Annotated in this window: 62 protein-coding genes, 1 tRNA gene and 1 pseudogene; 20 read left to right on the forward strand and 44 right to left on the reverse strand. The window is 64.1% G+C overall.

The window, feature by feature from the left end:
• Both ACRECX_RS13495 and ACRECX_RS13500 read right to left on the reverse strand, forming a co-directional pair.
• The coding region (locus ACRECX_RS13495) for a hypothetical protein (protein ID WP_431559362.1) at nucleotides 1-497 on the reverse strand (497 nt) is incomplete at its 3' end.
• The gene (locus tag ACRECX_RS13500; RefSeq protein ID WP_431559363.1) at nucleotides 494-901 is read right to left on the reverse strand and encodes a hypothetical protein; all 408 of its coding nucleotides are present in this window, start codon (nucleotides 899-901) and stop codon (nucleotides 494-496) included. The genes ACRECX_RS13500 and ACRECX_RS13495, both read right to left, overlap by 4 nt.
• Nucleotides 902-1,169: 268 nt before the next feature.
• On the opposite strand from ACRECX_RS13500, the gene ACRECX_RS13505 reads away from it, so the two are divergent.
• On the forward strand, nucleotides 1,170-1,898 hold the full coding sequence (locus ACRECX_RS13505) for a hypothetical protein (RefSeq protein ID WP_431559364.1): 729 nt from the start codon (nucleotides 1,170-1,172) through the stop codon (nucleotides 1,896-1,898).
• A gap of 278 nt (nucleotides 1,899-2,176) precedes the next feature.
• On the opposite strand, the gene ACRECX_RS13510 is transcribed toward ACRECX_RS13505, so the two are convergent.
• The 5 genes from ACRECX_RS13510 to ACRECX_RS13530 all read right to left on the reverse strand — a co-directional run bounded on the left by ACRECX_RS13510 (nucleotide 2,177) and on the right by ACRECX_RS13530 (nucleotide 6,998).
• Nucleotides 2,177-3,751, reverse strand: coding sequence for an AAA family ATPase (locus ACRECX_RS13510; protein WP_431559365.1), 1,575 nt, complete (start codon nucleotides 3,749-3,751; stop codon nucleotides 2,177-2,179).
• A 289-nt stretch (nucleotides 3,752-4,040) separates the two neighbouring features.
• A complete protein-coding gene (locus tag ACRECX_RS13515; RefSeq protein WP_431559366.1) occupies nucleotides 4,041-4,259 on the reverse strand; it encodes a hypothetical protein in 219 nt (72 codons plus the stop codon).
• A 224-nt stretch (nucleotides 4,260-4,483) separates the two neighbouring features.
• Nucleotides 4,484-5,746, reverse strand: a complete 1,263-nt coding sequence (locus ACRECX_RS13520; protein WP_431559367.1) for a tyrosine-type recombinase/integrase — start codon at nucleotides 5,744-5,746, stop codon at nucleotides 4,484-4,486.
• A 251-nt stretch (nucleotides 5,747-5,997) separates the two neighbouring features.
• Entirely contained in the window at nucleotides 5,998-6,486 is a 489-nt protein-coding gene (locus ACRECX_RS13525; RefSeq protein ID WP_431559368.1) for a cupin domain-containing protein, read from the reverse strand.
• 113 nt (nucleotides 6,487-6,599) lie between these two features.
• Nucleotides 6,600-6,998, reverse strand: a complete 399-nt coding sequence (locus ACRECX_RS13530; protein WP_431559369.1) for a hypothetical protein — start codon at nucleotides 6,996-6,998, stop codon at nucleotides 6,600-6,602.
• Between the two features lie 449 nt (nucleotides 6,999-7,447).
• On the opposite strand from ACRECX_RS13530, the gene ACRECX_RS13535 reads away from it, so the two are divergent.
• Nucleotides 7,448-8,014, forward strand: a complete 567-nt coding sequence (locus tag ACRECX_RS13535) for a hypothetical protein (RefSeq protein WP_431559370.1) — start codon at nucleotides 7,448-7,450, stop codon at nucleotides 8,012-8,014.
• A 74-nt stretch (nucleotides 8,015-8,088) separates the two neighbouring features.
• On the opposite strand, the gene ACRECX_RS13540 is transcribed toward ACRECX_RS13535, so the two are convergent.
• Nucleotides 8,089-8,718, reverse strand: a complete 630-nt coding sequence (locus tag ACRECX_RS13540; RefSeq protein ID WP_431559371.1) for a hypothetical protein — start codon at nucleotides 8,716-8,718, stop codon at nucleotides 8,089-8,091.
• Nucleotides 8,719-9,099: 381 nt separating this feature from the next.
• Between ACRECX_RS13540 and ACRECX_RS13545 the strand changes: the two genes are divergently transcribed.
• Nucleotides 9,100-11,301, forward strand: coding sequence for a DUF255 domain-containing protein (locus ACRECX_RS13545; protein ID WP_431559372.1), 2,202 nt, complete (start codon nucleotides 9,100-9,102; stop codon nucleotides 11,299-11,301).
• A gap of 27 nt (nucleotides 11,302-11,328) precedes the next feature.
• Here the strand turns inward: ACRECX_RS13545 and ACRECX_RS13550 are convergent, their stop codons facing one another.
• Nucleotides 11,329-11,751, reverse strand: coding sequence for a MerR family transcriptional regulator (locus tag ACRECX_RS13550; RefSeq protein ID WP_431559373.1), 423 nt, complete (start codon nucleotides 11,749-11,751; stop codon nucleotides 11,329-11,331).
• Nucleotides 11,752-12,011: 260 nt separating this feature from the next.
• Here ACRECX_RS13550 and ACRECX_RS13555 point away from each other — a divergent pair, with 260 nt between their 5' ends.
• Nucleotides 12,012-12,215, forward strand: a complete 204-nt coding sequence (locus ACRECX_RS13555) for a GDCCVxC domain-containing (seleno)protein (protein WP_431559435.1) — start codon at nucleotides 12,012-12,014, stop codon at nucleotides 12,213-12,215.
• Between the two features lie 18 nt (nucleotides 12,216-12,233).
• Here ACRECX_RS13555 and ACRECX_RS13560 read toward each other — a convergent pair whose 3' ends face one another.
• The 10 genes from ACRECX_RS13560 to ccrA all read right to left on the reverse strand — a co-directional run bounded on the left by ACRECX_RS13560 (nucleotide 12,234) and on the right by ccrA (nucleotide 21,328).
• A complete protein-coding gene (locus ACRECX_RS13560) occupies nucleotides 12,234-13,175 on the reverse strand; it encodes a 3-hydroxybutyryl-CoA dehydrogenase (protein ID WP_431559374.1) in 942 nt (313 codons plus the stop codon).
• 27 nt (nucleotides 13,176-13,202) lie between these two features.
• Nucleotides 13,203-14,147 carry an electron transfer flavoprotein subunit alpha/FixB family protein gene (locus ACRECX_RS13565; protein ID WP_431559375.1) on the reverse strand — a complete coding sequence of 315 codons (945 nt, stop codon included), beginning with the start codon at nucleotides 14,145-14,147 and terminating at the stop codon, nucleotides 13,203-13,205.
• Complete coding sequence (locus ACRECX_RS13570) at nucleotides 14,148-14,897, reverse strand: electron transfer flavoprotein subunit beta/FixA family protein (protein WP_431559376.1); 750 nt, start codon at nucleotides 14,895-14,897, stop codon at nucleotides 14,148-14,150.
• A gap of 128 nt (nucleotides 14,898-15,025) precedes the next feature.
• On the reverse strand, nucleotides 15,026-15,739 hold the full coding sequence (locus ACRECX_RS13575; protein ID WP_431559377.1) for a rhomboid family intramembrane serine protease: 714 nt from the start codon (nucleotides 15,737-15,739) through the stop codon (nucleotides 15,026-15,028).
• A 22-nt stretch (nucleotides 15,740-15,761) separates the two neighbouring features.
• Nucleotides 15,762-16,340: a cob(I)yrinic acid a,c-diamide adenosyltransferase gene (locus ACRECX_RS13580; RefSeq protein ID WP_431559436.1), complete on the reverse strand. Its 579-nt coding sequence runs from the start codon at nucleotides 16,338-16,340 to the stop codon at nucleotides 15,762-15,764.
• Nucleotides 16,341-16,431: 91 nt separating this feature from the next.
• Nucleotides 16,432-16,629, reverse strand: coding sequence for a twin transmembrane helix small protein (locus tag ACRECX_RS13585; protein WP_431559378.1), 198 nt, complete (start codon nucleotides 16,627-16,629; stop codon nucleotides 16,432-16,434).
• A gap of 51 nt (nucleotides 16,630-16,680) precedes the next feature.
• Complete coding sequence (locus ACRECX_RS13590; RefSeq protein WP_431559379.1) at nucleotides 16,681-17,547, reverse strand: SDR family oxidoreductase; 867 nt, start codon at nucleotides 17,545-17,547, stop codon at nucleotides 16,681-16,683.
• A complete protein-coding gene (locus ACRECX_RS13595; RefSeq protein WP_431559380.1) occupies nucleotides 17,544-19,232 on the reverse strand; it encodes an acyl-CoA dehydrogenase family protein in 1,689 nt (562 codons plus the stop codon). Before ACRECX_RS13595 ends, ACRECX_RS13590 begins: the two co-directional genes overlap by 4 nt.
• Nucleotides 19,233-19,317: 85 nt before the next feature.
• A complete protein-coding gene (locus ACRECX_RS13600; RefSeq protein WP_431559381.1) occupies nucleotides 19,318-19,944 on the reverse strand; it encodes a class I SAM-dependent methyltransferase in 627 nt (208 codons plus the stop codon).
• A gap of 67 nt (nucleotides 19,945-20,011) precedes the next feature.
• Nucleotides 20,012-21,328 carry a crotonyl-CoA carboxylase/reductase gene (gene ccrA, locus ACRECX_RS13605; RefSeq protein WP_431559382.1) on the reverse strand — a complete coding sequence of 439 codons (1,317 nt, stop codon included), beginning with the start codon at nucleotides 21,326-21,328 and terminating at the stop codon, nucleotides 20,012-20,014.
• Between the two features lie 406 nt (nucleotides 21,329-21,734).
• Between ccrA and ACRECX_RS13610 the strand changes: the two genes are divergently transcribed.
• From ACRECX_RS13610 to ACRECX_RS13620, 3 genes are all read left to right on the forward strand, one after another.
• Nucleotides 21,735-22,172, forward strand: a complete 438-nt coding sequence (locus ACRECX_RS13610) for a hypothetical protein (protein WP_431559383.1) — start codon at nucleotides 21,735-21,737, stop codon at nucleotides 22,170-22,172.
• Between the two features lie 137 nt (nucleotides 22,173-22,309).
• Nucleotides 22,310-24,340, forward strand: a complete 2,031-nt coding sequence (locus ACRECX_RS13615) for a protein meaA (RefSeq protein WP_431559384.1) — start codon at nucleotides 22,310-22,312, stop codon at nucleotides 24,338-24,340.
• 100 nt (nucleotides 24,341-24,440) lie between these two features.
• Nucleotides 24,441-24,617: a hypothetical protein gene (locus ACRECX_RS13620; protein ID WP_431559385.1), complete on the forward strand. Its 177-nt coding sequence runs from the start codon at nucleotides 24,441-24,443 to the stop codon at nucleotides 24,615-24,617.
• Between the two features lie 8 nt (nucleotides 24,618-24,625).
• On the opposite strand, the gene ACRECX_RS13625 is transcribed toward ACRECX_RS13620, so the two are convergent.
• Entirely contained in the window at nucleotides 24,626-25,864 is a 1,239-nt protein-coding gene (locus ACRECX_RS13625) for a response regulator (RefSeq protein ID WP_431559386.1), read from the reverse strand.
• Nucleotides 25,865-26,221: 357 nt separating this feature from the next.
• Between ACRECX_RS13625 and ACRECX_RS13630 the strand changes: the two genes are divergently transcribed.
• From ACRECX_RS13630 to ACRECX_RS13640, 3 genes are all read left to right on the forward strand, one after another.
• Nucleotides 26,222-26,461 carry a (2Fe-2S)-binding protein gene (locus ACRECX_RS13630; protein ID WP_431559387.1) on the forward strand — a complete coding sequence of 80 codons (240 nt, stop codon included), beginning with the start codon at nucleotides 26,222-26,224 and terminating at the stop codon, nucleotides 26,459-26,461.
• A 69-nt stretch (nucleotides 26,462-26,530) separates the two neighbouring features.
• Entirely contained in the window at nucleotides 26,531-27,031 is a 501-nt protein-coding gene (gene bfr, locus ACRECX_RS13635; protein ID WP_431559388.1) for a bacterioferritin, read from the forward strand.
• 23 nt (nucleotides 27,032-27,054) lie between these two features.
• Nucleotides 27,055-27,732: an alpha/beta hydrolase gene (locus tag ACRECX_RS13640; RefSeq protein WP_431559389.1), complete on the forward strand. Its 678-nt coding sequence runs from the start codon at nucleotides 27,055-27,057 to the stop codon at nucleotides 27,730-27,732.
• Here the strand turns inward: ACRECX_RS13640 and ACRECX_RS13645 are convergent.
• Nucleotides 27,711-28,139 carry a VOC family protein gene (locus tag ACRECX_RS13645; RefSeq protein WP_431559390.1) on the reverse strand — a complete coding sequence of 143 codons (429 nt, stop codon included), beginning with the start codon at nucleotides 28,137-28,139 and terminating at the stop codon, nucleotides 27,711-27,713. The genes ACRECX_RS13640 and ACRECX_RS13645 overlap by 22 nt on opposite strands.
• A gap of 168 nt (nucleotides 28,140-28,307) precedes the next feature.
• Here ACRECX_RS13645 and ACRECX_RS13650 point away from each other — a divergent pair, with 168 nt between their 5' ends.
• A complete protein-coding gene (locus ACRECX_RS13650; RefSeq protein ID WP_431559391.1) occupies nucleotides 28,308-28,874 on the forward strand; it encodes an HNH endonuclease in 567 nt (188 codons plus the stop codon).
• A gap of 11 nt (nucleotides 28,875-28,885) precedes the next feature.
• Here the strand turns inward: ACRECX_RS13650 and ACRECX_RS13655 are convergent, their stop codons facing one another.
• The 4 genes from ACRECX_RS13655 to ACRECX_RS13670 all read right to left on the reverse strand — a co-directional run bounded on the left by ACRECX_RS13655 (nucleotide 28,886) and on the right by ACRECX_RS13670 (nucleotide 31,198).
• Nucleotides 28,886-29,605, reverse strand: a complete 720-nt coding sequence (locus ACRECX_RS13655) for a cytochrome c biogenesis CcdA family protein (protein WP_431559392.1) — start codon at nucleotides 29,603-29,605, stop codon at nucleotides 28,886-28,888.
• A 24-nt stretch (nucleotides 29,606-29,629) separates the two neighbouring features.
• Nucleotides 29,630-30,022, reverse strand: a complete 393-nt coding sequence (locus tag ACRECX_RS13660) for a thioredoxin family protein (protein WP_431559393.1) — start codon at nucleotides 30,020-30,022, stop codon at nucleotides 29,630-29,632.
• 98 nt (nucleotides 30,023-30,120) lie between these two features.
• Nucleotides 30,121-30,606: a disulfide bond formation protein B gene (locus tag ACRECX_RS13665; RefSeq protein ID WP_431559394.1), complete on the reverse strand. Its 486-nt coding sequence runs from the start codon at nucleotides 30,604-30,606 to the stop codon at nucleotides 30,121-30,123.
• Nucleotides 30,607-30,616: 10 nt separating this feature from the next.
• A complete protein-coding gene (locus tag ACRECX_RS13670; RefSeq protein ID WP_431559395.1) occupies nucleotides 30,617-31,198 on the reverse strand; it encodes a YqaA family protein in 582 nt (193 codons plus the stop codon).
• A 64-nt stretch (nucleotides 31,199-31,262) separates the two neighbouring features.
• Here ACRECX_RS13670 and ACRECX_RS13675 point away from each other — a divergent pair.
• The 5 genes and pseudogenes from ACRECX_RS13675 (at nucleotide 31,263) to ACRECX_RS13695 (ending at nucleotide 34,225) form a co-directional block, all read left to right on the forward strand.
• Nucleotides 31,263-32,179, forward strand: a pseudogene (locus tag ACRECX_RS13675) (aldo/keto reductase).
• Entirely contained in the window at nucleotides 32,179-32,856 is a 678-nt protein-coding gene (locus ACRECX_RS13680) for a DUF6064 family protein (protein WP_431559396.1), read from the forward strand. The pseudogene ACRECX_RS13675 and the gene ACRECX_RS13680 overlap by 1 nt, the downstream one beginning before the upstream one ends.
• Before the next feature lie 57 nt (nucleotides 32,857-32,913).
• A tRNA-Leu gene (locus tag ACRECX_RS13685) sits at nucleotides 32,914-33,000 on the forward strand.
• A 36-nt stretch (nucleotides 33,001-33,036) separates the two neighbouring features.
• A complete protein-coding gene (locus tag ACRECX_RS13690; RefSeq protein WP_431559397.1) occupies nucleotides 33,037-33,189 on the forward strand; it encodes a hypothetical protein in 153 nt (50 codons plus the stop codon).
• Nucleotides 33,179-34,225: a hypothetical protein gene (locus ACRECX_RS13695; protein ID WP_431559398.1), complete on the forward strand. Its 1,047-nt coding sequence runs from the start codon at nucleotides 33,179-33,181 to the stop codon at nucleotides 34,223-34,225. Before ACRECX_RS13690 ends, ACRECX_RS13695 begins: the two co-directional genes overlap by 11 nt.
• 4 nt (nucleotides 34,226-34,229) lie before the next feature.
• Here ACRECX_RS13695 and ACRECX_RS13700 read toward each other — a convergent pair whose 3' ends face one another.
• The 7 genes from ACRECX_RS13700 to ACRECX_RS13730 form a co-directional block, all read right to left on the reverse strand.
• Nucleotides 34,230-35,483, reverse strand: coding sequence for a cytochrome P450 family protein (locus ACRECX_RS13700; RefSeq protein ID WP_431559399.1), 1,254 nt, complete (start codon nucleotides 35,481-35,483; stop codon nucleotides 34,230-34,232).
• Nucleotides 35,484-35,513: 30 nt separating this feature from the next.
• The gene (locus ACRECX_RS13705) at nucleotides 35,514-35,654 is read right to left on the reverse strand and encodes a hypothetical protein (protein WP_431559400.1); all 141 of its coding nucleotides are present in this window, start codon (nucleotides 35,652-35,654) and stop codon (nucleotides 35,514-35,516) included.
• A gap of 160 nt (nucleotides 35,655-35,814) precedes the next feature.
• Nucleotides 35,815-36,078 carry a DUF6582 domain-containing protein gene (locus tag ACRECX_RS13710; protein WP_431559401.1) on the reverse strand — a complete coding sequence of 88 codons (264 nt, stop codon included), beginning with the start codon at nucleotides 36,076-36,078 and terminating at the stop codon, nucleotides 35,815-35,817.
• Nucleotides 36,079-36,139: 61 nt separating this feature from the next.
• A complete protein-coding gene (locus tag ACRECX_RS13715; RefSeq protein WP_431559402.1) occupies nucleotides 36,140-36,619 on the reverse strand; it encodes a ferritin-like domain-containing protein in 480 nt (159 codons plus the stop codon).
• A gap of 250 nt (nucleotides 36,620-36,869) precedes the next feature.
• Nucleotides 36,870-37,205 carry a cupin domain-containing protein gene (locus ACRECX_RS13720; protein WP_431559403.1) on the reverse strand — a complete coding sequence of 112 codons (336 nt, stop codon included), beginning with the start codon at nucleotides 37,203-37,205 and terminating at the stop codon, nucleotides 36,870-36,872.
• 2 nt (nucleotides 37,206-37,207) lie between these two features.
• A complete protein-coding gene (locus tag ACRECX_RS13725) occupies nucleotides 37,208-38,077 on the reverse strand; it encodes a nuclear transport factor 2 family protein (protein ID WP_431559404.1) in 870 nt (289 codons plus the stop codon).
• A 37-nt stretch (nucleotides 38,078-38,114) separates the two neighbouring features.
• The gene (locus ACRECX_RS13730; RefSeq protein WP_431559405.1) at nucleotides 38,115-38,561 is read right to left on the reverse strand and encodes a nuclear transport factor 2 family protein; all 447 of its coding nucleotides are present in this window, start codon (nucleotides 38,559-38,561) and stop codon (nucleotides 38,115-38,117) included.
• 92 nt (nucleotides 38,562-38,653) lie between these two features.
• Between ACRECX_RS13730 and ACRECX_RS13735 the strand changes: the two genes are divergently transcribed.
• Nucleotides 38,654-39,277 (forward strand): cysteine hydrolase family protein, encoded by a 624-nt coding sequence (locus ACRECX_RS13735; RefSeq protein WP_431559406.1) that lies wholly within the window; start codon nucleotides 38,654-38,656, stop codon nucleotides 39,275-39,277.
• Between the two features lie 8 nt (nucleotides 39,278-39,285).
• Here ACRECX_RS13735 and ACRECX_RS13740 read toward each other — a convergent pair whose 3' ends face one another.
• From ACRECX_RS13740 to ACRECX_RS13750, 3 genes are all read right to left on the reverse strand, one after another.
• Nucleotides 39,286-39,831 (reverse strand): hypothetical protein, encoded by a 546-nt coding sequence (locus ACRECX_RS13740; RefSeq protein WP_431559407.1) that lies wholly within the window; start codon nucleotides 39,829-39,831, stop codon nucleotides 39,286-39,288.
• A gap of 112 nt (nucleotides 39,832-39,943) precedes the next feature.
• Nucleotides 39,944-41,218, reverse strand: coding sequence for a glutamine synthetase (locus tag ACRECX_RS13745; RefSeq protein WP_431559408.1), 1,275 nt, complete (start codon nucleotides 41,216-41,218; stop codon nucleotides 39,944-39,946).
• A gap of 99 nt (nucleotides 41,219-41,317) precedes the next feature.
• Nucleotides 41,318-41,770: a phasin family protein gene (locus ACRECX_RS13750; protein ID WP_431559409.1), complete on the reverse strand. Its 453-nt coding sequence runs from the start codon at nucleotides 41,768-41,770 to the stop codon at nucleotides 41,318-41,320.
• 225 nt (nucleotides 41,771-41,995) lie between these two features.
• Between ACRECX_RS13750 and ACRECX_RS13755 the strand changes: the two genes are divergently transcribed.
• The gene (locus ACRECX_RS13755; protein WP_431559410.1) at nucleotides 41,996-42,445 is read left to right on the forward strand and encodes an MEKHLA domain-containing protein; all 450 of its coding nucleotides are present in this window, start codon (nucleotides 41,996-41,998) and stop codon (nucleotides 42,443-42,445) included.
• A 3-nt stretch (nucleotides 42,446-42,448) separates the two neighbouring features.
• Here the strand turns inward: ACRECX_RS13755 and ACRECX_RS13760 are convergent, their stop codons facing one another.
• Nucleotides 42,449-42,715, reverse strand: coding sequence for a hypothetical protein (locus ACRECX_RS13760; RefSeq protein ID WP_431559411.1), 267 nt, complete (start codon nucleotides 42,713-42,715; stop codon nucleotides 42,449-42,451).
• Between the two features lie 424 nt (nucleotides 42,716-43,139).
• On the opposite strand from ACRECX_RS13760, the gene ACRECX_RS13765 reads away from it, so the two are divergent.
• A complete protein-coding gene (locus ACRECX_RS13765) occupies nucleotides 43,140-43,328 on the forward strand; it encodes a hypothetical protein (RefSeq protein ID WP_431559412.1) in 189 nt (62 codons plus the stop codon).
• Nucleotides 43,329-43,330: 2 nt separating this feature from the next.
• On the opposite strand, the gene ACRECX_RS13770 is transcribed toward ACRECX_RS13765, so the two are convergent.
• The 4 genes from ACRECX_RS13770 to ACRECX_RS13785 form a co-directional block, all read right to left on the reverse strand.
• Nucleotides 43,331-43,711 carry a response regulator gene (locus ACRECX_RS13770; RefSeq protein ID WP_431559413.1) on the reverse strand — a complete coding sequence of 127 codons (381 nt, stop codon included), beginning with the start codon at nucleotides 43,709-43,711 and terminating at the stop codon, nucleotides 43,331-43,333.
• Nucleotides 43,712-43,838: 127 nt separating this feature from the next.
• On the reverse strand, nucleotides 43,839-44,558 hold the full coding sequence (locus ACRECX_RS13775) for an outer membrane protein (RefSeq protein WP_431559414.1): 720 nt from the start codon (nucleotides 44,556-44,558) through the stop codon (nucleotides 43,839-43,841).
• Between the two features lie 490 nt (nucleotides 44,559-45,048).
• The gene (locus tag ACRECX_RS13780) at nucleotides 45,049-45,510 is read right to left on the reverse strand and encodes a hypothetical protein (RefSeq protein WP_431559415.1); all 462 of its coding nucleotides are present in this window, start codon (nucleotides 45,508-45,510) and stop codon (nucleotides 45,049-45,051) included.
• A 206-nt stretch (nucleotides 45,511-45,716) separates the two neighbouring features.
• On the reverse strand, nucleotides 45,717-46,013 hold the full coding sequence (locus ACRECX_RS13785; protein ID WP_431559416.1) for a hypothetical protein: 297 nt from the start codon (nucleotides 46,011-46,013) through the stop codon (nucleotides 45,717-45,719).
• Between the two features lie 218 nt (nucleotides 46,014-46,231).
• On the opposite strand from ACRECX_RS13785, the gene ACRECX_RS13790 reads away from it, so the two are divergent.
• Nucleotides 46,232-46,408 (forward strand): hypothetical protein, encoded by a 177-nt coding sequence (locus ACRECX_RS13790; RefSeq protein WP_431559417.1) that lies wholly within the window; start codon nucleotides 46,232-46,234, stop codon nucleotides 46,406-46,408.
• 166 nt (nucleotides 46,409-46,574) lie between these two features.
• Here the strand turns inward: ACRECX_RS13790 and ACRECX_RS13795 are convergent, their stop codons facing one another.
• From ACRECX_RS13795 to ACRECX_RS13810, 4 genes are all read right to left on the reverse strand, one after another.
• Nucleotides 46,575-47,549: an HpcH/HpaI aldolase/citrate lyase family protein gene (locus ACRECX_RS13795; protein ID WP_431559418.1), complete on the reverse strand. Its 975-nt coding sequence runs from the start codon at nucleotides 47,547-47,549 to the stop codon at nucleotides 46,575-46,577.
• A gap of 19 nt (nucleotides 47,550-47,568) precedes the next feature.
• Nucleotides 47,569-50,334 (reverse strand): phosphoenolpyruvate carboxylase, encoded by a 2,766-nt coding sequence (locus ACRECX_RS13800; protein WP_431559419.1) that lies wholly within the window; start codon nucleotides 50,332-50,334, stop codon nucleotides 47,569-47,571.
• Between the two features lie 189 nt (nucleotides 50,335-50,523).
• Entirely contained in the window at nucleotides 50,524-51,408 is an 885-nt protein-coding gene (gene sucD, locus ACRECX_RS13805) for a succinate--CoA ligase subunit alpha (RefSeq protein WP_431559420.1), read from the reverse strand.
• A gap of 20 nt (nucleotides 51,409-51,428) precedes the next feature.
• The gene (locus tag ACRECX_RS13810; RefSeq protein WP_431559421.1) at nucleotides 51,429-52,607 is read right to left on the reverse strand and encodes a malate--CoA ligase subunit beta; all 1,179 of its coding nucleotides are present in this window, start codon (nucleotides 52,605-52,607) and stop codon (nucleotides 51,429-51,431) included.
• Nucleotides 52,608-52,651 lie beyond the last annotated feature (44 nt).

Raw genomic sequence — 52,651 nt, forward strand, 5'->3', positions numbered from 1 at the left:
GCTCGGGGCCGCCTCCGCCGCACGCGGCGCACGCGGCGCGCGGGCTTCTGCTTCGCGCCCTCGTCCTCGTCTGGCTCCTCGTCTGGCTCCTCGTCTGGCTCCTCGCGCGCAGCTGCGAGAGCGCGCCCGCGCGTAGCGTCGTGTGCGGGCTGGCACTGGGCCGCCGCCATGGCGTGCGCGAGGGGCGCGCCGCGCTTAAGCTCGCGCTTCAGAACGAGCAGCTGGTCGAGGTCGGCGACGGTGAGGAAGTAGTGGAACATGGAGGTCGGGTCCGCCGCCCGCTCGGCGCGCTCGGCGGCGCGCTCGGCCATGCTGCGGCGGATGGACTTGATCAGCAGCGGGACGTCGATGCGGGCCGAGCCCCTGACTGCGAGCAGTGCTCTCCTGACCTCGGCCTGGTGCGCAGAGTCTAGGGCGGCGAGCGACTCGATGTGCTCGGCCTGCTGGCGGCGGTCCAAGCTCCGCAGGACCTCGCGCGCGGTGGGGGCGACGGTCACGTGCGAGCCTCCTCTCGCAGTGCGCGGATCGCGGCCTGCGTGCCGTCCTCGGGCGGGGCCTCGACCACGAGGCCGAGCTTGCTCGTCAGGCGCGAGATCGCGCCGCTCACGCGGATCAAGCTCGACACATCGACTGGCTCGCCGCGGGCAACGGCGCTGTCCAAGCGCTCGCGCGTGACGACCAGTGTGGCGAGAGTGCGGACCAGGGTCTCGTTGCGACCGCCGGTCTCGGCCATGTAGTAGCGGAGCAAGTCTCGCCAGCGCCTGCCGGAGCGGGTGCGCAGGTCAATGCCGTAGCCGAGGCGCGAGCCGTTGGTGATCCGCGAGCGGTTGTTGACCGACACCGTGGCCGATCGCTCGCGGGATGCGGGCGATCTCGGGGCATTGCTTTCGAGTGTTTTCATGCGCGGATATTATGTGGACCATTGAGTGAACTCAACCTGGGTGCGGGAACACCTTGTTCTCCATAGGGTTCACGGCAGCCACTATCAGATACTAAATCTGATGAACCGTCTGGCAGGAGTGACTTCTTGGACCAGGATGGGCTTGTAACTTTTTGTCGGCGGCGGGGGCGGGCGGGGGTACCCTATTGGCCTCCCCGTCTAGGCCGCCTGCTTTTTGCGCTGCGGGGGGCCTTTGTTTAGTGGGACACCTAACGGGGGCTGCGCATCAATGATTATAGGGCGCTGGGTTGCGGCTGGATTTGTCCTCTTAGTGATCTTCGTGGCGGTCGGTATCTACTGGGAGCCGCCGTCTACTCTCTCGGCCTTGCAACCTCCTCCTGGTCAGCCAATCACCGATGCAGAAGTCCAAAAAGAGCCACACCCCTTCATCGATCTTCTTAACGACAACGATGGCGCGGTTCTCGCCATCCTGACATTCTTCCTCGTCATCTTTACTGCGGTTTTGGCCGACGTTGGGCACCAGCAGATCCGCCAGACCGAGATCTTGCAGCGGGCGTACCTCTGGATTGACATCGGAAATATCCGCGCCCTCACCGGCGAGGACGGCTTCGTACCGCGCATCATAATTCGCAACGCGGGCCGCCACCCGGCAGAGAACGTGGCTTGGGCGTTTGGCGAACCACATTTTACTTCGAACAACGTGTGGAGGCCGGACAAGTACCCGGATGCCCCGACCGGCTCCGTTACCCTCGCCCCGGGAGCGGAAATGACGCACGGCGCCCCAGTTCTTCACATCCCAAGCGAGCATCGCGGGCAGAGCGTTTATCTCTACATCTGGGGCTACGTCACGTACGACGATGGGTTCAGAACCGGGCGCATTGCTCGATTCTCTCATCGCTACAACATGAAGTTGATTCGGCCCGTCGAGGGCCTTGGCAGGCGCGCGTTTCCAAAAATGGCAGCCCGCTTTAGTCGCGACTACAACGAAAGTACCTGATAACGCCGCCACGCAGTCCCCTAGGCAGGCGGACGTGGACCCAGACGAGCGTGAGCGGGCCTCTTTGAATGATTGGGCGCGACTTGGACCTGACGCGCTGGTTGTGCCTTCCCGCGACGGAATTTTACTGCGTGATGGTGCTGGTTTAGGGCTTTAGCGGGGTTAGGGTATTAAAACCCTAAAGTTCCTCCCTCTCTCCCGTGAAGCGCCCTGTTAGGGCGGGCGCTCACGACTTTAGCGCTTTGCGCGCCTGGGCCAGCTAAAGCCCTAAACCTCCTTCACGCATCGCGCTCGCGCTGGTTCGGAAACTTCACCACGTTCCCCTGCTCGGTTAGTTCTTTCTTGATCTGGGAGACGCGCGCCTCCCCGACCCCCAGTTCGCGGGCGATGTCCCTCTGCTTCATCCCCGCGTCCAGCATCTCGCGCACCTTCTCCTTGCGCGCGTCGCGCACCGTCTCGTGTGTCCAGGTCACCCGACCGTCCCGTATCGCCAGGCGCAGTCTCAGGGGTTCTTCGCCCGCGCCGAACACCTCGCGCCCCTTCATGTACTCCAGCTCGAACAGACTCTCGTCGTCGGCCGCGTCGGCGTCGCGGGGCTGCTTGGTCAATTTGATGGATGTCTCCGGCGTGTCCTCCCGCTTGGAGGTGCCGCGCTGCGAACCGCCCTTGCCGGCGTGGTGGATCATCAGCATGGTCCGCCCGCGCCAGCGGTGGCTCATGAGCCAGTCCTGCACCGGCAGCCAGTCCTCGGGCGAGTTCTCCTCGCCTGTCCTGACCAGCGTCGAGAGCGAGTCCAGGATGACGAGGTCCGGTTGAACCTGCTTGATGATGTCGTCAATCGAGCGGCGCCCCTCAGGCGTGGCCAAGTCGGGCATGGCCTGCCGACGCAAGTTGAACGTGTCGCGACAGACGATGTGGAGCGTGCCGCGCGGGGGCCGCCCGTACTGACTCAATCTTGTCTGCAAATAGGCGCCGGGCATCTCACCGTCGACGTAGAGCACCCGCCCCGGCCGCTCGCACTGCCAGCCCAAAAGATCGTCGCCGCGCGCGACAGCGAAGGCGATGGACAGCGCCAAGTAAGTCTTGCCGTGGCCGGCGCGGGCGAAGATCATCGCGATGCCCGGCTGCGGCAGCCACGGCGCGAGCAGCATCTCGCGCTTCGGAAAAGTCAGCTCCATGAAGTCCTCCAAGATGTGAAACTTCGCCGCCGCCGCCGGCTGGTTCTCGGCCGTCAGAGCCGCGCGCCATTCTTGTTCAGCGGCCTTTGCGCGCCGCAGCCTATCGTTCCAGTCAAGGCCCTCTGGGCGAGGCAGGGCGATGCGCACGTGCTTGCCCTCGTACTCCAGCCGCTCGGCCAGCGCGGCGGCGGCCGCCCGTCCTGAGTCGTCGTTGTCGGCGGCGATGACGTACTCGGTTGCGTGCGGCGGTCTTACCGCGCTGAGGCCGCTAGCCGACAGCGCAGCAATACCGGGCCAGCCCGACAGTTGCATCGCGGACAGCGTGCTCTCGACGCCCTCGCCGATGATGAGCGTCCCTCCTAGGTTGATCTCGGCGAGCTGCGCGTACCCGCCCTTGACCTTCCCGAACATACGGCGCGGGCGACCGTCGCGAACTGCCAGTTTGGCTCCACCGTCGCGCGACAGCAACGTGACGTGCGCGCCCTGAAGGCCCTTCGGTCCGACGACGGGCAGCACCATCGCCGGAAAGCCCACACCGAGAAGACGTCGGCTGTCCTTCGCCGGAAGCAGCATCGCGCTTTCGGGACAGGCACCTAAGCCGCGCGTCTGCAAATACGCGGTCGGGCTTCCGGCCTCGGCCAACGCAGCAGCGCGAAGGATCGCGAAGGCCTTCATGAACCGCGCGTAGTCGGCTTGGTCGGGCGGCAGCGTGTCGCCCCGCTTCGGTGGCTTCGGAGGTGATCCCCATGTCCCGCCACCGCCCCACAGGCCGCGCGACCTGAGCGCCCCGATCACGGCCTCCGCCGAGCAACCGGCGTGGCAGTGGAAGAGCGGCGCCTTGCCCTGGCCCTGGCTCACATGCAGTGACGGGGTCTCATCGTCGTGCGCGGGGCACCGGCACATGCCCGTCTCAGCATTTCCACTCAGGGCGTGGATCAACTCCGCCGCAGTGAGCGGGCGGGCGCTACGAGCTGGCGCTGACATCTTGCGCCTCCATGCCAGCGATGGCCTCAAGCTCGCTGCGCCTGTAAAACACTTGGCCCCGCGGTCGGCCGGTCGGGCGAACTGGCGTCAGCTTGCCCTTCTTCTGGAGCTCAATGATGGGGTCAATGCTAGCGTAGCCGAGCAGGATCGCGGCCTGCCTCCGGCTGTAAAGGAGTGGTGTGAACTGAGACGCAGACATGCGACGGCTCCATAGGTCACCGACCGGCTTTCGCCGGGCTCGGCTGGTTCATCCTATGGAGGCCGGAGCGTGGGTTTTTCCGTTGGCGGTTATCACGGCTCTCACGCCAGCACCCCATCACAGTTCCAGGTGGTGGCGCCCCGCGCGTGCCGCGCGGGCTGTGCGAATTATAGGAATCATACGCAAGGAAGGCAAAGGATCAGGCGGGATGTGGGGGGAAACTCTTAACGAACCTTAAACTTAACCACCTTCCGCCCCGGCTCCAGGATCTTGCCGACCTCGACCTCGACCTTGCGCAGCGCCTCGTCGATGCGCCGCCTGTACTCCTTCGGATTGTCGTAGTGCGCCTGCACACCCTTGATGCCGTGACCCAGGGTCCGCTCGGCGATCTCGGTCGGCACCCGCCCACGGGTCATCAGTCCGCGGCAGGTCCGCCGCAGGTCGTGAAGCCGCCAGTCCTTGATGGCGTCCTGCTCAGTAGGGGCCTCTCCCTTGCGAAGCAGGCGGCCCAGCCTCGCTTCGGCACCAGCCTTGGCTATGCGCTGATCCAACAGGCGCTTGCCCTCGCTGAACGCATTAAACGCCGCGCTGCCGCGCCCGGCGAAGACGAAGGAGTTCTCCGCCCGCGGCTGCTGCGCGCGCACGATCTCCAGAGCCGTGCGGGTGAGAGTGATCGCCTCGGGCGTCCCCTTCTCGCGCTCCTCGCGCGGTATCCGCCACTCGCCCGTATCGAGGTCCACGTCCTGCCAGCGCATCGCTGCGACCTTCGATCTCCGCAGTCCCGTCAGAAGAAGCACGCGCACCAGCGAGTTGAACGTGCCGGGCTCATCCGTAGCCTGCCAAAGCCCACGAATCTCATCGTCCGCAAGCCAGCGCTCACGCTTGACCGGGGCGCGCCGTCGCATGCGCGGGACGACCGGACTGACGTAATCCCCGTCGCGGGACTGGTGCCACGTCATGACCCCGCGCACGATTGCTAGGACGGCGTCAGCCATCACCACACCATGCTCGTCAACGATCTCGTCCATCAGCTCCGCCACGTCGCGCCGGTGAATATCGGCGAAGCGCCGACTGCCCCAGCGCGGCGTGACGTATTTGTCTAGATGCCAGCGGATCGACTTCTCCGACCTGAGGCCGCCGGCAGCGACGTGGCGCTTCAAGTACTGGTCGGCGACCTCAGCGAAGCTGCCCGCCTTCCTCTTCGCAAGCTCGCCCTTCGCGTTGAACTTCAGCGCGGCGTCTCGGGCCTGTTTGCAGCTTAGGTTGGGGTATTCTGCATCGGAGTAATCGAAGTAACCAAGCTTCTTCCGACGCGGCTTGCCGCGCTCGTAGAAGAGAGCCGACCAGGACCTCCTGCCGCTCTTGTTCAAAGTCAGGACCAAAGATCGACCCTGGCTGATGTTCTCGAAGAAGTCGATCTGACCACGGCCCTTCGGCAGCTTGCAGCTGGTCAGGGTTGCGCTGGTGAACCTTTTGACCTTTGGCATCGGGACCCTCCCCGTTGGCGCTCACTAAATGCTCACTTAATAAACTACATATTAAGTGAGGATCGTGAATTCACCAACGGGGCAAAGGATTTAGCCTGTAAATAGTTGATTGTGCTGCTTAAACTGCTCCAACATCCCTCGACATCCCTTGACATCCATCTGATGCATATCCCATTCCTAATCTGAGGGTCGCAGGTTCGAATCCTGCCGGGGTCACCACCAAGATTGCGAAGGCGGGGATGGCGAAGGGACTACTCCTTCGCCCCGTCCTCGCCAGGATAAGCAATGACGTGCTCCTGCTCCTCCGGGTCGTTGCGGGCGACGATGGCGATGGCCGGCTCAGTGTCGCTCAGATTGATGGGCTGATGCGGCACGTCCGCGGGGATGAAGATGAAATCGCCCGCCTCGTTCACCACGCTCTTCTTCAGACCCTCGCCGTATCGTGTCTCGACCCGGCCTTGCATCAGATAGATGGCCGACTCGAAGCCCTCGTGCACATGGGGCTCGGCCTTGCCGCCTGGCGAAATGACGACTTTCAGCAGCGATAGGCCCTTGGCGCCGGCGGTCTTGCCCGAGATGCCGGGAAAGATCGGCAGCGCCTGTTTGGAGCCGGTGACCTCGACGCCGCGCACGGTGACGACGTCCTTGCCGTTCGGCTCGCCGAGAATGACCGACTCGGCCGCCGCCTTGCCTGACAGGACGCTACAGGCAATCAGAAACACGAGAGATCGAACGCGCATCGCCGCTTCCTCCAGACGCATATCTTGCGCTTAGTCTGGAACGGCGGCAGGCACATGCACAAGGGGCGGGTCCTGAAAGACCCGCCCCTTGCGGTTCCCTGCTTTGGCGGTGGCTAGCCGCCGATGCGCGCCGTGCCGGAGCGGCCGTCGTTGCGCACCCAACGCACCGCGCCGCCGCTTTGGCTGAGCTTGTAGCAATAGGTGTTGCCGTCCATCCAACTCGTCCACTTCTGGCAAAGCTGGTCGCCGGCGACCCACCATTTGCCGCTGTCGGCGGCGCCGTCACCGCGGGAGAATGCGGCCGCGACCGTGCCCATGCTGCCCTTCATGGTGCCGCCGGCGGCGTAGCGGATCGGCAATTCAAAGCCAGAAATCTTGAGATAGACGGTCTTGCCGCTCACGGCTTGACGCAACCCCTCGCCACTGAGCGAGGTTTCGGCGGCTTCGGACAAAGGAGCCGCGAGCGAGAGCGCGGCGAATGCGGCGGCAGTAACGGTTGCGGTCTTCAACATGGGACTGGCCTCCAATCTCCAAGCGCCCTCCTCAGGCGCTGGCTCCACTTGAAAGAGCGGAAGCGATGCCCCGCTCATATTCAGGAGACCGTTGTCGCAAAATCCCCCTGAACCGAACCTGAGGCGGCCGTTCATCGGACATTCATGGACTTGGGACCGCGCGCCGGCGTAAAGTCTGGCCAAGTTTTAATGAAGAGGAGATTGGCTCGGACTGCGATCTCGCCTTACAATTGTCACCGATTGTGGGGTGAAATCGAGCAGGAGCGTCGGTTGTGAAGGCTTTGGAGAAAAGCATGTCGAGACACCAGACCAGATTGAGACGTCCGGCCGGCGCGCTTGCGGCCGGCGTGGCCTGCGCTATCGCCCTATCGCTCGCCAACCCAGGTCCGGCTTTGGCCGGGTCCGAGACCCAGTCGTTAGCCGATAGTCCCGATGCCGTGAAGCAAAGCATGACCCGTTCGGGCATCAGGCCGGGTGCACAAGCGGCCGCTACCGGTGCCGCCAAGCAGAGCATGACCCGATCGGTTGCCAAGCCGGCGGCTCAGGCCGCCGCAGACAGCGCAGCCAAGCAGGCCATGACCCGGTCTACTGCAAAGCCCACGGTTCAAGCGGCTGCGGGCGAAGCCGCCAAGCAGGCAACGTCACGGTCGGCAGTGAAGCCGACCGTTCAAGCAGCCGCGAGCAATGCCGCCAAACAGGCCATGTCACGGTCGGCAGTGAAGCCAACCGTTCAAGCGGCCGCAGGCGATGCCGCCAAACAGGCTATGACCCGCTCCGCCGTGAAACCTGCGACTCAGGTAGCCGCAAACGATGCCATCAAACAAAGCATGACACGGGCCGCGGCAAAGCCCGCGATGCAGGCGGCGCGCGCCGAGGCGCAGTTCAAGCAGGTGGCCATGCGCGCGGAGCCGCAGGAGGCATCCGCCAAACGCGCGGCCCAGGCGCCGCTCGCGCGCAGGGATGTGAAGGCGACCCGGTCAAGCTCAAGCTGGTGGGATTGGCTGTTGGGCCAATAGCCTCGAGCCGCAAACGCTCGTTATTGAACAGACCGCCGCCGGGCCCGGCGGCGGTCTTTCTTCTCGAAAGAAACCTATTCCTCGAGCTCGCTTACGACCAGATTGTCGAAGGCGAACTTCGCGGGCGCCTCCTCGCCTGATATGCCATAGAAGCCGACCACGCCGCCATCCTTCGGCTGCTTGCCTTTGAAGCGCTTGATCTCGGTGCCGTTGATGAAGAGCGTCGCGTCTTTCGGTCGCAAGGTGAGCTCGACGTGATTGGTTTCGCCGACGCCCTTCTTCAGCGCGAGGCTCTCTTCGGTGAACAGATAGGTCGTCTCGCCATTCATGACGCGCCTGGCTTCTACCCATCCGTCAGCCCAAATGAACACCGCGTAGTAGTTGTCCCAGTCCTGCCACCAGAACACCAATCCGATCGGACTGTTCGGAAAATCAGTCGCCTCGGCGATGGTCAGGTCGGCGCAAACGTTAGCGCCCATGTTCTGGGTCAGGAAGTTGACCTGACCCATAAATCCATCGATGATCAAGGAGCCGTCTTCGACGTAGACGTACTCGCTGGGCTCGCCCCACGAGGGGTCCATAAACTCGAAATCATCCTCGAAGATGGCTGTGTCGGGATCGCACTCCGCCACCGCAGGACTTGAAATCAGAAACAGGCCGAGCGCCAAAGTGGCGACCGTCACGACACGCGAACCGAAGCTCATCGCATAACCTCCCTACAATGCCGGGGCAGCCCCTTCCTGCCCCGCGCGAATAACGTTGCTCGCTCCAACTAAAGCTTATCGGTGATCCCTGACGGCTTCAAGCGAGCCGAGCCTCCGCCGACGTCCCGCCCGTAAATATGCCAACTAGGTCAGGTAATTCACCGGACTTTGATGTCCGGCGAACCGTGAATGCATTACCCTCAGGCTCGAAATCGACTTGAGCAGGTGCGCATGGACCGAAAAAACCCGGCCATCAAGCGACGTTGGCGCCTGATTTGCCCTCGCGCCAGTTGGCTTTCGACGCTCACGGTCGCGATAACCGCTTGGATTCTTTGCGCAACGGCTGGCACCGCGGAGACGCGATCTTCAACGCACAATCGATTGATCGATTCCGGCAGCCCGTATCTTCTCCAGCACGCGCATAACCCAGTCGATTGGTACCCCTGGGGGGAGGAGGCCATTGCCAAGGCCAAGAAAGATAACAAGCTGATCTTCCTCTCTGTCGGCTACAGCACCTGCTATTGGTGCCACGTCGCCGAGCGGACCATCTATTCCAATCCCGAAATCGCGGCGCTGATGAACAAGTGGTTCGTCAACATCAAGGTCGATCGCGAAGAGCGACCCGACATTGACGAGACGTACATGCTAGCGCGGCAGATTTTGACCGGCTCCGGCGGGTGGCCAAACAACTTGTTCCTCACGCCAGATCTCAAGCCATTCTTCGCCGGAAGTTACTTTCCGCCGCAGGATCAAGATGGCAGACGGGGCTTCCCCGGCATTCTCAAGCTAATCCATGAGGGCTGGAAACAGGACCCGGCCGAGATCGAGCGGGTTGGCGATATGGTTACGGGCGAGCTCGCGCGCTTGCGCGATAGCAACACCAAACCCGCAAGTCTTCTGAGGCTCAGGCCCGGCAGGTGGCTGACCGCTGCCCGCGACAATGTCTTACCTCACCGGGACCGAGTGCACGGCGGCTTTGACGGCGGTGGCGGAACCAAGTTTCCCCAGTCGCCCTTGATAAGCTTGCTCCTGACCGATTATCGCCTCAATGGCACTGCGGACTCGCTCGAGACCGTCGCCGGAATGCTGAATGCCATGTCCCTTGGCGGCATCCATGACCATCTCGGCGGCGGTATGCACCGATACAGCACCGAGCCGACTTGGTCGGTGCCGCATTTCGAAAAGATGTTGTATGACAACGCGCAGCTCATCGGCCTCTACGCCGACTACTACGCAATCACACGTCAGCCGCTGGCGCGCAAGATGGCTGGTGACATTGCCGGCCATCTCCAGCGAAGACTGACGGCTCCGGAAGGCGGCTTCTACACCGCCGAAGATGCCGACATCGAAGGCAAAGAGGGCGAGACCTATCTCTGGACCAGGAACGAGATAACCGCTGCGCTTGGCGAAGCCGACGCAAGCCGCCTCTTCGCGCTCTACGAGCTGATGTCCCTACCCGACGATCCCGGCGGGCCCGGCGTCCTGCGCATGAGGCAAGATCGGACAGACTTAAGGACCGATGGCGCACGCATCGTGGAATCCATAACAGATCTCGCGCCTCTCCGTGCCAAACTGCTGGCGATCAGAGATCGGCGTCAGCAGCCCGCCCGCGACGACAAGATCGTCGTATCGCTCAATGGGCTTGCCATAGCCGGCCTCTCACACGCCGGAACGGTGTTCGGCGAGCCGCAGTGGATTGAATCGGCCCGGCGCGCCGGTGAGTTCCTGTGGCGGAGTGCCTTCGATGCAAAAAGCGGAAGTCTCAGCCGTTACGTCTACAAAGGTAACGCGCGTGGCGACGGCTTCCTCGAAGATTATGCCTTGCTCGGGCTCGGCTTCGTCGCGCTTGGCGAGGCGACCGGCGAACCTGAGTGGGGCAAGCGCGCCGACGCGCTGGCCTCGGCGATGATGGAGCGTTTCGTCAAAGATGACGGCATGGTGGTTACCGCCGCGGCCGACCCGACGCTGATCGTGCCCGCGATCGACCTCAACGACCACGACACACCGTCCGGGACGTCAGCGGCCTACGAACTACTTGCGCACCTCGGAACGACAACCCAGCGCTATGCCGACGCGGCCACAAAGATCGTGGCTTGGATGGCGCCGAAGCTCGAATCCAGTCCCGATAGCTGGCCAAGTCTTGTCTCGAGCGCCGCACAGCTCGGCGTCTCACCGAAGACAGCCGCTCCGGCGCCCTTGCTTGATAGCGCCGCTTACGTCAAGGCGACGGCTTATACGTCGAGCGACGCCGAGCATGATCTGATCGCGATAACCCTCTCGATTGATCCCGGCTACCACATCAACGCCAACCCAGCCTCGCTCGACTACCTCATCCCGACGACTGTAAGGGTTCCTGGCGCCGGGCAGGCCAAAGTCACCTATCCGCCCGGAAAGATGTTTAGTACCAAGTTCCTTGACCACGGCATTTCGGTCTACGAGGGCTCGGTCACCATTAGCGTCGAACTCCCCAAGGGCAGCGGTGCCAAGGCGCGACACTTGCCGGTGGAGATCGAGGTGCAAGCCTGCACTGATGAGATTTGCCTACCGCCGGCGACCATCTCGGTGCCGTCCGGAGACTGCTGACACGCGGCGCCGAAAGGTCAGACCGGTTTAGGCATCGGCGCCGAGGGTATCAAGGATGGGGCAGGAACGCTGCCGCCCGGGCCGACAAGCGCTCGTCATTTCTGCGAGAGCGCGATCAAGCTTCTTGAGGCTTGCGATCTTGCCGCGCACATCGGCAAGATGGCGCAGCGTCATTTCCTTCGTCTCCGCACAAGCCTCCTTACTGCGCTCCGCCAAAGCAAGCAATGTGCGGATATCCTCGAGCGTAAAGCCGAGCTCCCGGCCACGACGAACAAATCGCAGCCGCTGCACATGGCTATGGTCGTAGACGCGGTGGCGGCCGCTTGTCCGTGGCGGCTTCGGCAAAAGCCCGATGCGCTCGTAATAGCGTATGGTCTCGACGTTGACGCCCGTCCGCTGCGAAAACTCGCCGATGAGGAGATGTGCCGATCGCGACTTCGAGAGTGGCATGCCAGAACTCCTCGCTTGCATCTGTAGCGGCTACAGATTGTAGACAGGAGTTGAGCCGGATGCCACCGACTCTCCGTGAACGGGTTCTACGAGGAGACGCAGAATGACTGCCCGCCTATTGATAGCCGCCGCCATTCTCTTTGGTCTTGGAACGGCGGCGTATGCGTTTTGTCCGCTTTGCGGGTGAGCAGAGATAGGCCCTGGCGGTCCCCGCCCGCCGGGGCCATCTTCGCGGCCCGCAAACAGAGGCGGGCAGCGTGATTGAGTATCAATCGACAATCACCTGTCCGGCTTGCGGTCGTGCGGACACCGAGACCATGCCGACCGATGCCTGCCAGATTCGCTACACATGCAAAGTGTGCGGCCTGGAGATGCGCCCTAAGCGAGGCGACTGCTGCGTCTTCTGTTCCTATGGCTCGGTGCCGTGTCCACCGATGCAGGAGACGCGTCGGGCGAGTCAGTAGCGACGGCCGTTCAGATAGTTAGCGCGTCGGCATCGGCGTTTCGCCGCGATAGTCGTAGAAGCCGCGTTTCGTCTTCCGTCCCAGCCATCCGGCCTCGACATATTTCACCAAGAGCGGGCACGGACGGTACTTGGAGTCGGCAAGCCCTTCGTACAGCACCTGCATGATCGACAGACAGGTGTCCAGGCCGATGAAATCGGCGAGCTGCAACGGCCCCATGGGATGGTGGGCGCCGAGCCGCATGGCCGTGTCGATGGCGTCGACCGAGCCCACGCCTTCATAGAGCGTGTACACCGCCTCGTTGATCATCGGCAGCAGGATGCGGTTGACCATGAAGGCCGGAAAGTCTTCCGACACCGCCGTGGTCTTGCCAAGCGTTTCGACGAACTCCTTGGCGCGCCCGAAGGTAATGTCGTCGGTGGCGATGCCGCGGATCATCTCCACGAGCTCCATCACCGGCGCTGGATTCATAAAGTGGAGGCCGATAAAGCGCTCCGGCCGGTCGGTGGTGGCGGCGAGCCTAGTGATGGAGATGGACGAGGTGTTGGTGGCGACGATGGCGTCAGGCTTGAGGAAAGGACACAGCGCCACGAAAATCTTGCGCTTCACCGTCTCGTCTTCGGTGGCGGCTTCGACCACGAGATCCGCGTCCGCGAGATCCTGGTACGACTGGGCAAAAGTGATGCGCGACAGCGCCTTCTTACGGTCCTCGTCGTTGATCTTGCCGGAGGCGACCTGGCGCGACAGGTTCTTGTCGATGGCCTGAATCGCGGCGTCGAACCGCTCTTTGGCGAGATCGTTCACGGCCACGTCATACCCGCCAAGGGCAACCACATGGGCGATGCCGCCGCCCATCTGCCCGGCGCCTATGATCCCGACCTTGCGAATTGGCTCCACCTCAAGCTCTCGCTTGGCGGTTGGGTCGGCGAGGATATCCGCTCCGCGCACTATGTCGTCCATGGTCATTCCTCATGAACCCGCTGACTCTCAATAGCCTGCCTTCTTAAGTTCGGCATCAAGCTCGGGCAGCACGGTAAACAGGTCGCCCACCAGCCCGTAGTCGGCCACCTGGAAGATCGGCGCGTCGGCGTCCTTGTTGATGGCGACGATCACCTTGGAATCCTTCATGCCGGCCAAGTGCTGGATGGCGCCCGAAATGCCGACGGCGATATAAAGCTCCGGGGCCACGACCTTGCCCGTCTGCCCAACCTGATGATCGTTGGGCATGTAGCCGGAGTCGACCGCGGCGCGCGAGGCGCCCATCGCGGCGCCAAGCCGGTCGGCGACCGGCTCGATCAATTTCTTGAAGTTCTCGCCCGACTGCATGCCGCGGCCACCGGAAATGACGATCCGCGCCGAGGTGAGCTCGGGACGCTCGCTCACGCTGATATCGGAGCTTTCGAAGCGAGATAGCCCGACGGCGCCCGCTGGCGTCACCGTCTCGATGTCTGCCGAACCGCCTTCGCCCGTACCGGCGAACGCCGTAGTGCGCACCGTGGCGACGACGATCTTGTCGGAGGTCTGCACCGTCTCGAGCGCGTTGCCCGCATAAATGGGCCGCACGAACGTGTCGGGCGACTTGACCTCGACGATATCCGAGATCTGCCCGACGTCGAGCAACGCGGCTACGCGCGGCAGCACGTTCTTGCCCGTGGTCGTCGCCGGCGCAAGCAGCACAGTGTAATTGCTCATCAGCGACAGGATCGTCGCCGCCGTCTCTTCCGCCAGGCGCTGCTCAAGATGCGGCGCCTCGGCGAGCAGCACCTTGCGCACGCCTTCGAGCTTAGCCGCTTGTTCGGCGACGGGTTTACAGCCCGCGCCGGCGACAAAAACGTCGATCTCGCTGCCGAACGCGCGCGCGGCCGTCAGAACTTTCGCCGTCGACGGCGCGAGCGTCTTGTTGTCGTGCTCGGCGAGCACCAGGACCGCCATCTACAGGACCCCCGCCTCGTTCTTGAGCTTGTCGATGAGCTGCGCCACGTTATCGACCTTGATGCCTGCCTCCCGGGCCTTCGGCTCAACCACCGAGAGCACCTTCAGGCGTGGCGCAATATCAACCCCGAGCGTCTCGGGCGTCGTCTCTTCGATCGGCTTCTTCTTCGCCTTCATGATGTTGGGCAGCGACGCATAGCGTGGCTCGTTGAGGCGCAAGTCGGTGGTGATCACGGCTGGCTTCTTGAGCTCGACCGTTTCCAAGCCGCCGTCCACCTCGCGCACCACCTTGACCTTCTCGCCGTTGAGTTCGAGTTTCGAGGCGAAGGTGCCTTGTGGCGCGCCGAGCAGTCCCGCGAGCATCTGGCCGGTCTGATTGCAGTCGTCGTCGATCGCCTGCTTGCCCATGATGACGAGGTCGGGCTTCTCATTGTCCACGAGGGCCTTGAGTACCTTGGCCACGGCGAGCGGTTCGACGGTCGCCTCGGTCTTGACCAGGATGGCGCGGTCGGCACCCATGGCGAGCGCCGTGCGCAATGTGTCCTGGGCCTTGGCGCTGCCAATGGAAACAGCGACGACCTCGCCCGCCTCGCCCCGCTCCTTGATGCGGACGGCCTCTTCGACGGCGATTTCGTCGAATGGATTCATCGACATCTTCACGTTGGCAAGGTCGACCCCGCTACCGTCGGATTTGACCCGGACCTTGACGTTTGCATCGATGACCCGTTTGACGGGTACGAGAATTTTCATGCGGCTTTATGTTCCCCGCACGGTTTGACTAGCCCCCCACAGCCAGCATCTCGCAACTGCGAAATGGCGGCGACCGTACTGCCCGGACCGGCCAGAGTCAATGGTTTCTAGGGGTTTTGCCAGGGAGTCTAGGCCCCTCCCCTGGTGCGGTCGAACAGCACTACACCGCGCCGCCGCATGAACAGGATCAGCACCGCGCCGGCCAGCAAACCCCCGATATGGGCCCACCAGGCGACGGCCTCCTCGGTCTCGAACAGGAGGTTGGCGAACTGGGCAAGGATCCAGATGCCGAGCGCCCACGCGGCGGTGATTTTGATCGGAATGCGCCACAGCGCCAGCACCCACACCTTAACCTTGGGGTGCAAAATCAAATAGGCGGCGATCACCCCCGCCACCGCGCCTGATGCCCCAATCAGGGGCAGGTCCGAGTGCGGCAACATCCAAGTGTGGAGCAGGGCGGCGAAGATTCCGCACATTAGGTAGAACATGATGAAGCGAAGGTGCCCCATGGCATCTTCGATATTGTCGCCGAACACCCAAAGGAACAGCATGTTGCCGATGAGGTGGATCCAGCCCCCGTGCAGGAACATGTAGGTGACGAGCGTCAAGCGCTCGGGCACGGGCAACGCGCCGGTAGCGAAGAACGCAGTTCCTCCGCCCGAACCCTCCGTCAGCTTGGCTGGGATGACAGCCAGCGCCATCAGGTTCTCGTCGCCGAGCGGAATGAACCAGCCCGTCTGGAAGATGGCGTAGAACGCGACGTTGAGGGCGATCAGCCCCACCGTTACATATTGGAAGCGGATCTTCTTGAGGGGATTGGTGTCGTGAAGCGGGATGAACAAGGAGGCACCACCGATCTCTACATCAGCGGTTCTTGCCCGGCACCCACATCACATCGGACTTGCCCTTGCCGTTTGCATAGCGCGCGGCAACGAACAGAAAATCCGACAGCCGGTTGATGTAGCGCAGCGTCGCGTCGCCAACCGGCTCGCCCGGCCGTAACGCGAGCGCGACCATCAGCCTTTCGGCCCGGCGTGACACAGTGCGTGCAAGATGCAGAAAGCTGGCGGCCGGTGTGCCGCCGGGGAGCACGAAGGAGCGCAGCGGCTCGAGCGCGCGGTTGAGCTCGTCAATCTCGCCTTCGAGCCGCGCGACCTGCGCATCGCTCACTTGCAAGCGCCCGCGCACATCCTTGGTCTCGTCGGGGAAGCAAAGGTCGGCGCCAAGGTCGAACAGATCGTTCTGGATGCGCGCCAGCATCGCGTCGAGCGTTGGATCGCTCGCGCGCGCGTGGAGGCGTGCTAGACCGATGACCGCATTGGTTTCGTCCAGCGTGCCATAGGCCTCGACCCGAAGGTCGTACTTCGCCACGCGCCGGCCTGAGCCAAGCGCAGTCGTGCCGTCGTCGCCAGTGCGCGTATAAATCTTGTTGAGGACGACCATAACCACCCGCCCTGCTTGCCAAGGCCCGCGGGATCCTTGCCGCTTATTAGCTTAACGTAGCTTGGGCCGGATGCCGGTCAAGCCTTCGTTATCAGGGCCGCTGCCCGGCCAGATAGATGACCGCCATCACGATGATGATGGCAATGAACTGTAGAATCACCCGCGCCCGCATGAGTTTTTGGCTGAGATTGGGGTTTCCGCCGCGCATCATGTTCCACAAGCCGAACAAGAGCACGATCGCCACGGCGGCGAGCGCGAACGGGATGATCGAGCGCAGGATGTCTTCCACATGCCCCTCCCCGGTCTGGTTGGGCGCCTATTCCAACGCCGGAGCCGGACTTTAGTTGCTTGCCGCCACCGCGTCGAGCAGACGAGTTGGCAGGAGCCGGCGGAGCAGGACCGCGGCGTAGGTGGGAAACGTGACGTAGTAGCGGGCCTTCGGCCGCTTGGACTCGAGCGCGTGGACGAGTTTGGCGGCGACTGCCTCGGGCGGCAGCTTGAAGCTCTGATTGCCGCCCTGCTCCATGCGCGCGAGTCTGGCGCGATAGGTCTCCCGGTGCGGCGATCTCTCCATGTCGATATGGCGCCGGTAAGCCTCGATCGCATGTTCGACGAGCCGCGTGGCGATGGGCCCGGGCTCGATCAGCGAGATCGTGATGCCAGTGCCTGCAAGCTCCATGCGGAGCGCATCGGCCAGCGCCTCGACGGCATATTTCGAGGCGCAATAGGCGCCGCGATAGGGCGCCGCCACGATTCCGAGCACGGAGGAGCAGAACACGATGCGGCCCTGCCCTCGTGCCCGCATCGCCGGGATGATTCGCCGCGTGAGATCGTGCCAGCCGAACACATTGGCCTCGAATTGCGCGCGCAGCACATCGCGCGCGACATCCTCCACCGCGCCAGGCTGGGCATATCCGCCGTTGTTGAACAGGGCATCGAGCCGTCTTCCCGTTGCCTCAAGCACTTGGTCTGCGGCAACCGCGATGGAGTCCGGCTCGGCGTAGTCGAGATAGACGCTGTCACACCTCTCCTCTTTTAGCCGGGCGATATCTTCAGGCTTACGCGCCGTGGCAAACACGCGCCAGCCGCGCCGCTTCATCTCCCGCGCCGAGGCGAGCCCTATGCCCGACGAACACCCGGTGATGAGGACGGAACGCTGGGCAATACTGGAAGGCTTCGACGAAACCGGCTCTGCGGTGTGGCTCATTGCTCCAACAGCCGTCTGGCGATGACGTGCGCCTGAATCTCTGCCGCGCCCTCGAAGATCGACAGGATGCGCGCGTCGCACAGCACCCGGCTGATCGTGTACTCGAGCGCGAAGCCGTTGCCGCCGTGGATTTGCAGCGCGTTGTCGGCGGCCGCCCAAGCGACCCGCGCGGCGAGCAGCTTGGCCATGCCCGCCTCGAGATCGCAGCGGCGGCCGGCGTCCTTCTCCCGCGCGGCGAAATAAGTGAGCTGGCGGGCGATGAGAATCTCCGCCGCCATCATGGCGAGCTTATCGGCCACGCGTGGGAAGGCGATGATCGGCTTGCCGAACTGGATGCGCTCCATGCCGTAGCGCAGCCCAAGATCGAGCGCCGACTGCGCCACGCCGATCGCCCGCGCCGCGGTCTGAATGCGCGCCGCCTCGAACGTCTGCATCAGCTGCTTGAAGCCCTGACCCTCCTCACCGCCGAGCAGATTGGCGGCCGGCACTTCGAACCCGTCGAAGGAAATGTCGAACTCCTTCATGCCGCGATAGCCGAGCACCTCGATCTCGCCGCCCGACATGCCGTCCGCCGGAAACGGATTGGCGTCGTCGCCGCGCGGCTTCGGCGCCAGGAGCATCGAGAGCCCACGATAGCCCTTGTCATTGGGGTTGGTGCGCGCGAGCACAGTCATCAGATCGGCACGCGCGGCGTGCGTGATCCAGGTCTTCTGCCCGGTGATGCGGTAGACGTCGCCGTCTCTCACGGCGCGCGTGGTGAGCGAGGCAAGGTCCGAGCCGGTATTGGGTTCGGTGAACACTGCCGTCGGCAGGATTTCGCCTCTCGCGATCTTCGGCAGCCACTCTTGCTTCTGCGCGTCGGTGCCGCCATTGAGGATCAGCTCCTCGGCGATCTCGGACCTGGTACCAAGACTGCCCACGCCGATATAGCCGCGGCTCAGCTCCTCGGAGACGACGCACATCGCCTCCTTACCGAGGCCGAGCCCACCATATTCCTCGGGCAGAGTCAGGGAGAACACGCCGAGCTCCGACATCTGGCCGATCAGCTCGAGCGGAATGTAGTCGTCCTTTAGGTGCCACTCCTGCGCATGCGGCACCACCTCGGCCAAGGAGAACCGGCGCATCTCGTTGCGGATGTCCTCGTAGGTCTCATCGAGACCTGGATCGCCGTAGTTGGCGGCGCCCGCGCCTTGCGCGTCTTGGATCAGCTTCACGGCGCGCGCCCGCATCTCCGGCGTCACGCCGTTGATCAGCGCGGCAACCTCCTTGGTCAGGAATTCGGCGCACACCGACTCGGGCACGCCAAGCTCGGAGAGACGTGCCGCCTCACCCTGGCTCATGACCACGCCGCCTGAAAGCTGCGCGAGATACTCGCCGGCGCCGATCTGGGTGAGCAGCCCCTCCATCTCGCCGAACCGGCCCTCGCTTTCCATGCGCTTGGCGTAGTCAGCGAGCTGGCGGACCGCCTCGACATAGGTGGCGGTCCAGGCAAGCCCGTGGGCCGCGTGCTGCTCCCGCTCGAGCGCCGCGTTGTCGATCTTGCCGCCTTGCGTGACCTTGGCCTTGACGGCCTCTGCGGCCCGCGCGCCCAGAGTTCCGGCCGCCTCGGCGGCAGCCTCAAGCAGCGGAATCAGTTTTGCGGGGCTCAAGCCCGCGCGGTCGGTCAAGGTCTCTGCGGCAGTCAAGTCGTTAGCTCCTCGGGACGATCTTGTGAGATTTCGGCACAACGAACCCTGACCGGCCTCCAGAGTCAAATCCCAATCGCGGCGCTCAGGCCTTCCGGCACTGCATGATGAAATGCGTATAGGGGATGTTGAGACGGTCATGGCGGATTTCCGCTTCGACGATACCGAACACGCTTCTCGCCAGACCGAGATAGCGTTCGGGTGGCCGCACGTTCCGACCCCGGTCGTGTTCGATCAGCCAGCGCGCCACGCGCGGCTGACCTTCCACGCCGAGCGCCGGATCCAGCGTGATCAGCCGTCCGTCCGGTTTCAAGCTTTCATGTGCAAGCTTGAGCGTGCCCAAGACCTCCTCATCGTCAAGGTGGTGCAGAATGCCGGTGGCCGAGACGATGTCGAAGCTTGACGGCTCGATCGGGGGCGGTGCGCCGACCGAGGCCTGAATGAACTGGCCGCGGTCGCCGTAGCGCCGGCGGGCGGCTTCCACGTATCGCTCGCTGACATCGAAGCCGACATAGTCCACGTCGCCGGGAAGAAGGTTCAGGAGAGTGGCGGGGCCGCAACCGATGTCGAGCAGCCTGTCGCCCGGCTTGAGCTTGAGATAGCTGGCGACATAGTCGGCCATGGCGGCCTGACCGCCTACCAGGAGATACCACGCCCTGTAGACCAGTGGATAAGCCAGGATTCTGTGGAGGCCGGTCGAGACTTCAGCCATCGTCGCCCACTTCCGCCGCCCCCCGATACCGAACGAGAGCGGCCCTTTAGCGGACAGGGGTAGACTGTCAGGGCTTGCCGTGCATCTCACGGCTTGCCTCGAGCACGTCCTCGAAGGTGCGAAGCCCCGTCAGCGGCGCGCTCACCAGAACGGACATGTTGCCCGGCCGGTGCTCATTCTTCCACATGCGCATATGCGCTTTCGGGATCTGTTCCCACGGGAACACCTCGGACATGCACGGGTCAATGTGGCGCTCGATGACGAGCTTATTGGCCTGGCTCGCTTGCAAGAGATGGGCGAAGTGGGAGCCCTGGATGCGTTTCTGATGCATCCACACATAGCGCGCATCCATGGTGAGGTTGTAGCCGGTGGTGCCGGCGCAGAACACGACCATGCCGCCGCGCTTCACGATGAAGCAGGACACCGGGAAGGTCGCCTCGCCCGGATGCTCGAACACGCTGTCGACGCTCACGCCCTTGCCCGTGATGTCCCAGATCGCCTTGCCGAACTTGCGCACTTCTTTCGCCCAGGCGTCGTATTCCGGCGTGCCGACCTTGGGCATCTGGCCCCAGCAGTTGAAGTCCTTGCGGTTGATCACGCCTTTGGCGCCGAGCGACATCACGTAGTCGCGCTTGTCTTCCTCGGACACGACGCCGATGGCGTTGGCGCCGGCGGTGGCGCAGAGCTGCACCGCCATGGAGCCGAGACCGCCCGAGGCGCCCCACACCAAGACGTTATGGCCGGGCTTCAAGGTGTGCGGCCGGTGGCCGAACAGCATGCGGTAGGAGGTGGCGAGAGTCAGCGTGTAGCAGGCGGCCTCTTCCCAGGTGAGATGTTGCGGCCGCGGCAGCAGTTGGCGGTCCTGGACGCGGGCGAATTGGGCGAACGACCCATCCGGCGTCTCGTAGCCCCAGATGCGCTGCGACGGCGAGAACATCGGATCGCCGCCGTTACATTCCTCATCGTCACCGTCGTCCTGATTGCAGTGGATGACAACTTCGTCGCCGACCTTCCAGCGCTTCACCTTGGAGCCGACAGCCCAGACGATGCCGGACGCATCGGAGCCGGCGATGTGATACGGGTTCTTGTGGCCATCCAGAGGCGAAATGGGGATGCCGAGAGAGGCCCAGACGCCGTTGTAGTTGACGCCGGCGGCCATCACCAAAACCAGCACGTCATGGGAATCGAGTTCCCAGGTCGGGAGCACCTCGACCTGCATGGCCTCGTCGGGGGGGCCATGCCGCTCCTTCCGGATCGCCCACGCATACATGTTCTTCGGCACGTGACCGAGCGGAGGAATCTCGCCGATTTCGTAGAGATCCTTGATCTCGCCCGCCGGCGCGGACGTTTCTGGAGAAACTGCAGTCAAAGACATCTCATTCATCCGGTTGTCCCCCCAGTCCTCTTGTCGGTGTCTCTTTTTGCACTGCGGCAATTGTCTTCGATCCATCTCGCGACTGCAACATGTTTGCGGCCGCAGATTTAACACAGGTCCGCCCTGAAAGTGCCAGGGCTCCCTTGGATTTGCCCAAATTCTCGTAGGACTCCCCCAACCGGGCCGAGGGTTAGCAAAAACGAACCGGTCTGCCCAGAGGTCGATTCGCGGGGCGTGGCGATGCGTCTCTCTCCAGGGCCACGTCCCCTAAGCACTTCGTGAAGGCCCGCTTCCCCAGGAACTAGGGCAACAACGCCCGCGTTTACCTATGCCGGCGCGATCAATTGGCCCGAAAACGACGCGAGAGTCGACGCGTGCCCGGCTTCCCCCCAAAGACTTGCGAAGGAGACACCCAATGAAAGCGATTTCCACTTTGATGACCGCCGCGGCGGCTTTGGCCATCGGCTTTGGCGGCGTCGCCTATGCCGAGGAGGCGCCCGGTGCCAAGAGCGACATCTTGATTGTCGAGGCCACGAGCGACGCTCCTGGCGGCACTGGCGTCGACGAGAGCGCCGGCGGCGAAGGTGCCACTCAGAAAGGCGACAACCAGATGCCTGACGAAGGTGCGAGCTCGGGCCAGGCCGCCAGTGACCCGACCGGCAAGGAGCCCGGCACCGGCGTCGAGGACAGCGTCCAAGGCGAAGGCGCGACGGCTAAGCAGGGCTTGGACGACGCCGAGGAAGGCAAGGACGTGAACCTCGGCGGCGATTCGAGCGGCAACGCCCCCGGCGGAACGGGCGTCGAGAAGAGCGCCGAGGGCGAGGGCGCCAAGAACAAGACCGTGCCCAACTAGGGCCCGACGCCTAAGGAGTGGTGGAGGCGGCGCTACCAAGCGCCGCCTTCGCTTTTTGGCAACGCGGCCGTAGGTATAGTTGCTCCGGCGCATCGAGCGTGCTTCGATGCGACCTGATTTCACCGAACGAGCGACACATGAGCGGCAAGCCTAAGAAACGCGACAAACCTTGGATGTTCCGCACCTATGCGGGCCATTCAACCGCTAAGGCCTCGAACGAGCTCTACCGGAAGAACCTCTCCAAGGGTCAGACCGGCCTTTCCATCGCCTTCGATCTGCCGACCCAGACCGGCTACGACTCCGACGAGGCGCTGGCCCGCGGCGAGGTCGGCAAGGTCGGCGTGCCCATCTCCCATCTAGGCGACATGCGTCATTTGCTGGAGGGCATTCCCCTCGGCGAGATGAACACCTCGATGACCATCAATGCCACCGCGGCCTGGCTGCTCGCGCTCTATGTCTCGCTTGCCGACGAGCAGGGCGCCGACCGGGCGAAGCTGACCGGGACGGTGCAGAACGACATCTTGAAAGAATATCTGTCGCGCGGCACCTACGTGTTCCCGCCCGCGCCGTCACTGCGCCTGATCAAGGACGTCATCGTGTTCACGTCGCGCGAGATGCCGAAGTGGAACCCGACCAATGTCTGCTCCTACCATTTGCAGGAGGCAGGAGCGACGCCGGCGCAAGAACTCGCCTTCGCCCTCGCCACCGCCATCGCCGTGCTCGACGAAGTCAAGAACTCCGGCGAAGTCTCCGACGAGGAGTTTCCTAGGATCGTCGGCGCCATCAGCTTCTTCGTCAATGCCGGTGTGCGCTTCGTCACCGAAGTCTCCAAGATGCGCGCCTTCGTCGACCTCTGGGACGAGATCGCGCGCGACCGCTACGGCGTCATGGACGAGAAGCTTCGGCGCTTCCGCTATGGCGTGCAGGTCAACTCGCTCGGTCTCACTGAGCAGCAGCCGGAGAACAACGTCTACCGCATCCTGCTGTCGATGCTTGCCGTGGTCCTGTCGAAGAAGGCGCGCGCCCGCGCCGTGCAATTGCCCACGTGGAACGAGGCGCTCGGCCTGCCGCGGCCCTGGGATCAGCAATGGTCGCTCCGGCTCCAGCAAATCGTCGCCTACGAGACTGACCTGCTCGAGTTCGGCGATGTCTTCGACGGTTCGGAGGTGATCGCCCGCAAGGTCGAAGAACTCAAGGAACAGGCCCGCGCCGAGCTCGCCGAGCTCGATGCCATGGGCGGCGCCGTCGCCGCCATCGACTACATGAAGGAAGCGCTGATTGCCTCGAACGCCGCGCGCGTCGCCGGCATCGAGCGCGGCGACCAGGTGCTGGTCGGCGTCAACGCCTATACCGAGACCGAGCCGTCGCCGCTCGATTCGGGCGCGGAAGGCATCCTCACCGTGCCGGAATCCGTCGAGATCGAGCAGGTCGCGGCGCTCCAGGCCTGGCGCCAGCGGCGCGACGACAAGGCCGTTCGCCAGGCGCTGCGCGAACTAAAGGAAGCCGCCGCCGAAGGCCGCAACATCATGCCACCGTCGATCGAAGCGGCGAAGGCCGGAGTCACCACCGGCGAGTGGGGCGCGGTGCTCCGCGAAGTGTTCGGCGAGTATCGCGCGCCGACCGGCATCGGCGCCGCCCATGCCGTCGACGAGAAGCGTCTCGAGGAGGTGCGCGAGCTGGTGAAACAGGTGTCCGGCAAGCTCGGTCGCACCCTGACCTTCGTGGTCGGCAAGCCTGGGCTCGATGGCCACTCCAACGGCGCCGAGCAGATCGCCGTGCGCGCCAGCGATTGCGGCATGCAGGTCGTCTATGACGGCATCCGCCTGACGCCGGCCGAGATCGTCGAGCAGGCGAAGGAGGCCAAGGCCCATGTGGTGGGGCTCTCCATCCTCTCCGGCTCGCATGTATCGCTGGTGCGCGACGTGGTGCAAAAACTGCGCGAGGCCGGAATGGGCGAGGTGCCCGTGGTGGTCGGCGGCATCATCCCGGCCGATGACGTCAATATCCTCAAGCAGTGCGGCGCCTCGGCGGTCTACACCCCCAAGGACTTCCAGCTCAACGAGATCATGACCGGCATCGTCAATCTGGTGGACAACAAGGTCGAGGTCCTGGCCGAGGCGGGCGTGCCTGTGCCCCCGCTCCGCGCACGGGAGAAGGTTCCCCTGTAGGGATCTCCGGTCGCCAAGGCGATGACAGCACCCGCGCTTTGCCGCTAGACTCCGCTCCGCGCCGATTCTCTGCCGGCGTTTGGCCAAAAGGGGGTCCCCGATGAACTTTCATTTGAGCACGCCGCGCCGGGAGACGTTCCTCGTCTCCGTCGTCATCGCCGTCCTGGTCGTGATCGGCATGATCGTGCCGCTGCCGATCTTCACCGGCTACGGCCTCGGCCTGCTGCTGATCGCCTATCTGATCCTGCTGGCCGGCGTTTTGATGGACAACCTCTAGGCGCGCAATCAGCTCGCTTTGGAGTGAGCCGCGCGGCCCTGGCCCGCGAGGAATGGCGCGAGTGCCACATAGAGCGCGCGGCCGCGGATCGGCTTCGACACATGAGCGTTCATGCCGGCCGCGACATAGTCATTGTCGCTGTCCGTCGCGTCATGCGCAGCCAGCGCCACGATCGGCACCTCGGACGAGGGGGCCTGCAGGGAACGGATACGCCTCGCGGTCTCCAGTCCGGAGAAGTCCGGCAGCACCATATCCATGAGCACGAGATCGTATTTCCGGGCGGCGACGCACATGATCGCCGCGGCGCCGGTCTCGACCATTTCGTAGCTCACGCCGAACTCGTCGAGATAGGCGCCGATCAACAAACGGTTGACCACGTTGTCCTCGACCACGAGCAAATGGCCTGACAACGCCCCTTTCGGGACGGACTCCCCGTCCTGCTCAACTTGCGTCTCACCCTGGTCCTGGGCGCGCTCCATGGGGACCGTGACCCAATAGAGGGTACCTTGGCCGAGCTTGCTGTCGCAGCCCACCTCGCCACCCATCGCCGCGGCTAGCCGGAGTGCGATGGGCATGCCAAGTCCGCCGCCTGCCCTCGTCGACTGAACGGTCGGCCGGAATAGGTTCTCCTGCTCGGCGTTGCTCAAGCCCGCGCCCGTGTCCGTGACATCGAAGCGAATCGTGACCGGATCCTCGGTCTCGCTGGCGCTGACATAGAGCCTGACCGAGCCTTCCGACGTTGATCGCAGCGCGGCCTCGACGAGGCTCATCAGTACTTGGCGGAGACGGACCTCGTCGCCCAGGACGAAGCGGGGGCAGTTCGCCCCCATATCAACGCCGCTCGTCAGCCCCTTCTCGCCTGCCCGCGTCTGAAGCACGGAGGCGACGCTCCGCACCAGCGCGTGCAAATCGAGCCTCTGCGAGGCGAGGTGCAAGCCGCCCGCCTCCAGGCTGGAGAAATCGAGCACGTCGTTGAGGGCGGCGAGCAGGCTCCGCGCCGACCGCGCCAGCGTCTCGGTGTAGCGGCGTTGGCTGGCGTCGAGCGGGCTCGAGAGCAGCGACTCCGCCATAGCGACGACCACCTCCATAGGTGGGCGCAACTCGCGGCCGATGAGCGCGATGAGGTCCGATTTGGCCTTGTCGGCGACTTCCGCGGCCTCGCGCGCGGTACGCTCCGCCTCGAGGCCGTCCACGAGACCTTGAATCTGCGCGAACAGATCCTCCGGCTTGAAGTCTTTGGGTTCCATGCTCCGCCCCCGCCTTTGGTTCTTCGTTGTTAGGATCGAACATGGCTGAGACGGCTTAAAACTCGGCTAAATTGTAGGGAAAAAATCCCGTTAATCCGCCAAAAACGAGTCCTTAACCTCTGGAAACCCGCCGCTGAATGGGGCCCGCCTCAGGGCGGGGGCCAAGCCATGGAAGCGTGTTTGCGCTCCATGGCGCACCGGCGGAAGGCTCGTCGCCCTTGAGCAGCCCCCGGCCTCACGCTAAGGAACGCCATCGCCGAACCCTGGCGAGCCCCGGTGCGGCGTGGCGGCCCGTCGTCCGTCTCTTTGGTCCTATTACAGTGCGCGCCGGAAGGGCGCGCCACAGATCCTCCTCGCATGATCGTTTGCTCGTGTTCCATCATCACCGCCAAGGACGTTGCGGAAGCGGTCTCTGCGCTGCGCACCAACGATCCGTTCGTGGTTTTGACGCCGGGTCTCATCTATCGCCATCTCGGCAAACGCCCCTCGTGCGGCAGCTGCCTGCCGCTCATCGCCAAGCTGATGGTGTCCTACGACGAGGAGGGGCCGAGCTCCGCAGCTGAGCTTCCACACCGCTCGCCCATCGAGGAGCCATAGCCATACGCACTAGCCGGATTGTTCAGAACACGCCATGATGACGGCAAAGGTTGAGAGGAGGACAAACAAATGAAGGGCAACCCACGGGTCATCGAGTATCTCAACAAGGCGCTGACGCACGAGCTTACCGCCGTCAACCAGTACTGGCTGCACTACCGCCTGCTCGACGACTGGGGCTTCACCAGGCTCGCCAAGAAGGAACGCGAGGAGTCGATCGAGGAGATGCAGCATGCCGACAAGCTGGTCGATCGCATCGTGTTCCTCGAGGGCTTTCCCAACATGCAGCACATCGACCCCTTGATGATCGGGCAGAACATTAAGGAGATCCTCGAATGCGACCTCAGGGCCGAGTACAGCGCCCGCGCCCTCTACATGGAGGCGCGCGCCGCCTGCCGCAAAGAAGAGGACTATGTAAGCATGGACCTGTTCGAGGAGCTGCTCGCCGACGAGGAAGGGCACATCAACTACCTCGAAACTCAGCTGAACCTGCTGAACGATATCGGCATCCAGAACTACGGCCAGCTTCAGGCCAACTCTGCCGAAGACCTGCCGAAGAACGAGCCCGATTGATGGACTGCGGAGTTCGTTCGTAGATGGCATTGGCGCTGCTTGACGGACCGCGTCTCGGTCCCGCCGCGGGCGGCGCGCCACGCCAGCTCGTGGTGTTCATGCACGGCTACGGCGCTGACGGCAACGATCTCATCGGGCTTGGCCGCGAATGGGCGCGGGAGTTGCCGCACGCCGCCTTCGTCTCGCCGCACGCGCTGGAGCCCTGCGGCATGGCGCCCATGGGCAGGCAGTGGTTCGACCTTTCCCTCGGCGACATGGCGCTGATCGCGAGCGGCGTGAAGCGCGCGGCGCCGGCGCTGCAATCCTTCCTCGACGCCGAGTTGAAACGGCATGCTCTGCCGGCCGAAGCGCTCGGCCTGGTGGGCTTCAGCCAGGGCACCATGATGGCGCTCGCCGTGGGCCTTGCCCGCAAGCCGTCGCCCGCCGCAATCGTCGGGTATTCCGGTGCCCTCGCCACCCTCGAGGCGCTGCCGGCGCCAGGTGCGGGCCCCGCCATCCTACTCGTGCACGGCGACATGGACGAGGTGATCCCGGTCGATGCCATGTTGATGGCCCGCGAGGCACTGGCGCAGGCGGGCCTTCCCGTGGAATGGCACGTGGCCCAGGGCATCGGCCACGGCATCGACGGCGAGGGCCTGCGCCTTGGCGGCGCCTTCCTCAAACAGGCCTTTGCCGCCGCTCAAGCAAGCCAGGGATCGTAGGAGCCGAAGGCCCAGATATTGCCCTCAAGGTCGCGGGCGGTGTAGTCGCGCCCGCCATAGTCCTGCGACTTGATGTCGAACACGATCTCGGCGCCCTTGGCTTTGGCATGGGCGTAGTGGGCATCCACGTCGCCGACCACCACGTAGGTCGCCTGTGTGTTGATGAGGCCGGGGGGCGATGGCGGCCGCACCAGCTTGCCGAACTCGGTCTCGGCGTCGCCGAGCATGATCATGCCATAGCCCAAGGTCAGCTCGGCATGAGCGATGCGGCCTCCCTCACCCGGCACCACCATCTTCCGCTCGAAGCCGAACACCTCGCACAACCAGTCGATTGCCTTGGCGGCGTCCCGGTAGCGCATGGCCGGAATGATCGGACCGCCTCTCTCTCGTTCCACGCCGTTGACCATGAATTCCTCCCCTTCGAATCGCTGCCTATCGCGCCACCGTGACGGCTTCATGAGCTGCCAAACTACAGCATGTTGGGCCCTTCACATTCATGACACGTCCCTATAGTATCCGGCGCCATAAGGAGGATGGGCCCGAGTGCGACGGGCAAAGTAAAGGACCCTTTGGCCTTGAACGTCGCAACCGCATCGGCCGCCCCCGGCACCTTCCCTGCACTCGTGCTCAACGCGGACTTTCGTCCGCTGTCCTACTATCCGCTGTCGCTCTGGGGCTGGCAGGACACCGTGAAGGCGGTGTTCCTCGACCGGGTCAACATCGTCTCCGAGTACGACCGCTTGGTTCATTCGCCGTCCTTCGAGATGAAGCTGCCGAGCGTGGTGTCGCTCAAGAACTATGTTCGGCCCGCGCTCTATCCCGCCTTCACCCGATTCAACGTGTTCCTGCGCGATCGGTTCACCTGCCAGTATTGCGGCGACGATGAGGACCTCACCTTCGACCATCTCGTGCCGCGCTCGCGCGGCGGCCTCACCAGGTGGGAGAACGTCGTCACCGCGTGCGCGCCATGCAACCTCATGAAGGGCGGCAAGCTGCCCGAGCAGGCCAAAATGTGGCCGTCGCAGAAGCCCTATCGGCCCACAGTATTCGAGCTACACCGGAACGGCCGCCTATTCCCGCCGAACTATCTGCACGAGAGCTGGCTCGACTATCTCTACTGGGATACCGAGCTCGAGCCATAGGCGTCTCAGCCTCAATACCGCGTCGTCAACTCAGTCAACCACTCGGGCGAGGCATCGACGAGGAACGTCTCGAGACGCTTGTCCGTGCCGCTCGCGACCAGGAGCCCGACCGCGACCAACAACGCGCCGAGCAGCATCTTGCCGCCTCTGCCCGCCTCGGTGAGCCGGCCGCGCCAGCGCATCATCGCCTCGCGCGAGACGAAGCCGAGCGCCATCAGAGGGAGTGCCGCGCCGACGCCGAAGGCGAGCATGGTCAGCGCCACCTGGCCGAGGTCCTCGCCCTTGGCGGCGAGAAGTGACGCAGCGCCGAGGGTTGGCCCAACGCACGGCGCCCACACCGCGCCGAGCAAGAGGCCGAGACCGAACTGACCCCATAAGCTCGTTGCCGTGAAACCGCCGAAACGGTCGTCGACCCCGGCGCCGATTGGCCCTGCCGCCACGGCGAACTGCTCCTGGGGCCGCGGCGCCAACAGCACGACGCCGACGGCGATCAGCAGCACGGCAGACACAAGCCGGAACACATCCGTATTGAGGCCGATGGCGAAACCGATCGTCGCGACGAACAGACCGATGACTGTGAAGGAGACGGCAAGCCCTGCCGCGAGTGCCATCGGTCCGAGCCGGTGCCCGCTCTGCGCCGTGCCAAGCACGATCGGCAGCAGCGGCAGCACGCAAGGCGACAGCACCGACAGCACGCCGGCCAGAACCGCGAGGCCGAGGGTCGCGATCATCGTGCGCACCTCACCATTCGCGCCTCACAGCGTCTTGTCGAGCATGCCCTCGATGGAGAACGCGCTCGTGTCGCCCACCGACCGGTCCAGCTCCGTGGTGCCCTTGTAGACGATAAGCGTGCTTTGCGACTGCGCGTTCAGCGCACGCAACGCATCCTTCTGCGTGTCGAAATCGATCTTGAACACGACGAGGTCCTTGTACTTGGGCTCGCTCGTGAGCTTGACCAGGATCGGGTTCTGCGCGCGGCACACCGGGCACCACGCAGCGAATACATCGACCAGGATCGGCTTCCCCTCATTTTGCGCCGCAGCGAAGGCGTCGGCCGTGAAATCCTTCCACTCGGCCGCCGAGGCAGGCATGGACCCGACAAGGATCAAGGCCACGAGGCCGGTAAGGAACGCGCGGGACAGGGTCATCTTTCCGTCCTTCCAGTTGAGTGCCCGGAAGCGGCTATAGCAGCGCCGGCGCGGCCTTTGCCAATCACTCTCGGTTGAAGAGCACGTGAGCGGAAAGATCAGCGGCGGCGGGTGGCGCCGAAGGCGGCAAGGCCCGCCAAGAAGAGTGAGATCACCACGTTCCAGCCGGCGAAAGATAGCCCGAGGAGCCGCCACGGCGCCTCGTCGCAGCGGACCACCGGCGTGTCGGCGACGCCGCCCGCGCCCCATTGAAGATCGGATGCCGTCGCGCACGTGTCCGGCCCCTCCCAAAGCTTCCATTCGACGCCCGAGTGAAACCCGCCGAGCCCCGCATTCAGCAGGAAAGCAATGGCGATGACCGCAAGCAGGATGCGCGCCGCGCCGTTGGCGCCAAGGCGCGCCGCGAACCATGCCGCGGACGCGGCCGGAATCGCGAAATAGTAGGCGTAGCGCTGCTGGAGACAGAGCGGACACGGCACATAGCCGCCGATGAACTCGAAGGCGAGCGCGGCAAGAATCGTGGCGAGCGCCAGAAGGCACAACAAGCCACTAATCGTCATGATCGGCTTTGCAGCCTGCGCCATCGTCCGTACCTTACATCACGTACCTGACCAGCACGAAACCACCGACCAGCAGCACCACGAACAGCGTGAATAGAATTCCGAGATACTTTTCGATGAAGTCCTTGATCGGCGGTCCGAACCAGTAAAGCAGACCGGCCACCACGAAGAAGCGCAAGCCCCGCGCGGCAACACTCGCCAGCATAAACACAAGAAAGTTGAGTTGCGTCACGCCGCTCGCGATCGTGATCACCTTATAGGGGAACGGCGTGACGCCGGCGATGAACACGATCCAGGCGCCGTAATCGTTGTAGCGGCGGGCGAAATCCTCGAAGGCTTGCGTGTACCCGTAGAACCGCAGAATCGGCTCGCCGACCGACTCGAACAGAAAATAGCCGATGAGATAGCCGAAGGCGCCGCCAAGCACCGAAGCGGCGGTGCAAATGGCGGCATAAAGCCAAGCCTTCCGCCGCTCCGCCAGCACCATGGGGATGAGCATTACATCGGGAGGAATCGGGAATACCGAGCTCTCGATGAATGACACGCCCGCCAGGGCCCACGGAGCGTTGCGATGAGCGGCGAGCTCCATTGTCTTGTCGTAAGCTCGCCTCAGCATGGCGCTTGATTTAGCGGGGGGCCGGGCCGTTGTCCATCGGCTCTCGTGCGCTTAAGTGAGGGAAATGTCGTTCAATCGTCGCGAATTCATCGGATCGCTGGCCCTGGCAGGTGCGGCCGCGCTCCTGCCGCCGGTCCGCACAAATGCGCAATCGGCGCCCCTCACCCGGCCCATCCCCTCCTCGGGCGAGGCCCTGCCACTGGTCGGGCTCGGCAGCTGGATCACCTTCAATGTCGGCGACGATCCGAAAGCCCGCGATGCCTGTGCCGCTGTCATGGGCGCGTTCTTTGCCTCCGGCGGCCGGATGATCGATCCCTCCCCATGTACGGCTCTGCCCAGCCGGTCATCGGCTATGGGTTGAAGAAACTCGGCTACCCGAAGGCGCTCTTCGCCACAGACAAGGTTTGGATCTCCTCCGGCGACGCAGGGCCCGAGCAGATCGAGCAGTCGCGCACCCATTGGGGCGTCGACCGCTTCGATCTATTGCAGGTGCATAATCTGGTGGCGTGGCAGGAGCATCTCGCCACGCTGTTCGCCATGAAGGAAGCGGGCAAGCTCCGCTATGTCGGCATCACGACCTCGCACGGACGCCGTCACGATGAGCTGGAAGACATCATGCGGAAGCACGATCTCGACTTCGTGCAACTCACCTACAACATTGCCGACCGCGCGGTGGAAGACCGGCTACTGCCGTTGGCGCAAGACAAGGGCATCGCCGTCATCGCCAACCGGCCGTTTCGCCAGAAGGCGCTGATCGATCGCTTTGCAGGCGAGAAGCTGCCGCCTTGGGCCAACGAGTTAAGCGCCACAACGTGGGCGCAGTTCCTGCTCAAGTTCGTCATCTCGCACCCGGCGATCACCTGCGCGATCCCCGCCACCACGCAAGTCGCCCATGTGCGCGAGAACCTCGAATCCGCGCGTGAGCCTCTTCCCGACACAAAGATGCGCCAGCGCATGGCCGCCTACATCCACGAGGTGTGATGTCCGAGTGGTGGACGTACCGGCCGCAGGATCTCTTGATGTTCTCGCCGGACACGTATTACCGGCTGTTCGAGCTCTATAATGCCGCTATCTGGCCGGCTCAGATCATCGCGCTTGCCGCCGGCGTCGTCATCCTCGCCCTGCTCGTCCGGCGCCCGCCTTGGGCAGGGCGGGCCGTTGCGGCGCTTCTCGCCGCGGCTTGGGTTTTTGTCGCCTGGGCGTATTTCTGGGAGCGCTACGCCACCATCAACCTGGCGGCGCCCTACTACGCCTGGGGCTTTGCCGCGCAGGCCGTCTTGCTCATGGTCGTCGGCGCGATCCTGGGCCGGCTGACGTTCGGCGAGCGCGGCACCGACCTCGGCAAGGCCGGATGCGGCCTGTTCGCCGTCGCGCTCATTCTCTCGCCCCTGTTGGGCCTCTTGGCCGGGCGCGGCTGGGCTCAGCTCGAAGCGTTCGGCGTCGCCCCAGACCCTACGGTCATCGGCACGTTCGGCGTGCTCGCCGCAGCGGACCGCATGCGCTGGGAGCTTCTGGTCATCCCGGCTCTCTGGGCCCTGATCACCGGCGCGACCTTGTGGACCATGCGCTCGCCCGACGCCCTGGTCACGCCCGCGGCCGCCCTGTTCGCTGTCGCGGTCGCCGTGCTGCGCATCTTTAGGAGCCGAGAAGATCGCTGAGACCGACGCCCACGGCAGTTGACCGGGCCTCAAGCTTACCCCATGTTCCCGGCCCTAGCCCCAGTGGCGGAATTGGTAGACGCGACAGACTCAAAATCTGTTGTCCGCAAGGGCGTGCTGGTTCGAGTCCGGCCTGGGGCACCAACTTCTCCGTTCAAGAACTTCGGTCATGCGAGCAATATGCTCTTCGAACTCATCTTTGAAGATGGCCATTGGCGCATCGACGACGTCGTAAAGCGACTGAAGCCGCGCTGGACCATGTCGAAAATTCTGATGGACGCGCCCGATGCCTTTCCCGACGCCGCGCCGGACGACTCCTCAGATGTGCGATAAGCACGGCCGCAGCGTGGTCAGCGTGGCGGCGTTCCTCGTCGCCCTTCTAGTGTTCGTTCCCTGGCATGCGCCTGCCCAAGAGGCCCCAACCGAGGTCATGGAGGCCATCGAAGCGGCGCCCACACCCTCAAGCCCGCAGGAGGTCATCGTCGGCGCCTATGTCAACGACATCCAGCAGCTCGACTTCAAGTCCAACAACTACGTCATCGACCTCTATGTGTGGTTTCGCTGGCGGGCGCCCGACGTCGACCCGTCCAAGACCATGGAGTTCATGAACCGATACGCCTCCGACGACAATCTGCGCGAGGACCTGCTCGACGCGCCGGAAGAGATGCCGGACGGTAGCCGCTACGCCATCATCCGCTATCAGGGCTTGTTTTCCACCAAATTCCCGCTCGAGGCCTATCCCTTCGACAAGCAGCACTTGCGCGTAACCATGGAGGACACTCTCGCCGGCGCCGACCAGCAGGTCTATGTGCCGGACGGCGATCAGCCGGTAATGATCGATCCCGTCATTACCCTGCCGGGCTTCAAAGTCGGCAAGCCCACCATGCGCATCACCACCAATACCTACCCGACCAATTTCGGCGATTTGTCGAAGCCGCAGGCCGAGCCCTATTCGCGCATCGTCATTTCGATCCCGGTGACGCGACCGGTAGTCGCCATGTCGCTCAAGACCTTCGTGCCGATCCTACTGATCGTGGCGTGCGCAACGTTGGTCTATTTCGTCAGGCCGCTCTACGTGGAGGGCCGCATCGGCCTCGGTATCACCGCGCTGCTCACCCTCGTCGCGCTCCAGCTGACGGCCACTTCCGGTCTTCCCGACGTCGACTATCTGATGATGCTGGATAAGATCTTCTTGCTGGCCTATCTGTTCATCATCGTCGCGCTTGCCCGGGTCGTGGCCACGTCGTGGGGCGGCGCCGATGCGGAGTCCGAGGCTGAGTTCAAGCGCGCCGACCGGCGTTGGGCCGTCGCCGCGCTCGGCGTCTACCTCCTCGCGAATATCGCGGTCGTCTGGACCACGTTGGCCTGATGAACTATGCCGCGCGGCGCGCCGCTGCCGCCTTCAACCTGACCGGCAGCGCCTTCACGCCGCGCAGGCCAAAACGCTCGATCCACTGAAGCCGGTCGGGCTCCGCCAGCTGAAGGCGCGGAAAGCGTGCGTAAAGCCGGCCAAGCGCGGCCTGCGTCTCGACCCGGGCGAGCTGCATGCCCAGGCAGAAATGAATGCCCGAGCCGAACACGAGATGCGGATTGGGGAAGCGGTCGAGCTGGAGCCGGTCCGGCTCGTCGAACACAGCCGGGTCGTAATTGGCGCTCGCGAGCATGGCCATGATCAGCTCGCCGCGCCCGAGCCTCTGCCCGAAGAACTCGCAATCCCGCGAGACGTAGCGCGGCTTGGTGCTCTGCACCGGCGAGGTATAGCGCCCCAGCTCCTCGACCGCCCGCTCCATGCGGCTTGCCGGGTCGGTGAAGAGATACGCTTTCTGCACGGGGTTCTGCTCGAGCGCGATGATGCTGTCGCCGATCAGATGCGTGGTCGTCTCGAAGCCGGCGAACAGCAGCAGAAACACCATGGAGACGAGCTCGTTCTCGTTGAGCTTGTCCCCGTCCTCTTCGGCCCGCACCAACTCGCTGATCAGCCCCTCGCGCGGGTTGCGCCGGCATTCCTCGATCTGCCCACGCACAAATTTGATTCCGCTGCCCATGGATAGAAAGGCACGCAGGATGCCAAAGCTGTTCCGCATTGACGTCGCGGTCCTTGCCCAGGTCAGGAATTGACCGCGCTCCTGGTCCGGCAGGCCGAGAAGCTCGCAGATCACCTCAAGCGGCAAGCGGCGGGAGAAACCGCCGACCAGGTCGCCCTCGGCCCTCCCCTCAAGCCCGTCGAGGATCTTATCGGCGATCCGCTCGATATTGCCGCGCATGTCGCGTACACGACGCCGCTGAAAGGCCTGATCCACCAGCTTGCGCAGGCGCCGGTGATCGGGCTCGTCCTTGAGCAGCATGTTGTTGGTGAGTACCCGCAACGATACGGGCATCCACCACTTCATTCCGGCGACACCAGACTTGCCGGCGTGCCGGCTCTCCTGCACGAACAGTGCGTTGTCCTTGACCATGGCCGCGGCCGCTTCGTAGGTCGTGGTGACCCAAGCCTTGCCAATTATGGGTAACTTGACGGGGATGACCGGCCCCGCCGCGCGCATGGCGGCAAACAGCGGAAATGGGTCCGCCTTGACGGCTGCGCTGTCCAGATCGAAGCGCAGCGGCTTGCTCAGTCGATAGGGCATGGTCCGTTACAAACGTTCTACCGGAACGACTCACCCGCGCTTCTTGGAACCGCCGCTCGACTTCCCCTGCTGCGCCGACGATGCAATGGGTGACGCCGGCGGCGTGATTTTCTTCTTGTCCTGCTTTGGTTTCTTCTTCTCGCGATTGCTCCTCATTTGACCTTTTGCCATGTGACCCTCCTATGACCGGTCCAATCCTCGTCGGCTCATCAATAGCACTTTTTCCACCCGTACTATCGAGGGCGGCGACCGCATCATCACAAAACAGCAAAGCGGCCCGAAGATGACGATCCCGGGCCGCTTCACGTTGCTCTAGAGACTATTGCGCCGTCTAGCGCCCGAGCTCGCGCCAACTCTTCTCGCGCACGTCCACGCCGTAAAATTGGGCCGCCTTCTTGATGTTGGCGAAGGCGAGATCGCGGTCGGCGTCCGACACGCCATCGACCTGGTCGAAACGGGCGAGCGCGTTGCGCACATGGTCGGCGTCGGTCAGCGGCTCTTTGCGCTGCTGTGGGAAAGCGAACACGCTCTGGGGCAGTTCCGCGCGATTGTGAATCTTGCCGTGTTCGGTGCTCGGCATCCAAGTTGTCTGCATGAGGTCTTCCTCCTGTGGGGGAAATCAGGATAACACGTCACGTTCCTTGCGGTTTCGGCGGTCAGCGCTTTCGGGTGCGGGGGCTGTCCGCTTCGCCGAGATCCGGGACCTCCTCGCCGAGCGCCGTGGCCAGGTCGATGAGATGGTCCTGCTCTTGCACGAGAATCTCCCGGATCTGCTCCGCCATGGCGAACTCGTTCAAGGCTTCGCATTGGCGAACCCGCTGACGGTAGTTGCGAATGGTTTCGGCCTCATTATCGAGGTCGAACTTCAGCATATCGCGGGCTTTTTTCGATGTTTTGACCGGTCTTGGCGTGACGCTCGGCATCTTGCCGAGATAGTCGATCTGCCTGGAGATGGTGAGCGCGTGCTCGAGCTCGTCATGCGCGTGCTTCACGAGCTGGTCGGCGATGTTCATATACTCGGCGCCTTTGAGCACTTGCGAATAGACCACATAGGCAATGATCGCCTGGTACTCCCGCGACAGATCTTCGTTCAGCAACGCCGCCAGCCTGTCCCGGGTGATCGTATCTCCAGCCATCTGCTTCCTCCTCTCAAGTCGTTTGCCGCGTTCTTTCGCCCGCGTGACAGCAATGCAAGACCTCCCGGGGGCGGATTCATGGATTCGTGCGAATCCGTCATAATTATACCTGCAGGCGGCGAAACGCAGCAGTCATGTCGCGTTTCGGCAGCAGCCCGCGGAAACCCGTAAGCAAATTCTGAAAGTCAAATGAAGGCTTTGCCGGAAATTCGCATTACCAGGACCGGACGGCGCCTCTTGCCCCGCCAAATCACCCAGGGCTGACGTGAATGGCAAGCCAGACGGTCGGCGGTTCGGCCTGCGTCCAGGTCACGCGATGGCGGCAGTGCGCCGGCAACAAGATCCAGTCGCCCTCCGCGAGGTCACGATCCTCATGCTCGCCGTCGATGCGGAGTCGCGCCGCGCCTCTGATCAGAATCACGAACTCGTCGTCGCTCTGGTAGTTCCATTCGCCGTCGGGCGTGACTTGGCCGGTCGACACGATGCGCTCGATACGTAAGCCCGGTCGCACGAGGAGAGCATCCGCAAGCTCGACGGGTAGCCGGCCAGGCAGACCGTATCCCAGATTCCCTGTCTTTATCGCCACGCCTAGGGCGCCGTGACGCGCTTGCCGGCGACCTCGAACTGGCGGCCGTCTTTGAGCGCATCGTGATCGAGCGGATCCGCGTCGAGCGGCATCAGATAAAGTGTGGCGGTCCCGCTGATGGTCTCTTCGCCGGCGTCGTAGGCGAGATCGAAGTCGAGCCGGCCGAACTGCGCCTCAGCGCCCGAGGTGAAGTCCAACGTCGTGGCCTTGACCCTGAACTCACCGCCATCGCTCGGCGTGCAGGACCAGGCGCCGCGTCCGTCGGTGAACGGGGCAAAACCCGCCTCGCCTCCCTCGCCAGAGTCGGTAAAGGACGCGACACCCCCCTTGCTGAAGGACACCAGGCTCCGGCTGGCGAAACTTCCCTCCTTGGCGGAATTCTTGGTCAGATAGGTCCCAAGCAGCGCCTTGCACGCCGCCTTGCCGTCATTGCCATCTTCCAGTTCGGTCACCTGGTAGAACTGCTCGAGCCACTTTCCATCCCGCTTCACCATGATGGCCGTGACGAACACCTTTCCCGTTAGCGGCTTCCCCTTGAAGGTGCCGTCGAGCCTGGCGGTGAACGTGCGCATGGCGGCGTCAGGGCCAAGCAAGGTGACGGTCGGTTCGGTGAGATTGGTCTGTTGGTATTTGAGGTCTGGAAGCGAGGCGATCTGCTCCACCGCCGATTGCGGCGCGCCGTAATAATGCGTCACCGCTACGTGGTCCGGCGTCATCAGCGCCTTGATGGCCTCGGCGTTCTGCGCCTCGAACGCCTCGTCGAGCTGAGCGGCGGCGTTGTCGACCGCCTCGATCGTCGCAACGTCGTCCCCTCGCGCAGGCACAGCAGACATCACCAGAAGGAGAGCAACTAGGGCAGCAAACTTACGCATGAGAATAGTTCCCAAGTAACCGGGCCGAAACAGGGGTTCAGGGCTTGAGCGTGGTAATCTGAAACAGCCTCTCGATCCACTTTCCGTCGCGCTTAATGAGGGTTTCGTTGACGAAGGCGCGCGCCGGCAGCGGTTTGCCCTTGAAGCTGCCCTTAAGCTCGGCGATGAAGGTCCTAAGCGCCACATCGGGCGCAAGCAAGGTCACGCTGGGCTCGCCGATGATGGTCTGCCCGTAGTCGAGTTCGGCGAGTGATTCGAGCTGGTCGTCCACGTTCTGCGGACCGTCGTAATAGGGAGTGACGGTGATATGATCCTCCGTCATCAACGCCTTGATCGTCTCGACATCCCGCTCCCCGAAGGCAGCGTCCAGCGCATTCGACGATGCGTTAATGGCGGCAATGGTCTTCGCGTCGCCTGCCTGGGAGTCGATTGAGCCTAAAAAGAGGAGCGCGACGAGAGATAAAGCTGTGGCAACCTTTCGCATGACAAGCTCCTTCCACGCGGATCATTCCGCGCGAACTCGGCAAAACCCTGTCCTCCAGCCTATATGAGATATCACAGCAGGCTCTTAGCCCAATGACAATCTCCAAGGCTCAGTTGACGCGCGCGCGGCCGATCCGCAAAGGTCGCGCCGCCCTCCTGATCATCGACGTTCAGAACGGAACGTGCGGACCTGGCGAGGAAACGACGCGGCCTGAATTCTATCGCGCCGCAGCGCTTCGGGTGATCCCGAACATCGCCGCCCTGCTTGGCGCCTTCCGCGCCGCCAAGCTCGAAGTTATCTATACGATCATCGAGAATTTGACCGCGGACGGGCGCGACCGCAGCCTCGACTACAAGCTCTCCAACCTGGGATTCCCCAAGGGCTCGCACGAGGCGCAAGTCGTCCCGGAGATCGCGCCGCTAAAGGACGAGATCGTTCTGTCAAAGTCCTCCTCGTCGGTCTTTAATTCGACCAATCTGGACTACCTCCTGCGCAATATGGGCATCGAGGACGTGTTCGTCGCGGGCTATCTCACCGACCAGTGCATCGATCATGCGGTGAAGGACGGCGCCGACCGCGGCTACTATATGACCTGCGTCCACGACGCCTGCGCCGCCGAGACCGAGGTGCGGCACGCGGCGGCGCTGCAATGCTTCCAAGGCTATTGCCGGATGCTGTCGACCGAGGAGGCCCTCGACCTTCTGCCCGCCCAGTAGCGCGCACGCTATTCCGGGTTCAGCACCTTCACGTCGAACGGCTTCAGCTTATCGTTGGTCTTGAGGAAGTCGGTAACCTTGTTTGCATCGATGACTGTTGCCGAGGACCACAGTCCGGTGGCGCAGGTCGAGGCGTCGTAAGTCTCCGTGACCATCACGTAGGGACCCTGATCCTTGACCACCGGGCATGCACAAGCTGTCTTGCTTGGGTCGCTCTCGTTAACGACGCATGGGCTGTCGAGACAATTGGCCCATGGCCGGTCGTTGGCGCAGATTGCGTAGCTCTTGATGGGAAAATAGCGAGAGATGATTTGCTTGCCCTTGGCGGTGTCGGCCTCACCCTTGCACGGTTCTAGCCCGAGCGAATAGCCGGTCTTGACGGTGCAGTCGCAAGACACCGTCTCATCCTGTCCGACAATTGGCTGGCATTGTGCGGTCGTACACAACGCGTAGATGCCTTCGCAGACCGTATAATCGCTCTGACTCTCTCCGGTACAGCCGCTGAGCAGGGCGCCGAACGCAACGCACGCGAGGATGTAGATTGTGTTCCGCATGGCAGACCTCCAGTGCAGTTAGCCTAGCGCGGAGATCATCCTATGCCATCGCGCCGCGACGACACTGTTAGCGCGGGGTTATCCACTGTCTCCAACCTGACGTCGATCGGGCTTAGTAAACCTCGGCGTAGCGCGCGCAGAGCTCTTGCGGCGCAAGGTCCGCGACATAGGCCAGCTCCGAGCGCTTGTGCCGGACATAGGCCTCGAAGAACACCGGGCTGAACCAGTTCTTGACCGTGTCGCTCGCTTCCATGATTTGCAGCGCCTGGCCGAGCGAATGGGGTAGCGGCATGGCCGCATCGCCGGGTTTCGGCAGCGTCATCTTGCGCGCAATGCCGTCGGCGCCAGCGAAAATTAGCGCACCGAGCGCCATGTAAGGGCTTGCCGCCGCATCGCACACGCGGAACTCGAGATTGAAACGCAGCGCCCTCTCCTTCTCGTCGGGCGCGGCGAAGATGGGGCAGATGCGCAAGGCCGCTCCCCGGTCTTGCAGCTTTATGTCCGCCGCAGTCGGCGCCCAGCGGTTGGGCGTGAGCCTGAGATAGGACACCGGCGACGGCGCCGTGATGGCGGCGATGGCCGCCATGTGATGCAGGACGCCGGCGGCAAAGTGTGCTGCCGCCTCGCTCAAGCCGAACGGCCCCTTTGCCTTGTGGGTCGCCGGCGCGCCCGACTCCTCATGCAGGCTGAAATGGATGTGCACGCCGTTGCCGGAGCCGTCGGCCACGGGCATCGGCGAGAAAATCGCCCGGTGGCCGAGGCGGAACGCCACGCCGCGCGCCAACTCGCGCGCAGACACCGCCTGATCGGCGGCGCGGAGCGCGGTCTCCGGGGCGACGGTCATCTCGTATTGGCGCGGCCCATACTCGGCGAGGTACGAGTCCGGCTTGGCGCCGGAGGCGCGGATCGCCGCGGTCACCATCTCGCCGAACTGCCCCTGGCGGCGAAAGGCGCCCAGGCTATAGGCGTGGCCCGGCAGGTCCTCCACCCCGGTATAGACGAACTCCTGCTCGAAGGCGGCAAGCAGATGGAGCCCACTCGCCTCTTTAAGCGCCGCCATGGCGCGGCGCAGGAACTCGCGCACGCAACACTCCCAGGGCCTGCCGTCGAGTTCTCGGATGTCGCCGAGGATGAAGTGCTCCGCCGCCGAGCCGTCGCGGAAATCGACATGCAACTCGGCGGACGGGTCGGGCACGATCATGAGATCGCCCGCGGTGCCGAACGGCGTATCGAGGATCGGCCCGAAACAGGTCTGCATCAGGTTGGAATGGGTCCAGCCGATGCCCGACTTCCGGCGTGCCGGCAGTTCGCTCGCCGGGAAGCCCTTGCCGCGCACCACCCCTGCGATGTCGCAGGTCCCGACGAAAATCAACTCCTCGCGCAGCATGGCGTCCCTCGCGATCGACGTGGCGAGGGCCAGTTTAGGTCAACCCGAGAAAGAAGACGTTACCTCGCGAGGTAACCGCAGGGCCCCGGGTGGGGGGTGTCACATGCGGCGCATTTGTTCTCTGATCGGCTCGCTCGCGGTGGCGAGCAGCTTGGCGGACAACGACCTGAGCTCCTGGGCCTGGCTCTGGAAAACGCCAGCGTTGTCGTGCCAATAGTTCATGTGGAGCCGCATCATCTCCATAGGCGTCTTGGCGCCGACCAGATCTCGTGCCAGCTCGAGGCCGGAGTTCAAATTGGCCTGAGCGATGTCGACCAGCTTGCGGTTGACTGCGACGGCGACCGGCATGGCCGCCTTCAGCGATTTCTCCATGGTCGCCACCGCGGTCTGCGCCGTGTCCGCACGGGGATCGGGCAAACGCTCGTTCGGCTCGACTGCGTTCACGAGAACCGGGGCCGGCTCCTCCCGGATCGCCGCCTTGCTCTCTTGCACGGCGGCGATGCTCTTCTTTGGTGGTTTCTTCGACTGGGACTTCTTCGGACGAGTGGCCATGCATCTTCCCCGCGAATGTTGAGGGCCGCGCCTATTCCTTGATCACCGATGCCGCCAGATTGGGCGGATCGTGGCGATATAATACCGATCAAGCGGCCTTTTTGCGGCGGCCGAGACACCATCGCCGGCCCCGTTCACGGCTACCTTGCATGAGGCGTGCCGCACGGGAGGGCTCATTTCAGCTAGGAAGGTGAGACGCCGAGCCCCGCCCGTTGGTTCCCTGCTATGAGCCTCTCCATCGATCCTGCATTTTTCGACCTGCTCGCCGGCTCCTATCGTCGCCTGGTGGGCTCCGAGCCGCCGTTCCTTGCAGCCGGAGCCGACGCGCGCTGGCTCTATGAGGAGGCGCCCGCTTGCGTGCTCGCTCACGATACCGAACCTGACCCGCGCTTCATCTATGCCAATAAGGCGGCACAACATCTGTTTGGCTACCCCTGGCACGAGATCGTCGGCCTTCCCTCGCGGCTCTCGGCCGAGGCGCCGGAACAGGACGAGCGCCAGCGCCTACTCGATGCGGTCGCCCGGGATGGATTCGCCACCGGCTATTCCGGCGTGCGCATCGCCAAGTCAGGGCGCCGCTTCAGAATCGAAGACGGTGTCCTGTGGCAGCTAAAGGAGCGCGCCGGCGCGCTTCGCGGTGTCGCCGCGACCTTCGCCAAATGGCACGACTTGTGAGGTCTAGTGGCCCTTGCGGCGGTTCACTTCGGCTTGGCTGACTTCGCCCGACTTGACCAGCGCCTGCACGCACGCCTTGGACAGGCTGTTGCCGTTGCGGTCCATACACGCACGCAAGGCGGTGCTTTCGAGCCCATACTCTCCGCAATATTTCTTGTAGTCGGTCCGGCAGTTCTGCTGAACGATCTTGGCGTAGTCCGCATGCGCCGCGCCTGTGAAACACACAGCCGACAGCGAGGCGATGACAAGCCCCGCGACAATACTCTTCATCAGTCAATCCCCCTCGTAGCCCGGCACAAGACCCTATCAAACCGACCCTGCGGTTCAAGGCCGGGCCATGCCCATGACGCGGATTTCACAAAAGAATTTCCGCCTGTTGGCATCGCGCAACAGGGTGCGGGAAGGATGTGCAACCGGCTTTGCCACTATCCTGGCAAGCGGAAAGAAGCCCGGCGGATCGGGGCGCACCGGGCTTCTCGCCTGCAGGGCATCGGGCTTTGCTGGGAGGGCGATCCGTTGGATGGGCGCCGATGCCACGCGGTCCGAACGCCGGCCCAAGGGAGATGGTTCCCGCTCGATCCGCGCGATGGCGCTACTCGCAAAATTCATGGTCCTGCCCTGAAATCGCTGCAACACGCTGCTAGCGTCTCCGCACGCTGACGGGGCACTTCGAGATGCGGTACGGAGGCCACCCATGAATGATCAGAATCTGTCGCTGCGCGCAGCGCTTGCCCAAGATCGGCTGGAAGACTTCGTACGTCAGGCTGAGGCGTACGGCGTGGCGCTCGACCGCGGCTCCGAGTTCGAGCGGGGTCTTGCCCTCTTGACCGTGCAGCGTTGCCGTGGGCACCGGCGGAGCGACGCGCGTATGCCGGCGGAATAGCCCTACGTCCGCACGACGGCCGCCACCGCATCGGCGAGGCGATCGCGATAGACCGGCTTCGGCACTACCGGCGCGCCCGGCACCCGCTGATGAATGCGCTCAACCGTCGCCTCATCGTTGCATGCCGTGACGAACACCACCGAGGCGCCGCACACATCGCGCAGCCAACGCGCCGTCTCGATGCCTTCCCGGCCTCCGGCGAGACAAACGTCCACCAAGGCGATGTCAGGCTCGTCCTGCATGGCGAGCGCGCGCGCCTTCTGATCGCTCGGCGCGAGCGGGCAGACCTCGAATCCGAGATCGTGCATGGCGTGTTCGAGGTCGAGGGCGATCATGATTTCGTCCTCGACGATCAGAGCGCGACGGCATTTTGTTCGACTCATGGTTCAATGCCTTTCCCTGCAATACTCCTGATGGCCTAACGCGCCAGATCGCATTTTGTGCCGGGGGATTTTGCGATGCTTGCCAAAGTGTAACCGAAGGGCCACGCATGGCGCGCGCGAAGGGTGTTTACCGCCCGAACCGCACATTGACCCCGGCGCGAACGACGCTTGAGCTGTCGTCGATATCGACGAAGGCGACTGGCAGGAAGGCGAATTGCGGCGTGAGGCGAATACGCTCCGTGCCGAAGTCGTAATAGGCGTACTCGACGAAGGCTGAGAAGCGCTCGCTGAACGCGTACTCGCCGCCGCCGCCGATCGTCCAGCCGTCCCGCGTGTCCTCGGCGCGATAGGCCGTACCGATCATGGTCGTCGACGCCTGATAGTCGACGCGCTCCCACGCGGCGCCCCCTTCGACATAAAGGAGGACGCGGTCGAATGCGTAGCCGAGGCGCCCGGCGAGCGAGGCGAGCGCCTCGATCTCGCTGTGATAGAACACCCCTGTCTCGAGCCGGCTCGCATGGGTGCCGCTCGCCTCAGTCCAGCCATAGGCACCGGCGACACCGAGTACGACGCCTGACGCCGCCTCGTAGTCGCAGCCCGCTTGCACGCCGCCGATGAATCCGTCCACTGCATGGCCGCCGAGCGATTGGCCCTCGAAGGCGCCGCCAGGCGTGCGCGGGATCCATTTGTCGCTGTCACCCCACGTCCCGCCGGCATGTCCGCCGGCATAGCAGCCGGTCCAGCCGAAGCCTGGCGCTGCGCTTGAGACCGGCGCGCCGAGATCGCCGGCGAGCGCAAGATTCGCCAGTGCCGTCAGCATCGCACCCAAGAGAACTTGATTCCGCATCGCTTTGCCCCCCTCGCATTAAGGCGACATAGCCCGCCTGAGCGTAGCACGGCCCAAGGCTCAACACCCGTGCCCGAAACCCAATTGCCGTTGGGCACCGACTCCATAGCCGCTGGCTATTGGGAATCCGGCCAGCCGCCGCCCATCTGACCGTTGTTCGATCGGCCATATGGCCAACCGGTTGGACTTCGGATCAACCGGCCAGACCCTGAACGCTAAAGGAGATACCCATGAAGAAGATCATCGTCGCCGTTGCTCTCGTGCTGTCGTCCGCCGCTTTCGTCGCGCCTGTGGCCGCCGAGACCTTCCCGAACGTCTATATGACCCGCTAATGCGGGCCGACGATGGCCATCCCCCGGCCATCGCCCCTCTCCCTCCTCCTTGGGCACCCGCGCTTTGCAACGCGGGTGCCTTTCTCTTTGGAGCGGATGAAGAGGAAGGGGCCGCTCGGATAAGCGGCCCCTGCCAGTTCACAGCCCGGAGGGCCCTGTTACTCCTGGGAGGTCTCAGAGTCCGGCTGCGGCTGCTCGCCGGCGGACGCACCGGATGACTCCTCGTCAGCCGGGATGTCGGATGCACCAGCGCCGCTATCGGTGCCGATCACCGCGCCGGACTCAGGAGGCGCGGAGCTCCGCTCCTTCGCACCGCCCGACTCGTCGGCCGAGCCGTCATCCGGCACCTTGGCCTCCTTGGCGGCATCGGGAGTGACGTTGGATGTGGTCGGCGGCTGGCCGTCCTCATCCGCTTCCATGGCCGCCTGCGGCTGGCCCGCCTCGGACTCCTCGTCCTCGGACTTCATCTCGGGATCGCTCGGCAAGAGCGACGAATCGTCCGACTGCGACGCCTCAGGCAGCGTGCCGGACTGGTCCGATTCATAAGCGTCCTCGGCCGCGAGAGCCGGCCCGACGCTGAGCAGCAATGCAACTGCCGTGGTTGTGAGCAATTTGTTCATTTGCATTCTCCTACTTGGGTCCGTTGGGGCCGGCATTTGCCGGCCCTTCATGTCGTTTCGCCCCACCTGGTAAGAAAACGCGTGGGCGCGCGCGCCGTTCCGGGGTGCGACATCGCCGACAAGGCTCCCTGTCGAATGGCTTCGGCGCGCAAAAGGAAGGGGCCGCTCGGATGAACGGCCCCTGCCAATAACCAGCCGGGAGATGACTACTCCTGGGAGGACTCGGATTCCTCCTCCGGCTGCTCGCCGGCTGCCGGCTCCTCGGCCTCGTCCGCCGGGATGTCCGCCGAGCCGGCGTCCTCAGCCGCGGCCAGCGGCTCCTCAGGCGCGGACTCATCCTCGGGCTTCAGCTCGGGATCGCTCGGCAGCACCGAGGATTCGTCCGATTGCGACGCCTCAGGCACCGCGCCGGACTCGTCCGGGGCATCGTAGTCCTCGGCCGCCAAAGCGGGTCCGGCGGCGAGAAACAGTGCGACTGCTGTCGTGGTCAGGAACTTGTGCATTTGCATTTCTCCTACTGTGGGTCCATGGACCGGCATCTGCCGGCCTACACTTCGGTCCGCCCCAACGTGCAGTAGAACGCGCAGGCCCCCGGGCTCGTTCCGTGCAAGGACGCCGCAGTCGACCCGACTCGCTGCGCCGTCAAAAAGCCGGGATTTAGTTCCGGCTTTCGCCCCCTTTCCATGGGAATGAAGCGCTCTAAGACGGGGGTGTTGCGCTGATGTCGCTATTGTCTCTGTTGTCCGGCGCGGTTCTGGTCGCTCTGGTCTATGGACTGAGCTTCCTGCCGACTGCGACCTTGGACCGGTCCGACGACATTGAACTGGTCGACACCGAAAACCTCGCGGTGGACGAGGACGGCGCCGAGACGCGCGCGGGCCCTGACGGCGCGGCCTAAGCGGAGGCGTTGGGTTCAATTCTGCAAAGCGAAATGGCCGGGACAAACCCGGCCGCTCAACTCGTCATCCTGAGGTGCGAGCGAAGCGAGCCTCGAAAAATGACTCGTACGTCGGCCCTTCGAGGCTCGGCGCTACGCGCCGAGCGCCTCAGGGTGACGTCTCGTTCTAAGCCTTGCTGACTTGCTTGGCCTTGTTGAGCAGCGCCTGCGCCTGGCGGATCGAGGCGATGTCGATAAGGCGGCCGTCCAAGGACACCGCGCCCTTGCCTTCCTTCGCCGCCTGCTCCATGGCCTCGACGATGCGCTGCGCTTTTTTCACCTCAGCCTCCGACGGCGTGAACACCTGGTTGGCAAGATCGACCTGCGAGGGGTGGATCGCCCACTTGCCCTCAAAGCCCAGCACGGCGGCGCGCTTCGCCGCGGCGAGATAGCCATCCGGATCGGAGTAGTCGCCGAACGGCCCGTCGATTGGACGCAAGCCATAGGCGCGGCACGCGACCATCATGCGCGACAGCGCGTAGTGCCACGGATCGCCCCAGTGATATTTGCGCTTGCCGTCGTCGTTCTTGTCGGTGAGCACGCCGTAGTCGGGGTGCGGGCCACCGATGCCGACAGTGCGCGCGCGGGTCGACGCCGCATAGTCGGCGACGCCGAAGCTCATCGCCTCGACCCGCTTCGAGCTCTGCGCGATACGCTCCACATTGGCCATGCCGAGGGCGGTCTCAATGAGCAGCTCGAAGCCTATTCTCTTCTCGCGCTTCTTGTACTGCTCGATCTGCGTCACCAGCATGTCGATGGCGTAGACGTCCTCCGGAACACCAGTTTTGGGGATCAGGATCATATCGAGGCGCGGGCAGTTCTCTACCACGTCGACCACGTCGCGGTAGGCGTAGTGGGTGTCGAGACCGTTGATTCGGATCATCATGGTCTTGGCGCCCCAGTCGATCTCGTTGAGGCCCTGGATGATGTTCTTGCGCGCCTGCTCCTTGTCGTCCGGCGCCACGGCATCCTCGAGATCGAGGAAGATGACGTCGGCGCCGCCTTTCGCCGCCTTCTCGAACAGCGACGGGTTGGAGCCCGGCACGGCGAGCTCGGAGCGGTGGAGGCGCGGGGTCGCCTGCTGGATCAGGGTGAAGCTCATGTGACTATCCCTCCTTGAATTAACCTGTGGCGCCGAGACCGGCGGCAACAGTGTTGATGGAAAGCAGCAATGCGGATTTGAACTTTTCGCGGGTGGCCTCGTCCTCGGCCGCCCGGAAGCGGCGCAGGAGATCGACCTGTTCGCGGTTGACCTCGTTGATGGTGGGAAGCCTCACGGCAAGCGAGGCCGAAAATTGCGGGAAACGCGCCGCGGGCGACGCGCTGCCGGACACTTTCAGCACCATCCGGGCGGTGAGCGCAAGCTCCTTCTCGATCATGGCGAAGACCGCCTCCCGGACCCGCTCGTCTGGCACTAAGCTCGCGTAATCCCTGGCAATGTCGAGGTCGACCACGGCTAGGATCTTCTCCACCTCGTCGATGACGAGCCGGAACAGCCGGGACTCCTGGAACATGCGGGCAAGGAGCCTTTCGCCGGCGTCCCCGCGAACCTGAAGGAAGCTCTCGAGCGCCGTGCCCACGCCGTACCAGCCGGTGACAAAGTGCCGGTTCTGCGCCCAAGCGAACACCCACGGGATGGCGCGGAGGTCCTTCAGCGAGCTTGCCCCGAAGCGGCGCGCAGGCCGGGAGCCGATATTGAGGAGCGAGATTTCCTCGAGCGGGCTCGCCGCCTGGAAGTAGGCGACAAGGTCCCGGTGGCCGACGAGCCCGGTATAGGCCGCGCGCGAGGCGCCGGCGAGCGCCTCCATGGCGTCGTCGAACTCGCGGCTTGGTTGAAGCGCCGTCTCGCGCTCCGACTTCAAGGCGTGCTCCAGCACGCTCGAAGCAAGCAGCTCCATCTGATAGAGCGCCGTGCCCTTGTTGGCGTATTTGTAGGACACCACCTCGCCCTGCTCGGTGACGCGGAAGCGGCCGCGGATCGAACCGGCGGGCTGCGCGGCGATGGCGCGCCCTGTCGGCGCGCCGCCGCGTGACACGGAACCACCGCGGCCGTGGAAAAAGGCGATCGCCGTACCCACCTCCTCGCCAACGTGGGTGAGCTGGACTTGTGCCTTGGCCAGCTCCCAGTTCGAGGCGACGAACCCGCCGTCTTTGTTGGAGTCGGAATAGCCGATCATCACCTCCTGCAAGCCGCCCTGCCAGTGGGTGGAGCGGCGGATCAGCGGGATAGCGAGCGCTTCGCGCATGATGGCGGGCGCGGCGCGTAAGTCGGCGATGGTCTCGAACAGCGGCACGATAGGCATCGCGCAGATCTCGGTGCCCGTGGCGTCGAGGAACAGTCCGCCCTCCTTGGCGAGGAGATAGGCGCCGAGAATGTCGTCCACCGAGCGGGTCATGGACAGGATGAAGGTGCCGAACGCCTCGCGGTCGAGCCCGCGCCTGATCTCGGCGGCCTGGGCGAACATGGCGATGAGATCGCGCGCTTCCGCCGGCAATTCCCCTGTCACGCGCTCGGACGTGAGCGGCCGCGCCAGCTCATGCAGCAGCCAGGTGCGCCATTCGCGGCTGCCAAGCTCCGGCGGATTGCCTTCGCCGTGTCCGGCGCTCGCCCACCACAGCGCCTGAAGCGCCTCGGTAGTGCGCGTGGTGTTCTCGCGCAGATCGAGCCGCACGGTGGAGAAGCGGAACAGCTCTACCGCGCGGCGCACGGGGCGCACGAGGTCTGCGGCAAGCGACGGGCTGTTGGCTCCTTCCAGCGCCCGCTCCACCAGCTTCAAGTCCTGGATCAGCTCGTCGGCATTGGTGTAATGCGGCGCACCGAGGGATAACTCCTCCCCTTGGGAGCGCCGCGCTGTCGCGTCGAGCTTGCGCAGCACACAGGTGAGGAACTGGCGGTACGGCTCGCCCGGATTGCGCGCGGCGATCGACTCCGCCTCGCCGCTGATTTTCAGCGCGAGCACGAGCTCAGCGCGAAAGCCGGGCGGCACGGGGAGCGCCCGCTCTGTAATGGAGAGTGAGCGCGCCAGCTGCACGATGCGCTCCCGGTAGTGGCGCAGCGCGGCGAGTGCGTTGTGGCGCAAAGCCCAGCCCGTGACCGCGGTGGTGACGTGGGGATTGCCGTCGCGGTCGCCGCCGATCCACGACCCGAACTGGAAGAACGGCGGCAGCTCGAACCGCTCCTGCGGATAGTATTGCGCCAGCGCGCCGTCTAGCAGCGCCATCATCTCCGGCGCCTTCTCGAACAAGGTCTCATCGAAAAAGTGGAGACCGCGCAGCACCTCGTGCTCCACCGTGGGCTTTTCGAGGTGGAGCTCGCCGGTCATCCACACAAGCTCGATCTGGTCGCGGATGTCGTCGAGTAAAGTCTGCCGCTCACGCTCCGTCCACCGCGCCCCTTCGAGGTCGCGTAGCAGGAGGTAGATCCGGCGGTACTTCTCGAGCACCGTGACCCGCTTCGACTCGGTCGGGTGGGCGGTGATCACCGGGCGGATGCGCAAGGAGGACAACAGCGCCTCGATCTCGCGCGGCGCGATACCCTCCTCCGCCGCCTCTGCAAGCACATGATCGAAGGTGCCGCGCAAGGCCGCCCGCCCGCGCGTGCGCTCGATATGCCTCCGTCTTCGCATGGCGGCGTTCTGCTCGGCAATAGAGAGAAGTTGGAACCAGATGCCTTGCGCCTGAAGCGCGCGGGCCATCAGCTCCGGCGTGAAATCGGAAATGTTGGCGCCGCCGGCGAATACGCGCTCGATCTCGGGCTGATGGCGGCGGACAACCTCCATGAGGAGGTCGAACAGGATGTCGGCCGCGTCCTTGGCCGAGGTTCCGCCGATCAGCGGAGCCGCGCCGGCGTCGGTCTCGGAAGAGGACTGTTTCGACTCCCTGTTCATGGCAACGCCGGCACCCCGGCCGAACCGGCCGGTTTTCGTTTCGATTGGCCAGGCTTACCCCTCTCGCCCGGGCTACCAAGTCCCTGCGCAAGTCGGGCGAAGCGGGAGGCCAAGCGCTCCCCACTCCGACCATCTATTAACCCGGGAACAGGCCGCCCGGTCTCACGTCACTGAGACGCGGCGCCTACCTTAAGCCCCGAGCACGCGCGCCATGGTTGAGCCAAACTCGCTCGGATTGGGCGCAACGGTGAGCCCGCAAGAGCGCATGATCTCGGCCTTCTCGGCGGCGCTGTCGCCGGCGGCCGAGATGATGGCGCCGGCATGGCCCATGCGCCGACCCTTGGGCGCGGTGAGCCCGGCGACGAAGCCGACGACCGGCTTCGACATGTTGTCCTTGATCCAGGCCGAGGCCTCGGCCTCCTGCGGGCCGCCGATCTCGCCGATCATCAGCACGGCCACCGTCTCCGGATCCTCCTCGAACAGCGCGAGGTGGTCGAGGAACGAGGAGCCGTTGATGGGGTCGCCGCCGATGCCGACCGAGGTCGAGATGCCGATGCCGTTGGCCTTCATCTGCGAGGCGGCCTCGTAGCCGAGGGTGCCCGAGCGCGAGATCACGCCGACATTGCCTTGCAGGTAGATGTGACCCGGCATGATGCCGAGCATGGCCTTGCCGGGGCTGATGATGCCGGCGCAATTCGGCCCCACCATCATCGGCCGACGGTCCCTGGGATAGCGCATGAGGTAGCGCTTCACGCGCATCATGTCCTGGGCCGGGATGCCGTCGGTGATCGAGCAGATCAGCCTGATGCCGGCGTCGGCCGCCTCCATGATGGCGTCGGCGCAGAAGGCCGGTGCCACGAAGGTGATGGACGTCGTCGCCCCGGTCTCCTTCACAGCCTCTTTCATGGTGTTGAACAGCGGCCGGTCGAGATGCTTGCCGCCACCCTTGCCGGGCGTCACGCCGCCGACGACGTTGGTGCCGTAGGCGATCATCTCCTTGGCGTGGAACGTGCCCTTGTCACCGGTCATGCCCTGCACGAGCACCGGCGTGGTTTCGTCGATCAGAATGCTCATTACGTTTCTCTCCGATGACTCTAGGCCGCGCGCAGCTTGCCCTGGCACGCCGCCACCGCCTTCTCGGCCGCCTCGGCCAGAGTGTCGGCGGTGATCAGCTTTAGCCCGCTTTCGGCCAAAATCTTCCGGCCCTCCTCTACGTTGGTGCCAGCGAGGCGCACGACGAGCGGCACCTTGACGTCCACCGTTTCGCACGCCTGGACCACGCCCTTTGCCACCCAGTCGCAGCGGTTGATGCCGGCGAAGATGTTCACCAGCACGGCTTTGACGTTTGCGTCGGACAGGACGAGCTTCAGCGCCGTGGCAATACGCTCCGGCGAGGCGCCGCCGCCCACGTCGAGGAAGTTGGCCGGCGTGCCGCCCGCGTGCTTGATCATGTCCATGGTCGCCATGGCAAGCCCTGCGCCGTTGACGATGCAGCCGATCTCGCCCTCGAGGCCGATATAGTTGAGGTTGTGCTCGGCGGCCTGCGCCTCGCGCGGATCCTGCTGCGAGGGATCGTGCATGTCGGCGACGTTGTGGCGGCGGAACAGCGCGTTGTCGTCGAACGACATCTTGGCGTCGAGCGCGAGCACCCGGTCGTCCTTGGCCACCACGAGCGGATTGATCTCGAGCATGGTGGCGTCGCAATCGCGGAACGCGCGATAGGCGTTCATGATCGTCGACACCGCGCTTTGCGCCTGCTTGATGCTCAAGCCGAGCTGGAACGCAAGCTCGCGCGCCTGGAACGCCTGCAATCCGACGGCAGGCTCGACCACCACCTGAAGGATGGCTTCGGGCTCGGTCCTGGCAATCTCCTCGATCTCCATGCCGCCGCGCTGCGAAGCGATCACCCGGATGCGCTCCGCTTTGCGATCGAGCACATAGCCGAGATAAAGCTCGCGGTCGAACGGCTCGGCCACCTCGATATAGATGCGCTGCACCGGCTTGCCCTCCGGCCCGGTCTGGATTGTCACCAGACGCTTGCCGAGCAAGCTCTGCGCCGCGTCACGCACCTCGTGATAGGTCTTGCAGATCTTGATGCCGCCGGCCTTGCCGCGGGCGCCAGCATGGACCTGGGCCTTCACCGCCCAGCTCCAGCCGCCAAGCTCGGTCGCGGCGTATACCGCTTGATCGGGGCTGAAGGCCACGGCGCCTTTCGGCACCGGCACACCGAAGCTGCCCAGAAGCTCTTTCGCTTGATACTCGTGAACGTCCACGTCGTTCCTCCCTTCGTAAGTCTCTTCGGCGGGCCTTATCAGAG

Origin of the sequence: Methyloceanibacter sp., from assembly GCF_050726195.1 — a bacterium.
Lineage (GTDB): Bacteria > Pseudomonadota > Alphaproteobacteria > Rhizobiales > Methyloligellaceae > Methyloceanibacter.

What these genes read in the sequence shown, in the direction of transcription:
- ACRECX_RS13775 (WP_431559414.1), bottom strand. Translation starts at nt 44,558, where the DNA reads ATGCGGAATCAAGTTCTCTTGGGTGCGATGCTGACGGCACTGGCGAAT.
- ACRECX_RS13655 (WP_431559392.1), bottom strand. Translation starts at nt 29,605, where the DNA reads ATGATCGCGACCCTCGGCCTCGCGGTTCTGGCCGGCGTGCTGTCGGTG.
- ACRECX_RS13780 (WP_431559415.1), bottom strand. Translation starts at nt 45,510, where the DNA reads ATGAACAAATTGCTCACAACCACGGCAGTTGCATTGCTGCTCAGCGTC.
- ACRECX_RS13625 (WP_431559386.1), bottom strand. Translation starts at nt 25,864, where the DNA reads ATGGAACCCAAAGACTTCAAGCCGGAGGATCTGTTCGCGCAGATTCAA.
- ccrA (WP_431559382.1), bottom strand. Translation starts at nt 21,328, where the DNA reads ATGAATGAGATGTCTTTGACTGCAGTTTCTCCAGAAACGTCCGCGCCG.
- ACRECX_RS13570 (WP_431559376.1), bottom strand. Translation starts at nt 14,897, where the DNA reads ATGAAAATTCTCGTACCCGTCAAACGGGTCATCGATGCAAACGTCAAG.
- ACRECX_RS13565 (WP_431559375.1), bottom strand. Translation starts at nt 14,147, where the DNA reads ATGGCGGTCCTGGTGCTCGCCGAGCACGACAACAAGACGCTCGCGCCG.
- ACRECX_RS13610 (WP_431559383.1), top strand. Translation starts at nt 21,735, where the DNA reads ATGAAAGCGATTTCCACTTTGATGACCGCCGCGGCGGCTTTGGCCATC.
- ACRECX_RS13520 (WP_431559367.1), bottom strand. Translation starts at nt 5,746, where the DNA reads ATGCCAAAGGTCAAAAGGTTCACCAGCGCAACCCTGACCAGCTGCAAG.
- ACRECX_RS13770 (WP_431559413.1), bottom strand. Translation starts at nt 43,711, where the DNA reads ATGAGTCGAACAAAATGCCGTCGCGCTCTGATCGTCGAGGACGAAATC.
- ACRECX_RS13665 (WP_431559394.1), bottom strand. Translation starts at nt 30,606, where the DNA reads ATGGCGCAGGCTGCAAAGCCGATCATGACGATTAGTGGCTTGTTGTGC.
- ACRECX_RS13580 (WP_431559436.1), bottom strand. Translation starts at nt 16,340, where the DNA reads ATGGTCGTCCTCAACAAGATTTATACGCGCACTGGCGACGACGGCACG.
- ACRECX_RS13505 (WP_431559364.1), top strand. Translation starts at nt 1,170, where the DNA reads ATGATTATAGGGCGCTGGGTTGCGGCTGGATTTGTCCTCTTAGTGATC.
- ACRECX_RS13615 (WP_431559384.1), top strand. Translation starts at nt 22,310, where the DNA reads ATGAGCGGCAAGCCTAAGAAACGCGACAAACCTTGGATGTTCCGCACC.
- ACRECX_RS13710 (WP_431559401.1), bottom strand. Translation starts at nt 36,078, where the DNA reads ATGCAGACAACTTGGATGCCGAGCACCGAACACGGCAAGATTCACAAT.
- ACRECX_RS13785 (WP_431559416.1), bottom strand. Translation starts at nt 46,013, where the DNA reads ATGCACAAGTTCCTGACCACGACAGCAGTCGCACTGTTTCTCGCCGCC.
- ACRECX_RS13755 (WP_431559410.1), top strand. Translation starts at nt 41,996, where the DNA reads ATGAGCCTCTCCATCGATCCTGCATTTTTCGACCTGCTCGCCGGCTCC.
- ACRECX_RS13730 (WP_431559405.1), bottom strand. Translation starts at nt 38,561, where the DNA reads ATGCGAAAGGTTGCCACAGCTTTATCTCTCGTCGCGCTCCTCTTTTTA.
- ACRECX_RS13700 (WP_431559399.1), bottom strand. Translation starts at nt 35,483, where the DNA reads ATGCCCTATCGACTGAGCAAGCCGCTGCGCTTCGATCTGGACAGCGCA.
- ACRECX_RS13745 (WP_431559408.1), bottom strand. Translation starts at nt 41,218, where the DNA reads ATGCTGCGCGAGGAGTTGATTTTCGTCGGGACCTGCGACATCGCAGGG.
- ACRECX_RS13645 (WP_431559390.1), bottom strand. Translation starts at nt 28,139, where the DNA reads ATGGTCAACGGCGTGGAACGAGAGAGAGGCGGTCCGATCATTCCGGCC.
- ACRECX_RS13515 (WP_431559366.1), bottom strand. Translation starts at nt 4,259, where the DNA reads ATGTCTGCGTCTCAGTTCACACCACTCCTTTACAGCCGGAGGCAGGCC.
- ACRECX_RS13530 (WP_431559369.1), bottom strand. Translation starts at nt 6,998, where the DNA reads ATGTTGAAGACCGCAACCGTTACTGCCGCCGCATTCGCCGCGCTCTCG.
- ACRECX_RS13790 (WP_431559417.1), top strand. Translation starts at nt 46,232, where the DNA reads ATGTCGCTATTGTCTCTGTTGTCCGGCGCGGTTCTGGTCGCTCTGGTC.
- ACRECX_RS13500 (WP_431559363.1), bottom strand. Translation starts at nt 901, where the DNA reads ATGAAAACACTCGAAAGCAATGCCCCGAGATCGCCCGCATCCCGCGAG.
- sucD (WP_431559420.1), bottom strand. Translation starts at nt 51,408, where the DNA reads ATGAGCATTCTGATCGACGAAACCACGCCGGTGCTCGTGCAGGGCATG.
- ACRECX_RS13795 (WP_431559418.1), bottom strand. Translation starts at nt 47,549, where the DNA reads ATGAGCTTCACCCTGATCCAGCAGGCGACCCCGCGCCTCCACCGCTCC.
- ACRECX_RS13660 (WP_431559393.1), bottom strand. Translation starts at nt 30,022, where the DNA reads ATGACCCTGTCCCGCGCGTTCCTTACCGGCCTCGTGGCCTTGATCCTT.
- ACRECX_RS13640 (WP_431559389.1), top strand. Translation starts at nt 27,055, where the DNA reads ATGGCATTGGCGCTGCTTGACGGACCGCGTCTCGGTCCCGCCGCGGGC.
- ACRECX_RS13760 (WP_431559411.1), bottom strand. Translation starts at nt 42,715, where the DNA reads ATGAAGAGTATTGTCGCGGGGCTTGTCATCGCCTCGCTGTCGGCTGTG.
- ACRECX_RS13670 (WP_431559395.1), bottom strand. Translation starts at nt 31,198, where the DNA reads ATGCTGAGGCGAGCTTACGACAAGACAATGGAGCTCGCCGCTCATCGC.
- ACRECX_RS13680 (WP_431559396.1), top strand. Translation starts at nt 32,179, where the DNA reads ATGTCCGAGTGGTGGACGTACCGGCCGCAGGATCTCTTGATGTTCTCG.
- ACRECX_RS13750 (WP_431559409.1), bottom strand. Translation starts at nt 41,770, where the DNA reads ATGGCCACTCGTCCGAAGAAGTCCCAGTCGAAGAAACCACCAAAGAAG.
- ACRECX_RS13740 (WP_431559407.1), bottom strand. Translation starts at nt 39,831, where the DNA reads ATGCGGAACACAATCTACATCCTCGCGTGCGTTGCGTTCGGCGCCCTG.
- ACRECX_RS13715 (WP_431559402.1), bottom strand. Translation starts at nt 36,619, where the DNA reads ATGGCTGGAGATACGATCACCCGGGACAGGCTGGCGGCGTTGCTGAAC.
- ACRECX_RS13725 (WP_431559404.1), bottom strand. Translation starts at nt 38,077, where the DNA reads ATGCGTAAGTTTGCTGCCCTAGTTGCTCTCCTTCTGGTGATGTCTGCT.
- ACRECX_RS13705 (WP_431559400.1), bottom strand. Translation starts at nt 35,654, where the DNA reads ATGGCAAAAGGTCAAATGAGGAGCAATCGCGAGAAGAAGAAACCAAAG.
- ACRECX_RS13695 (WP_431559398.1), top strand. Translation starts at nt 33,179, where the DNA reads ATGTGCGATAAGCACGGCCGCAGCGTGGTCAGCGTGGCGGCGTTCCTC.
- ACRECX_RS13800 (WP_431559419.1), bottom strand. Translation starts at nt 50,334, where the DNA reads ATGAACAGGGAGTCGAAACAGTCCTCTTCCGAGACCGACGCCGGCGCG.
- ACRECX_RS13550 (WP_431559373.1), bottom strand. Translation starts at nt 11,751, where the DNA reads ATGCCACTCTCGAAGTCGCGATCGGCACATCTCCTCATCGGCGAGTTT.
- bfr (WP_431559388.1), top strand. Translation starts at nt 26,531, where the DNA reads ATGAAGGGCAACCCACGGGTCATCGAGTATCTCAACAAGGCGCTGACG.
- ACRECX_RS13540 (WP_431559371.1), bottom strand. Translation starts at nt 8,718, where the DNA reads ATGAGCTTCGGTTCGCGTGTCGTGACGGTCGCCACTTTGGCGCTCGGC.
- ACRECX_RS13535 (WP_431559370.1), top strand. Translation starts at nt 7,448, where the DNA reads ATGACCCGTTCGGGCATCAGGCCGGGTGCACAAGCGGCCGCTACCGGT.
- ACRECX_RS13600 (WP_431559381.1), bottom strand. Translation starts at nt 19,944, where the DNA reads ATGGCTGAAGTCTCGACCGGCCTCCACAGAATCCTGGCTTATCCACTG.
- ACRECX_RS13765 (WP_431559412.1), top strand. Translation starts at nt 43,140, where the DNA reads ATGAATGATCAGAATCTGTCGCTGCGCGCAGCGCTTGCCCAAGATCGG.
- ACRECX_RS13735 (WP_431559406.1), top strand. Translation starts at nt 38,654, where the DNA reads ATGACAATCTCCAAGGCTCAGTTGACGCGCGCGCGGCCGATCCGCAAA.
- ACRECX_RS13510 (WP_431559365.1), bottom strand. Translation starts at nt 3,751, where the DNA reads ATGAAGGCCTTCGCGATCCTTCGCGCTGCTGCGTTGGCCGAGGCCGGA.
- ACRECX_RS13620 (WP_431559385.1), top strand. Translation starts at nt 24,441, where the DNA reads ATGAACTTTCATTTGAGCACGCCGCGCCGGGAGACGTTCCTCGTCTCC.
- ACRECX_RS13690 (WP_431559397.1), top strand. Translation starts at nt 33,037, where the DNA reads ATGCTCTTCGAACTCATCTTTGAAGATGGCCATTGGCGCATCGACGAC.
- ACRECX_RS13560 (WP_431559374.1), bottom strand. Translation starts at nt 13,175, where the DNA reads ATGGACGACATAGTGCGCGGAGCGGATATCCTCGCCGACCCAACCGCC.
- ACRECX_RS13590 (WP_431559379.1), bottom strand. Translation starts at nt 17,547, where the DNA reads ATGAGCCACACCGCAGAGCCGGTTTCGTCGAAGCCTTCCAGTATTGCC.
- ACRECX_RS13525 (WP_431559368.1), bottom strand. Translation starts at nt 6,486, where the DNA reads ATGCGCGTTCGATCTCTCGTGTTTCTGATTGCCTGTAGCGTCCTGTCA.
- ACRECX_RS13630 (WP_431559387.1), top strand. Translation starts at nt 26,222, where the DNA reads ATGATCGTTTGCTCGTGTTCCATCATCACCGCCAAGGACGTTGCGGAA.